This is a genomic window from Humibacter ginsengiterrae (assembly GCF_054780115.1).
Window position 1 is genome coordinate 285,318 of record NZ_BAAGWY010000001.1, and the last position, 56,642, is coordinate 341,959.

The 56,642-nt window shown below is 68.0% G+C and carries 55 protein-coding genes, 2 tRNA genes and 1 riboswitch (2 of these 58 cut by a window edge); of the genes, 23 read left to right on the forward strand and 34 right to left on the reverse strand.

Annotation, left to right across the window (positions count from 1 at the left end; translation table 11 throughout):
• The 4 genes from ACYVII_RS01435 to ACYVII_RS01450 form a co-directional block, all read left to right on the forward strand.
• On the forward strand, positions 1-608 hold the 3' portion of the coding sequence (locus tag ACYVII_RS01435) for an ABC transporter permease subunit (protein WP_460529843.1). It extends 271 nt beyond the left edge of the window; only the last 608 of its 879 coding nucleotides appear in the window; its start codon lies beyond the left edge, outside the window; the stop codon is at positions 606-608.
• Between the two features lie 214 nt (positions 609-822).
• Entirely contained in the window at positions 823-2,064 is a 1,242-nt protein-coding gene (locus ACYVII_RS01440; RefSeq protein ID WP_460529846.1) for a mechanosensitive ion channel family protein, read from the forward strand.
• Entirely contained in the window at positions 2,061-2,453 is a 393-nt protein-coding gene (locus tag ACYVII_RS01445) for a globin (RefSeq protein WP_460529849.1), read from the forward strand. Before ACYVII_RS01440 ends, ACYVII_RS01445 begins: the two co-directional genes overlap by 4 nt.
• Positions 2,454-2,589: 136 nt before the next feature.
• Positions 2,590-4,311 (forward strand): FAD-binding dehydrogenase, encoded by a 1,722-nt coding sequence (locus tag ACYVII_RS01450; RefSeq protein ID WP_460529852.1) that lies wholly within the window; start codon positions 2,590-2,592, stop codon positions 4,309-4,311.
• Between the two features lie 4 nt (positions 4,312-4,315).
• On the opposite strand, the gene ACYVII_RS01455 is transcribed toward ACYVII_RS01450, so the two are convergent.
• Entirely contained in the window at positions 4,316-5,005 is a 690-nt protein-coding gene (locus ACYVII_RS01455) for a hypothetical protein (RefSeq protein ID WP_460529855.1), read from the reverse strand.
• A 118-nt stretch (positions 5,006-5,123) separates the two neighbouring features.
• On the opposite strand from ACYVII_RS01455, the gene ACYVII_RS01460 reads away from it, so the two are divergent.
• Positions 5,124-5,993, forward strand: coding sequence for an acyl-CoA thioesterase (locus ACYVII_RS01460; RefSeq protein ID WP_460529858.1), 870 nt, complete (start codon positions 5,124-5,126; stop codon positions 5,991-5,993).
• A 173-nt stretch (positions 5,994-6,166) separates the two neighbouring features.
• Entirely contained in the window at positions 6,167-6,661 is a 495-nt protein-coding gene (locus ACYVII_RS01465) for a QcrA and Rieske domain-containing protein (protein WP_460529861.1), read from the forward strand.
• A 49-nt stretch (positions 6,662-6,710) separates the two neighbouring features.
• Here the strand turns inward: ACYVII_RS01465 and ACYVII_RS01470 are convergent, their stop codons facing one another.
• The 4 genes from ACYVII_RS01470 to ssb form a co-directional block, all read right to left on the reverse strand.
• On the reverse strand, positions 6,711-7,202 hold the full coding sequence (locus ACYVII_RS01470; protein WP_460529864.1) for an acyl-CoA thioesterase: 492 nt from the start codon (positions 7,200-7,202) through the stop codon (positions 6,711-6,713).
• An 81-nt stretch (positions 7,203-7,283) separates the two neighbouring features.
• Positions 7,284-8,966: an ABC transporter ATP-binding protein gene (gene ettA / locus ACYVII_RS01475; RefSeq protein WP_460529867.1), complete on the reverse strand. Its 1,683-nt coding sequence runs from the start codon at positions 8,964-8,966 to the stop codon at positions 7,284-7,286.
• A gap of 76 nt (positions 8,967-9,042) precedes the next feature.
• On the reverse strand, positions 9,043-9,555 hold the full coding sequence (locus ACYVII_RS01480; protein ID WP_460529870.1) for a DUF6993 domain-containing protein: 513 nt from the start codon (positions 9,553-9,555) through the stop codon (positions 9,043-9,045).
• A 188-nt stretch (positions 9,556-9,743) separates the two neighbouring features.
• Positions 9,744-10,319 carry a single stranded DNA-binding domain-containing protein gene (gene ssb / locus ACYVII_RS01485; RefSeq protein WP_460529873.1) on the reverse strand — a complete coding sequence of 192 codons (576 nt, stop codon included), beginning with the start codon at positions 10,317-10,319 and terminating at the stop codon, positions 9,744-9,746.
• 186 nt (positions 10,320-10,505) lie between these two features.
• Between ssb and ACYVII_RS01490 the strand changes: the two genes are divergently transcribed.
• Both ACYVII_RS01490 and ACYVII_RS01495 read left to right on the forward strand, forming a co-directional pair.
• Positions 10,506-11,513, forward strand: coding sequence for an aldo-keto reductase family protein (locus ACYVII_RS01490; RefSeq protein WP_460529876.1), 1,008 nt, complete (start codon positions 10,506-10,508; stop codon positions 11,511-11,513).
• 76 nt (positions 11,514-11,589) lie between these two features.
• Positions 11,590-12,330, forward strand: coding sequence for a hypothetical protein (locus ACYVII_RS01495; RefSeq protein ID WP_460529878.1), 741 nt, complete (start codon positions 11,590-11,592; stop codon positions 12,328-12,330).
• Positions 12,331-12,453: 123 nt separating this feature from the next.
• Here ACYVII_RS01495 and nadE read toward each other — a convergent pair whose 3' ends face one another.
• The 4 genes from nadE to ACYVII_RS01515 all read right to left on the reverse strand — a co-directional run bounded on the left by nadE (position 12,454) and on the right by ACYVII_RS01515 (position 16,325).
• Positions 12,454-13,293, reverse strand: a complete 840-nt coding sequence (gene nadE / locus ACYVII_RS01500) for an ammonia-dependent NAD(+) synthetase (RefSeq protein ID WP_460529881.1) — start codon at positions 13,291-13,293, stop codon at positions 12,454-12,456.
• A gap of 54 nt (positions 13,294-13,347) precedes the next feature.
• Positions 13,348-13,962 (reverse strand): hypothetical protein, encoded by a 615-nt coding sequence (locus tag ACYVII_RS01505; protein ID WP_460529883.1) that lies wholly within the window; start codon positions 13,960-13,962, stop codon positions 13,348-13,350.
• Positions 13,963-14,038: 76 nt separating this feature from the next.
• Positions 14,039-15,772 (reverse strand): SidA/IucD/PvdA family monooxygenase, encoded by a 1,734-nt coding sequence (locus ACYVII_RS01510; protein ID WP_460529886.1) that lies wholly within the window; start codon positions 15,770-15,772, stop codon positions 14,039-14,041.
• A 157-nt stretch (positions 15,773-15,929) separates the two neighbouring features.
• Positions 15,930-16,325 (reverse strand): VOC family protein, encoded by a 396-nt coding sequence (locus tag ACYVII_RS01515; protein ID WP_460529889.1) that lies wholly within the window; start codon positions 16,323-16,325, stop codon positions 15,930-15,932.
• Positions 16,326-17,010: 685 nt separating this feature from the next.
• Between ACYVII_RS01515 and ACYVII_RS01520 the strand changes: the two genes are divergently transcribed.
• Positions 17,011-17,751, forward strand: a complete 741-nt coding sequence (locus ACYVII_RS01520) for a phosphotransferase enzyme family protein (protein ID WP_460529892.1) — start codon at positions 17,011-17,013, stop codon at positions 17,749-17,751.
• A 328-nt stretch (positions 17,752-18,079) separates the two neighbouring features.
• Here the strand turns inward: ACYVII_RS01520 and ACYVII_RS01525 are convergent.
• Both ACYVII_RS01525 and ACYVII_RS01530 read right to left on the reverse strand, forming a co-directional pair.
• Positions 18,080-18,152 (reverse strand) — tRNA-Arg (locus ACYVII_RS01525).
• 34 nt (positions 18,153-18,186) lie between these two features.
• Positions 18,187-18,447, reverse strand: a complete 261-nt coding sequence (locus ACYVII_RS01530) for a YbbN family protein (RefSeq protein WP_460529895.1) — start codon at positions 18,445-18,447, stop codon at positions 18,187-18,189.
• Positions 18,448-18,547: 100 nt separating this feature from the next.
• Here ACYVII_RS01530 and orn point away from each other — a divergent pair, with 100 nt between their 5' ends.
• Positions 18,548-19,168: an oligoribonuclease gene (gene orn, locus ACYVII_RS01535; protein ID WP_460529898.1), complete on the forward strand. Its 621-nt coding sequence runs from the start codon at positions 18,548-18,550 to the stop codon at positions 19,166-19,168.
• Between the two features lie 35 nt (positions 19,169-19,203).
• A tRNA-His gene (locus ACYVII_RS01540) sits at positions 19,204-19,276 on the forward strand.
• 218 nt (positions 19,277-19,494) lie between these two features.
• On the opposite strand, the gene ACYVII_RS01545 is transcribed toward ACYVII_RS01540, so the two are convergent.
• The gene (locus ACYVII_RS01545; RefSeq protein ID WP_460529901.1) at positions 19,495-20,973 is read right to left on the reverse strand and encodes a protein kinase domain-containing protein; all 1,479 of its coding nucleotides are present in this window, start codon (positions 20,971-20,973) and stop codon (positions 19,495-19,497) included.
• A gap of 170 nt (positions 20,974-21,143) precedes the next feature.
• Between ACYVII_RS01545 and ACYVII_RS01550 the strand changes: the two genes are divergently transcribed.
• Entirely contained in the window at positions 21,144-21,491 is a 348-nt protein-coding gene (locus ACYVII_RS01550) for a metallopeptidase family protein (RefSeq protein ID WP_460530520.1), read from the forward strand.
• A 6-nt stretch (positions 21,492-21,497) separates the two neighbouring features.
• On the opposite strand, the gene ACYVII_RS01555 is transcribed toward ACYVII_RS01550, so the two are convergent.
• From ACYVII_RS01555 to ACYVII_RS01575, 5 genes are read right to left on the reverse strand one after another with little or no spacing between them, the layout of a single operon-like run.
• Complete coding sequence (locus tag ACYVII_RS01555; protein ID WP_460529904.1) at positions 21,498-21,758, reverse strand: hypothetical protein; 261 nt, start codon at positions 21,756-21,758, stop codon at positions 21,498-21,500.
• Entirely contained in the window at positions 21,755-22,387 is a 633-nt protein-coding gene (locus tag ACYVII_RS01560; protein WP_460529907.1) for a nucleoside/nucleotide kinase family protein, read from the reverse strand. The genes ACYVII_RS01555 and ACYVII_RS01560 overlap by 4 nt, the downstream gene beginning before the upstream one ends.
• A complete protein-coding gene (locus ACYVII_RS01565; protein ID WP_460529910.1) occupies positions 22,374-23,153 on the reverse strand; it encodes an energy-coupling factor transporter transmembrane component T family protein in 780 nt (259 codons plus the stop codon). The genes ACYVII_RS01560 and ACYVII_RS01565 overlap by 14 nt, the downstream gene beginning before the upstream one ends.
• Complete coding sequence (locus ACYVII_RS01570; RefSeq protein ID WP_460529913.1) at positions 23,150-24,646, reverse strand: ABC transporter ATP-binding protein; 1,497 nt, start codon at positions 24,644-24,646, stop codon at positions 23,150-23,152. Before ACYVII_RS01570 ends, ACYVII_RS01565 begins: the two co-directional genes overlap by 4 nt.
• Positions 24,643-25,263 (reverse strand): ECF transporter S component, encoded by a 621-nt coding sequence (locus tag ACYVII_RS01575; RefSeq protein WP_460529916.1) that lies wholly within the window; start codon positions 25,261-25,263, stop codon positions 24,643-24,645. The genes ACYVII_RS01570 and ACYVII_RS01575 overlap by 4 nt, the downstream gene beginning before the upstream one ends.
• A gap of 60 nt (positions 25,264-25,323) precedes the next feature.
• Positions 25,324-25,434: riboswitch (TPP riboswitch) on the reverse strand.
• Between the two features lie 136 nt (positions 25,435-25,570).
• Here ACYVII_RS01575 and ACYVII_RS01580 point away from each other — a divergent pair.
• Positions 25,571-25,780, forward strand: a complete 210-nt coding sequence (locus ACYVII_RS01580) for a hypothetical protein (protein ID WP_460529919.1) — start codon at positions 25,571-25,573, stop codon at positions 25,778-25,780.
• A 54-nt stretch (positions 25,781-25,834) separates the two neighbouring features.
• On the opposite strand, the gene ACYVII_RS01585 is transcribed toward ACYVII_RS01580, so the two are convergent.
• Together ACYVII_RS01585 and dinB are read right to left on the reverse strand one after the other, a co-directional pair.
• A complete protein-coding gene (locus tag ACYVII_RS01585; RefSeq protein ID WP_460529922.1) occupies positions 25,835-26,176 on the reverse strand; it encodes a hypothetical protein in 342 nt (113 codons plus the stop codon).
• Between the two features lie 10 nt (positions 26,177-26,186).
• Positions 26,187-27,461, reverse strand: coding sequence for a DNA polymerase IV (gene dinB, locus ACYVII_RS01590; RefSeq protein ID WP_460529924.1), 1,275 nt, complete (start codon positions 27,459-27,461; stop codon positions 26,187-26,189).
• A gap of 193 nt (positions 27,462-27,654) precedes the next feature.
• On the opposite strand from dinB, the gene ACYVII_RS01595 reads away from it, so the two are divergent.
• Entirely contained in the window at positions 27,655-28,659 is a 1,005-nt protein-coding gene (locus ACYVII_RS01595; protein ID WP_460529927.1) for an aldo/keto reductase family protein, read from the forward strand.
• Positions 28,660-28,672: 13 nt separating this feature from the next.
• Here the strand turns inward: ACYVII_RS01595 and ACYVII_RS01600 are convergent, their stop codons facing one another.
• The 3 genes from ACYVII_RS01600 to ACYVII_RS01610 form a co-directional block, all read right to left on the reverse strand.
• Positions 28,673-29,323, reverse strand: a complete 651-nt coding sequence (locus ACYVII_RS01600) for a hypothetical protein (protein ID WP_460529930.1) — start codon at positions 29,321-29,323, stop codon at positions 28,673-28,675.
• A gap of 85 nt (positions 29,324-29,408) precedes the next feature.
• Positions 29,409-29,771, reverse strand: coding sequence for a gamma-glutamylcyclotransferase family protein (locus ACYVII_RS01605; protein WP_460529933.1), 363 nt, complete (start codon positions 29,769-29,771; stop codon positions 29,409-29,411).
• Complete coding sequence (locus ACYVII_RS01610) at positions 29,768-30,103, reverse strand: hypothetical protein (RefSeq protein WP_460529936.1); 336 nt, start codon at positions 30,101-30,103, stop codon at positions 29,768-29,770. The genes ACYVII_RS01605 and ACYVII_RS01610 overlap by 4 nt, the downstream gene beginning before the upstream one ends.
• A gap of 70 nt (positions 30,104-30,173) precedes the next feature.
• Between ACYVII_RS01610 and ACYVII_RS01615 the strand changes: the two genes are divergently transcribed.
• The 4 genes from ACYVII_RS01615 to ACYVII_RS01630 all read left to right on the forward strand — a co-directional run bounded on the left by ACYVII_RS01615 (position 30,174) and on the right by ACYVII_RS01630 (position 34,024).
• A complete protein-coding gene (locus ACYVII_RS01615) occupies positions 30,174-30,839 on the forward strand; it encodes an NAD(P)-binding oxidoreductase (RefSeq protein WP_460529939.1) in 666 nt (221 codons plus the stop codon).
• 60 nt (positions 30,840-30,899) lie between these two features.
• A complete protein-coding gene (locus ACYVII_RS01620) occupies positions 30,900-31,562 on the forward strand; it encodes a DinB family protein (protein WP_460529942.1) in 663 nt (220 codons plus the stop codon).
• Positions 31,563-31,590: 28 nt separating this feature from the next.
• Positions 31,591-33,300 (forward strand): acyl-CoA synthetase family protein, encoded by a 1,710-nt coding sequence (locus ACYVII_RS01625; protein WP_460529945.1) that lies wholly within the window; start codon positions 31,591-31,593, stop codon positions 33,298-33,300.
• 70 nt (positions 33,301-33,370) lie between these two features.
• Positions 33,371-34,024 carry a DUF1345 domain-containing protein gene (locus ACYVII_RS01630; RefSeq protein WP_460529948.1) on the forward strand — a complete coding sequence of 218 codons (654 nt, stop codon included), beginning with the start codon at positions 33,371-33,373 and terminating at the stop codon, positions 34,022-34,024.
• Here the strand turns inward: ACYVII_RS01630 and ACYVII_RS01635 are convergent.
• From ACYVII_RS01635 to ligA, 9 genes are all read right to left on the reverse strand, one after another.
• Entirely contained in the window at positions 34,014-34,955 is a 942-nt protein-coding gene (locus ACYVII_RS01635; RefSeq protein WP_460529951.1) for an oxygenase MpaB family protein, read from the reverse strand. The genes ACYVII_RS01630 and ACYVII_RS01635 overlap by 11 nt on opposite strands.
• A 17-nt stretch (positions 34,956-34,972) precedes the next feature.
• Entirely contained in the window at positions 34,973-35,389 is a 417-nt protein-coding gene (locus ACYVII_RS01640; RefSeq protein WP_460529954.1) for a DUF3054 domain-containing protein, read from the reverse strand.
• Positions 35,390-35,413: 24 nt separating this feature from the next.
• Positions 35,414-37,066: a DUF7059 domain-containing protein gene (locus tag ACYVII_RS01645; RefSeq protein WP_460529957.1), complete on the reverse strand. Its 1,653-nt coding sequence runs from the start codon at positions 37,064-37,066 to the stop codon at positions 35,414-35,416.
• A gap of 12 nt (positions 37,067-37,078) precedes the next feature.
• Complete coding sequence (locus ACYVII_RS01650) at positions 37,079-37,405, reverse strand: YciI family protein (protein ID WP_460529960.1); 327 nt, start codon at positions 37,403-37,405, stop codon at positions 37,079-37,081.
• A gap of 108 nt (positions 37,406-37,513) precedes the next feature.
• Positions 37,514-39,019, reverse strand: a complete 1,506-nt coding sequence (gene gatB, locus ACYVII_RS01655; protein ID WP_460529963.1) for an Asp-tRNA(Asn)/Glu-tRNA(Gln) amidotransferase subunit GatB — start codon at positions 39,017-39,019, stop codon at positions 37,514-37,516.
• Positions 39,019-40,572: an amidase gene (gatA, locus tag ACYVII_RS01660; protein WP_460529966.1), complete on the reverse strand. Its 1,554-nt coding sequence runs from the start codon at positions 40,570-40,572 to the stop codon at positions 39,019-39,021. The genes gatB and gatA overlap by 1 nt, the downstream gene beginning before the upstream one ends.
• Entirely contained in the window at positions 40,572-40,871 is a 300-nt protein-coding gene (gatC, locus tag ACYVII_RS01665; RefSeq protein ID WP_460529969.1) for an Asp-tRNA(Asn)/Glu-tRNA(Gln) amidotransferase subunit GatC, read from the reverse strand. Before gatC ends, gatA begins: the two co-directional genes overlap by 1 nt.
• Before the next feature lie 44 nt (positions 40,872-40,915).
• A complete protein-coding gene (locus ACYVII_RS01670) occupies positions 40,916-42,826 on the reverse strand; it encodes an alkaline phosphatase family protein (protein WP_460529972.1) in 1,911 nt (636 codons plus the stop codon).
• Positions 42,823-45,225 (reverse strand): NAD-dependent DNA ligase LigA, encoded by a 2,403-nt coding sequence (gene ligA / locus ACYVII_RS01675; protein ID WP_460529975.1) that lies wholly within the window; start codon positions 45,223-45,225, stop codon positions 42,823-42,825. The genes ACYVII_RS01670 and ligA overlap by 4 nt, the downstream gene beginning before the upstream one ends.
• A gap of 98 nt (positions 45,226-45,323) precedes the next feature.
• Here ligA and ACYVII_RS01680 point away from each other — a divergent pair, with 98 nt between their 5' ends.
• Entirely contained in the window at positions 45,324-45,866 is a 543-nt protein-coding gene (locus ACYVII_RS01680; protein ID WP_460529977.1) for an RBBP9/YdeN family alpha/beta hydrolase, read from the forward strand.
• Between the two features lie 48 nt (positions 45,867-45,914).
• Here ACYVII_RS01680 and mnmA read toward each other — a convergent pair whose 3' ends face one another.
• Positions 45,915-47,021: a tRNA 2-thiouridine(34) synthase MnmA gene (gene mnmA / locus ACYVII_RS01685; RefSeq protein ID WP_460529979.1), complete on the reverse strand. Its 1,107-nt coding sequence runs from the start codon at positions 47,019-47,021 to the stop codon at positions 45,915-45,917.
• A 118-nt stretch (positions 47,022-47,139) separates the two neighbouring features.
• Complete coding sequence (locus ACYVII_RS01690; protein ID WP_460529982.1) at positions 47,140-48,387, reverse strand: cysteine desulfurase family protein; 1,248 nt, start codon at positions 48,385-48,387, stop codon at positions 47,140-47,142.
• Positions 48,388-48,406: 19 nt separating this feature from the next.
• On the opposite strand from ACYVII_RS01690, the gene glgX reads away from it, so the two are divergent.
• Together glgX and ybaK are read left to right on the forward strand one after the other, a co-directional pair.
• Positions 48,407-50,455 (forward strand): glycogen debranching protein, encoded by a 2,049-nt coding sequence (gene glgX, locus ACYVII_RS01695; RefSeq protein WP_460529985.1) that lies wholly within the window; start codon positions 48,407-48,409, stop codon positions 50,453-50,455.
• A 2-nt stretch (positions 50,456-50,457) separates the two neighbouring features.
• On the forward strand, positions 50,458-50,955 hold the full coding sequence (ybaK, locus tag ACYVII_RS01700; RefSeq protein WP_460529988.1) for an aminoacyl-tRNA deacylase: 498 nt from the start codon (positions 50,458-50,460) through the stop codon (positions 50,953-50,955).
• Between the two features lie 8 nt (positions 50,956-50,963).
• Here the strand turns inward: ybaK and glgP are convergent, their stop codons facing one another.
• Positions 50,964-53,522, reverse strand: a complete 2,559-nt coding sequence (glgP, locus tag ACYVII_RS01705) for a glycosyltransferase family protein (RefSeq protein WP_460529991.1) — start codon at positions 53,520-53,522, stop codon at positions 50,964-50,966.
• Between the two features lie 137 nt (positions 53,523-53,659).
• On the opposite strand from glgP, the gene ACYVII_RS01710 reads away from it, so the two are divergent.
• Both ACYVII_RS01710 and glgB read left to right on the forward strand, forming a co-directional pair.
• Positions 53,660-55,726 (forward strand): alpha-1,4-glucan--maltose-1-phosphate maltosyltransferase, encoded by a 2,067-nt coding sequence (locus ACYVII_RS01710; RefSeq protein ID WP_460529994.1) that lies wholly within the window; start codon positions 53,660-53,662, stop codon positions 55,724-55,726.
• A gap of 60 nt (positions 55,727-55,786) precedes the next feature.
• Positions 55,787-56,642: the start of a 1,4-alpha-glucan branching protein GlgB gene (glgB, locus tag ACYVII_RS01715; RefSeq protein WP_460530523.1), read on the forward strand. 1,334 nt of this gene lie beyond the right edge of the window; 856 of the gene's 2,190 nt are visible here — the first part of the coding sequence; its start codon is at positions 55,787-55,789; its stop codon lies off the right edge, out of view.

A 56,642-nucleotide genomic window follows, 5' to 3' on the forward strand; every position in this document is an offset into this window, starting at 1 on the left:
TCACGCAGCTGGCGGTCGCCGTACTCGGCGTACTCGTGATCAGCGGGGAATACGCCACGGGCATGATTCGCTCGACCTACACGGCCGACCCGCGACGACTCGGCGCCTACTTCGCGAAGTTCATCGTGCTCGCCGTCGTGGTGTTCGTCGTGGGCGTCATCTCGGTCGGCATCTCGGCGATCGTGGGCACCCTGATCTTCGAAGGGCGCGGACTGCACCCCGATCTGTTCTCGTCGAGCGTGCTGCTTCCACTCCTCGGCGGTGCGGCGTACCTCACCCTCATCGCGATGCTCGCCTTCGCCCTCGGATCGATTCTGCGGAGCTCGGCAGGCGGCATAGCGACGATCCTGGGCTTCCTGCTGGTTCTGCCGGTGGTGGCCACACTGCTGGCACGGCTCACACAGGCGACCTGGGTGGACAACGTGGCGTCGTTCCTGCCCTCCGAGGCCGGGCAGCACCTCTACACATACGTGCCGCCGAATGCTCACACGGTCGTCGCGAGCGGAGTGGTCTCGCTGGACGCGTGGCAAGGCGGGCTCGTCCTGCTGGCGTGGGTCGCGGTCACGGTCGCGGTCGGCGCCATCCTGACCAAGCAGCGCGACGTGTAGAACGGCACATCATTCGGCCGGTGTCCCTCGCCGGGACGCCATCCAGAGCGTGCGCGGCCTCTTTCGGAACCGAGCGCCAACCGGGGGACCGCCGGGTGCGACACCACCCGGCGACGGATGCCCGTGAGTAGCGATCATCGCCGCTCACGGGCATCCGCCATTCACCAAGGCGCCGCCCAGGATGCGCCAAGTCCGCCCCCTAGAATCGGTCGCGATGACCTTCTCCGCATCTCTCCCCCTCGCGAACCTCACCAGCCCCACCTTCTGGAGCGACGTGTTGACAACCCTCGGTGAATGGGGTTGGAAGCTCGTGCAGATCGCCATCATCATTGCCGTCGCGTTCCTCATCGGATGGGTGATGCACTTCGTGCTCCGGCGTGTCGTTCGGCGCATCGTGACTGGGGTCAAGAACAAGCAGAACGTCGAAGACACCCAGGCGCTCACCGCTTCCCCGATCGCGGCAGTGCGGCTCGTTCAGCGCACCCGCACGCTCGGAACCGTTCTCAGTAACATCGTCAACATCGCGATCGTGATCATCGCTCTTGTCGCATGCATCAACATCGCCCTGCCGAACCTCTTCGGCTCCCTCGCACTCCTCACCGCCGCGATCGGTGCCGGCCTCGGCTTCGGCGCGCAGAACATCGTCAAGGACGTGCTCAACGGCCTGTTCATGGTGATGGAGGATCAGCTCGGGGTGGGCGACGTCGTCGACCTCGGCCCCGCGACGGGCATGGTCGAGGTCGTGGGCATCCGAATCACCCAGATCCGCGACGTGAACGGCACGCTCTGGTTCGTGCGCAACGGCGAGATCCTGCGCGTGGGCAACATGTCCCAGGGCTGGGCACGCGTGATCACCGACCTCGCAGTGCCGTACGACGCCGACGTCGACGCCATCGAGGATCGGATGATGCAGGTCGCGTCCGAGCTCGCCACCTCACCGCGCTGGCGGACGCGCATCGTGGAGAAGCCCGAGATATGGGGCATCGAGTCGGTCTCGACGGATGCCGTCGTGCTCCGCGTTGTGATCAAGACCCGCACGACGGCGAAGGACGACGTCGCGCGTGAGCTTCGCAAACGGCTCAAGACCGCGCTCGATGAGATGCATGTCACGCTGCCGTCCCTCTCCAGCGTCGTGCTGACCGGATTCGACGGCGCTGCGAGCATCACCGGCGCTCATCCGCCCCGCACCCGACCGAGCCCGGTGGTGACGACCCAGGATGCAAAGCTCAAGAAGCGCCGCGGCAAGCGCGGTGCCTCCGAAGAGACCGCACAAGCGAACGCCGCTCCTCGCGGTGCCCGAGCCGGCGCATCCGGTGCACCGGCGACGGCGAGGCATCCGCAGGCCATCACGAAGCCGCAGCCGGCACCGCCACGTGACAGCGGTGCCGCACCCCGCCATCCGTCACCCGGTGAGCACGGGCTGCAGAGCGACCACCACGACGAGGGCAACCAGTGAGCGACGCAATAGCAGACAACTTCTACGAACAGGTCGGCGGACACGAGACGTTCCGTCGGCTGGTCGCGTCGTTCTACCGCGGCGTCGCCGATGATCCGGTGCTGCGGCCGATGTATCCGGAGCAGGACCTCGGGCCCGCCTCAGACCGGCTGCGGATGTTCCTGGAGCAGTACTGGGGCGGCCCCACGACGTACAGCGAGCAGCGTGGTCATCCGCGACTCCGGCTGAGGCATCAGCCGTTCAAGGTCAACCCTGAGGCACGTGACCGCTGGCTCGGGCACATGCGCGCGGCCCTCGATGAGTTGGAGTTGCCACCGCTGCAGGACGCCACACTGTGGGCCTACCTCGAACGTGCCGCCCATGCGATGGTGAACACCTTCGAGGAGTGAGGCACGCGCCAGACTCACCCAACGGCGGGGCCGCACCAGAATTGGTCACTTGACCAACTTGTTATCCGGCAACGTCGCAGAGCCTGCTGTCCCACGCGATACTGGGACGACGCGATCCGATCGAAGGAGACCCCGGATGCCGACGGTCCACACCCCCATTGACCCGCCCGCGCGATCGGCCGAACCGGCAGACCGCCCCGTGGACCTCAGCGGCGAGTTCGACGCCATCGTCGTCGGCGCGGGACTGGCGGGCCTCGTGACCGCTTCAGAACTGCTGGATCGCGGCAAGCGAGTGGCCATCCTCGAGCAGGAGCCATCCCAGTCGCTCGGTGGTCAGGCGTTCTGGTCGTTCGGCGGACTGTTCCTCGTGGACTCCCCCGAGCAGAGACGCATGGGCATCCACGACTCCATCGAGCTCGCGCGACAGGACTGGTTCGGCACCGCCGGATTCGATCGCAACGAGGATGCCTGGCCGCGCCGGTGGGCCGAGGCGTACCTTCAGTTCGCCGCCGGCGAGAAGCGCTCGTGGCTGCGCTCGAAGGGCGTGAAGCTCTTCCCCGTGGTCGGGTGGGCGGAGCGCGGCAGCGGCACCGCAGGAGGACACGGCAACTCCGTGCCACGCTTCCACATCACGTGGGGCACAGGGCCGGGTCTGTTGCGCCCGTTCATCGAACGCGTACGACAGGGCGGGCGAGAAGGCAGAGCTGTGCTGGCCCACCGGCACCGTGTCGACGGTCTCGTCACCGCCAGCGGCGCTGTGATCGGAGTGCGCGGCAGTCTCCTCGCTCCCGACGGCATGGAACGCGGTGTCGCCAGCAACCGCGACGTGGTCGGAGAGTTCGAACTCCGCGCACCTGCCGTCGTGATCACGTCCGGGGGCATCGGCGGCAACCACGACCTGGTGCGACAGAACTGGCCGGAGCGGCTCGGCACTCCCCCGGCGCACATGCTCGCCGGAGTGCCCGCGCACGTGGACGGGCGGATGATCACGATCGCGGAGGATGCCGGCGCGCGCGTCATCAACGGCGACCGCATGTGGCACTACACAGAGGGCATCCAGAACTGGAACCCGGTCTGGCAGAACCACGGCATCCGTATCCTTCCTGGTCCGTCGTCCCTGTGGTTCGACGCGGAGGGGAATCGGCTGCCCGCACCGCTCTTCCCCGGCTTCGACACCCTCGGCATGCTCGAGCACATCCAGCGCACCGGACACGACTACACCTGGTTCGTGCTGACTCAGAAGATCTTGGAGAAGGAGTTCACGCTCTCCGGCAGCGAGCAGAACCCCGATCTGACCGGCAAGGACGTGCGACTTCTGCTGCAGCGGGTCAGGCCCGGAGCGCCAGGCCCGGTCGAGGCGTTCAAACGTCACGGCGCCGACTTCGTCGTGGCGTCCACCTTGCCCGAGCTCTTCAGCGGCATGCGCGAGCTGGCGGACGTGCCCTTCGACGAGAACGGGATCGAGCGCACCGTGCTGGAGCACGACCGCGAGCTCGACAACTCCTTCTCGAAGGACGCTCAGCTCACCGCGATCACCTCCGCCCGGCGCTATCGCGGCGACAAGCTCATCCGGGTGGCGTCACCGCACAAGTTCCTCGACCCGGGGTCGGGTCCGCTCATCGCCGTCAAACTGCACATCCTCACCCGCAAGACGCTCGGCGGCATCGAGACCGACCTGGAGGGGCGCGCGCAGAACGCCGCGGGCGAGGCGGTGCGGGGGCTCTACGCGGCGGGCGAGGTCAGCGGCTTCGGCGGTGGCGGAGTGCACGGTTACCGCTCGCTGGAGGGCACCTTCCTCGGCGGATGCCTGTTCTCCGGCAGGCAGGCAGCCCGCGGCGTTCTCGCCGACCTCGGCTGACCGTTCAGCCGCGCAACGACCAGGCGGGACGCTTCACGAGCACGTGCCCGCGCCGCAGTGTCAGCCGCGTCCACGGACCCGTCTCGTGCACCGTCACAGGCTCGTCCTGCTCGACGATGAAGCCGAGCGAGTGAGCGGCGAATCCCGCTCCCGTCGCGACATATTCCAGTTCCGGCATGGGCCTGCCCCAGACCTCACCGCGAACCCGCTGCACGAGCTGCTCCCCCGCCTCATGCGGGATCGCCTCCGCCACCTCGGCGACACCATCCACGGCCGCGCGCTGCAGTACGCTCGCCGTCGTCTCGCCCACCCGGCGCCAGCCGCCGCGCGGCGGAGTGATGCCCGCCCACGTGACCGTGCTCACCTGGAGCGGAAGCCGAATCCCGATCGGCGCGGCCTCGCCCTCGGGCTGCGGCGGAGCATCCGCCGCCCGTGCCAGCCTGTCCAGCAGAGACCGGGTCGGAACGACCGCGTCGAAGGTGGCATCCCTGTCGGTGGCGAAGGTGCGTAAGCCCAGCACGGTCGGGATGTGATCGAGCAGGCTGCGCGGGTACAGGATCGCCGTGTACGCGGCGAGAACGCCGGACCCGGCGACCAGCCGAACCGACCCGTCTTCGACGCGTCCGGCGCGCGATAAGTACACCTGGAGGTCGGAGACCGCGAGGGCGTCGACCAGGGAGAAGAACTCACTCATGTGCTGTCTAAACTAGGGCACATTGCGCCCGTCCATCGGCCGCGCGACGTCCGACTACGCCGCCGGCTCTGACGCGTCGCACTTCAGACGCGCATCCCGCCCGACGACGAGAGGCACCATGACGAAACCCCTCGACGGCCTGCTCGCCGCCCTCGATCTGACCGACACCGGCGCGCGCACCGACGAGGACATCTTCACCGGAACCAGCCAGTGGATGCCCCACGGTCGCGTGTTCGGCGGACAGGTGCTCGCGCAGTCCCTCGTGGCCGCCATGCGCACGACGCCGGACGAGCGAGCGGTGCACTCGATGCACGGGTATTTCCTGCGCCCGGGCGACGTGAACCAGCAGATCACGTTCTCCGTCGACCGCATCCACGACGGTCGTTCGTTCTCCACGCGCCGCACGCAGGCCTACCAGAACGGCCTTCCGATCCTGTCGATGATCGCCTCGTTCCAGGCGCCAGACGGCGGCCTCGATCATCAGGTCGACATGCCGGCTGATGTTCCAGACCCGGAAGAGCTGAAGAGCGACACGGAGTTGCTTGCCGGCTTCGAGCATCCGGTGGGGCGCTACTGGCGCGAGGAGCGGCCGTTCGATCTGCGGCATATCCCGTCACCCGTGTACTTCACGGTCGAGGGCGACCACGTCGCGCACCAGGCGGTGTGGTTCAAGACGCTCGGCGCACTTCCGGATGACGAGAACCTGCACCGTGCGGCGCTTGCGTACGCCAGCGACTACTCCATACTCGAGCCCGTGATGCGACGCCACGGTGTGGCGTGGGGAACACCGGGACTCAAGATCGCAAGCCTCGATCACGCGATGTGGTGGCATCGGTTCAGCCGGGTCGACGAGTGGCTGCTCTACGTACAGGAGTCACCGAGCGCGACCGGCGGACGTGGACTCGCGCTCGGCCGTATCTACAACCGGGACGGGATGCTCGTGGCCAACGTCGCACAGGAGGGCATGCTGCGCGTTCCCCAGACGTAGCCGAGATCACCGCTCATAGCGATCGCCCGGGCGAGTCAGAGGAAGACCCGGCATGGTAGAAGTCACGACCGACACTTTCGACTATGGCGGCTTCGCCGCTCGTTGGCTCAATCGGCTCGGTGACGCAAGCAGGCTCGCGTCACTCTCACCTCAATCACCTTTAGGAGACCCGGATGTCCGGAATCCCGCACGTTCCCTCGCCCGCTGTGATCACCCGCAGGGCCGCACTCGGCACCGCAGTCGGTGCCGCCGGTGTGTGCGTGCTCGCGGCGTGCTCCTCGCCCGGCGCGAGCCAGGGCTCAGGCGAATCGGGCAACGGCGGCCCCGGTACGGGGAGCTCTGGCGGTTCGGGATCGGGCAGCACCTCGAGCCCGAACGCTGCTGACGGGATCTCCCTCAGCGACATTCCGGTCGGCGGGGCCATCTCCGCCACCTACAAGGGCGGCCCGATCGTGGTCGCGCAACCGGAGTCCGGCACGGCCGTCGCGTTCTCCGCGATCTGCACGCACATGGGCTGTGTAGTGGCGCCGGCCGGCAAGCAGTTCGACTGCCCCTGTCACGGTTCGGAGTTCAGCGCGAGCACGGGCGATGTCATCAGAGGTCCCGCCACCAGGCCGCTTCCGAAGCTCAACGCAACGGTCTCCGGCGGCAAGGTCACCATTTCTTAGCCGATGGAGTCTCTGAGCGGCAACGCCGCGATAGAGGCGACTCGCCCGCTCAGCGCCGGTGGAAATGGATCGGCGGCTCCTCGTAGGGAGACCACGCCTCGCGTTCCCGCTCGTTGATGCGGCGGGGACGGCCGGACTCCCGATCGACAAGTACCAGCGTCGTGGCGGCTCGGGCGTACAGCACGGAGGGTTCGGCCCCGGCCGGCGACCAGACCTCGTAACAGAGTTCCATGCTGGCGCCGCCGAGCCTCGCCACCCACAACTGCACGTTCAACGGCTGCCGCTGGTACGGGATGGGCACCAAATACTCGATCTCCTGCCGAGCCAGCAGGCTGAGCGTGTCGGCACCCGGCCTGCTGTCGAGCACCGCGGTGGACCCGCCGAACGCTTCGCCGGCATCGACCTCCGCACCCTGCTCGTCGGGAGCCCAGAACGCGAGGATGCGCGCCTCTTCGAGCAGCCGAAGCATCTCCGCGTTGTTCACGTGACCGTAGGCATCCAGATCGCTCCAGCGCAGCCGGATGGGCACGTTCAGGCGCACGGTCAGTCCCGCGTGTTCGGGTCGAGCCTCAACCCGACTCGATCGACTCGGCAATGCGAGCAAGCGCTCATTGCTCTCACCTCAATCGCGGGTCAGCTTGCGGTAGGCGGAGCGGTGCGGCTTCGCCGCGTCGGGGCCGAGGCGCTCGATCTTGTTCTGCTCGTACGCCTCGAAGTTTCCCTCGAACCAGTACCAGTCGGCCGGGTTCTCGTCGGTGCCCTCGTACGCCAGGATGTGCGTCGCGATGCGGTCGAGGAACCACCGGTCGTGCGTGATCACGACCGCGCAGCCCGGGAACTCCAGCAGGGCGTTCTCCAGGCTCGACAGCGTCTCGACGTCGAGGTCGTTCGTGGGCTCGTCCAGCAGCAGGAGGTTGCCGCCCTGCTTGAGCGTGAGGGCCAGATTGAGGCGGTTCCGCTCACCGCCGGAGAGTACTCCTGCCTTCTTCTGCTGATCAGGTCCCTTGAATCCGAAGGTGGAGACATAAGCGCGGCTCGGCACCTCGGTCTTGCCCACCTGGATGTAGTCGAGGCCGTCGGAGACGACCTCCCAGAGCGACTTGTTCGGGTCGATGCCGCCTCGGGACTGGTCGACGTAGGAGATCTCGACGGTCTCGCCGATCTTGAGGTCTCCGCCATCCAACGGCTCGAGTCCGACGATGGTCTTGAACAGCGTCGTCTTGCCGACACCGTTCGGGCCGATCACGCCGACGATGCCGTTGCGCGGGAGCGTGAAGCTGAGTCCGTCGATGAGCTGACGCTCACCGAATCCCTTCTGCAGGTTCTTCGCATCGATCACGACCTGACCGAGACGCGGCCCCGGCGGAATCTGGATCTCCTCGAAGTCGAGTTTGCGCGTACGCTCCGCCTCGGCGGCCATCTCCTCATACCTGGCCAGACGCGCCTTCGACTTGGCCTGACGCCCCTTCGAGTTGCTGCGCACCCAATCCAGTTCGTCGGCGAGGCGCTTGGCGAGCTTGGCGTCCTTCTTGCCCTGTACCTGCAGACGCTCGTGCTTCTTCTCGAGATAGGTGGAGTAGTTGCCTTCGTACGGGTAGAGGTGACCGCGGTCGACCTCGGCGATCCATTCCGCCACGTGGTCGAGGAAGTACCGGTCGTGGGTGACGGCGAGCACGGCCCCGTGGTACTGCTTCAGGTGCTGCTCGAGCCAGAGGACGCTCTCGGCGTCGAGGTGGTTGGTGGGCTCGTCCAGCAACAAGAGGTCGGGCTTCTGGAGCAGCAGTTTGCACAGCGCCACTCGCCGCTTCTCCCCTCCGGAGAGAACGGATACCGGTGCATCCGACGGCGGGCAGCGCAACGCATCCATCGCCTGCTCGAGCTGGGAATCAAGGTCCCAGGCATCCGCCGCGTCGATCTGCTCCTGAAGCGTGCCCATCTCGGCCAGCAGCGCATCGAAGTCGGCGTCCGGCTCGGCCATGGCGGCGGAGATCTCGTTGAACCGGTCGACCTTGGCCTTGATTTCACCGACGCCCTCTTGCACGTTCTCGAGCACGGTCTTGGACTCGTCGAGTTCGGGCTCCTGCATGAGGATGCCGACGCTGTAGCCCGGCGTCAGCTTGGCCTCGCCGTTGGAGGGGATGTCGAGCCCCGCCATGATCTTCAGGATCGTGGACTTACCCGCTCCGTTCGGGCCGACCACACCGATCTTCGCGCCTGGCAGGAATGCCATGGTGACGTCGTCGAGGATGAGCTTGTCGCCCACCGCCTTTCGGGCGCGGACCATCGAGTAGATATATTCGGCCATGCGCCCCAGTCTATGGGCGGGCGCCCGGTGCCTCGGCCGGCCTGCAACCCGTCAGAGAGCGAATCGCGCGGTCCTCTCACTGGATGGGAACGGTGTCGCCGATCAGGCACTTTCCGGTGCCCAGCACGGGCGCCACGGTGCTGTGGTACCCGCCGATGTCGTCGCCGAACTGCCCGATCAGGCATCCGCCGTTGATGAGAACGGAGAACTGAACCGAACCCGGTGTGAGGTTCACCGTGGTCTTGTCCGCCGTCATCTGCATGTTCGCCTTCACGAAGCCGGCGGCCGCCAGACCGTCGACGAACTGCTGCGCCGTCGGATTCTTGTCTGCCGCGATCGTGCGGTTGTTCACGTGGTCGAAGAACGCGAGGTTCTGCTTCGCCGTGCCCTTCGGGTTCAATGCCGGTAGCGCGCTCGAGGTCGGCGTCGGTGCCGATGATGTCGTCGAGACGGATGCCGTCGGAGTGCGTGCCGGTCCCGCTGGCGGAGCGGTGCATCCAGCGAGTGTCAAGACGACTCCGAGGCCGAGCGCGACGGATACCGCGGCGAACGCTCGCGACGTCGCCCGCGGCGTCGAGCCACCAGCCACCGATCCGACTCCCCTCCCGCATGTGCACCCGTGCGAAGCGCAGGCGCGCGAGAAGTCTAGGGTGCTCAGATCAGTCGCGCACAACCAGACATACACGGCCCGCACATGCACGGCCCAGAGATGCATGGCCCACACCTGAACGACCCAGCGCGGCCCACGTTAGAGCTGCCCGATTAGAGATGCACAGATCAGAACGGCGGCTCCGCATCGGCGAACTCGAGTTCCGCCTGCACCGCCTCGGCATCGTTCCCTGAACCGTGCGCGACGTAGTCTGCGCCGCTTGTCGGCGCTTCTGCCGATCCGTGCGCTCCTCCCGGCAACGCCCAGCCGTCGGAGTCCACGACAGGCTGATCGGCCGGCGCCTGAGAGCCACCGACTGCTGCACCGCCTTCTTGGCTGGAAGAGCCACCGGCGGTCTTCGTGAACGAACTCGTTCCGAACGCCAGATCGTGCCCGATGCCCTCCGCCACGATCTCCACGGCGGTTCCGTGCTTGTCTTCCTTCTCCCAGCTGCTTACGCGCAGCCGGCCGGTGACGACGACCCGGTCGCCCTTCACGAGCGACTTGGCGGAGTTCTCCGCCAGCCATCGGAACGCCACGATGGTGTACCAGTTCGTCTCGCCGTTCTCCCAGCTACTGGCCTCGCGGTTGTACTTGCGCTGCGTCGAGGCGAGCCGGAAGGTCAGCCGTGCCAGGCCGTTGCCCACGATGTTGAGCGTCGGCTCCGTTCCCACGTGGCCGATCGCAGTGATGGTGTCAGGCATCTTCGCGCCTCCTCTTTCGGTGTTCTTCGAGTGGATGCGGCCGCGATGCGCTGGCCGCATGTCCACAGTGCGCGTACCGAAGCCGGCATCGGGGCGTCGTGGCGCGAACGGTGGGAACGCTGCACGACACGCAGCCTGTGGACGGAGAGGAACGAACCAATCGGGCGGACTCAATAGCATTCAGGAATGCCTTACGTTCCCGCAGACCACCGCTATGACTCGATGACCTACCGCCGCACCGGCCGAAGCGGCCTCGACCTTCCCGCCGTCTCGCTCGGCTTCTGGCACAACTTCGGCGACACGAGGCCGATCGACACCCAGCGCGCCATCGTGCGACGCGCGTTCGACCTCGGCATCACGCACTTCGACCTCGCCAACAACTACGGGCCGCCCGCGGGGTCGGCCGAACGGAATGTCGGCCGCATCCTCGCCGAGGACTTCGCCGCATACCGCGACGAGATCGTGGTCTCGACGAAGGCCGGCTACCACATGCACTCCGGGCCGTACGGCGAGTGGGGTTCCCGCAAGTACATGCTCGCTTCGCTGGATGCCTCGCTGAAGCGCCTCGGGCTCGACTATGTCGACATCTACTACTCGCACCGCCCCGACCCCGACACGCCGATCGAGGAGACCATGGGGGCGCTCGCCACCGCCGTGCGGCAGGGCAAGGCGCTCTACGTCGGGGTGTCGAACTACAGCCCCGAGCAGACCCGGGCGGCCGCCGCGGCCCTCGAGGCGGAGGGCGTTCGCCTGCTGATACACCAGCCCAGCTACTCGATGTTCAATCGTCATGTCGAGAACGGTCTTCTTGACGTGCTGACCGAGCTGGGCATCGGCTCGATCGTCTTCTCGCCGCTGCAGCAGGGTCTCCTCACCGACCGCTACCTGACAGGCGAGGTTCCGGATGACTCCCGAGCGGCGACCAGCGTCTTCCTGCGTCCGGAGAACATCACCGTCGAGTACCTCGACCGTGCCCGTGCGCTGAACGAGATAGCCGCGGGGCGCGGGCAGTCGCTGGCGCAACTGGCGCTCACCTGGGTGCTCCGGCATCCGCAGGTGACGAGCGCGCTGATCGGCGCGTCCAGCGTCGTTCAGCTGGAGCAGAACGTGGCAGCCGTGCACGCCGCGCCGTTGACGCCGGACGAGATCGCCGCCATCGAGCCGTTCGCCGTGGACGGCACGGGTCGCCGATAGATCCGTCACCGGCCCAGTCGCCGACGCCCGGCACGCCTTCCACGAGATCGTTTGCGGCGCAGGTAATCTGCGCAACATGCAGTGGTGGAATGACTTCTGGGGGTGGCTCACGTCACAGGACGCGCAGCCGGTGATCTTCACCGCGGTCGTGCTCCTCGTGTCCATCGTCGTTGCCGGGTTGTTGTCGGCGTGGATCGCTCGTGGAGCGATCAGGGGTGTGCTCTCGCGTGCCGAACGCGAGCAGAAGGCCGCCGCCGTCGCTGCCCTCGTGGATGCCGCAGTGGAGGCATCCGTCTGGAATTCCCTGACTCCGGCCGAGCAGGTGCTCTCGGACCGCTCCGTTGGGCAGGCGGACATCCTGGTGCGGCTGCTGCCGCTCAAGGGCGCGGCCGCCGCAGCCGACTGGGCTGCCCATCAGCTCGCAGAGCTGAAGCGCAACTCGGCAACCTACGGCTACAACCTGGAGCCGGCGATCATCGAGTTCCGCGACCGCCTCGTCGAGTGGCAGAACAAGCCAAGGCGTGCCCGCAGATTGTTCCTCGAAGACCTGGAGCGCTGGAGGTTCGAGCGCACCGCGACCGACGAAACGGCATATGCGGACCAGGATGCCTGGGTTGCGCGGCAGCACCACGAGCGGAACGCGCCGCCCTCCGACACCGCGCCGACGGCCTTGCTGCAGTCCACCGCACGGGCGGGGTCGGACACTGCGGCCGATGACGCCCCCGGCGGCACCGCAGCGCTCGACGACTACGACACCGTCGCGACCCCGGTCGGGGCCTACGCGTCGCGCAAACCCACCGGTCTTCAGGAGGACTGAATCGCCAAGTCTGATTGCCCGGCCGCAATCGAGGAGTGAGGGCCGCCACGTTGTGTGGCGGCCCTCACCGCATCCAGCGACTGGGATGCGCTAGTCCGGGGCCCGGGTAACCCTCCGGCGGAACTACTCCTCGAAGACCGGTGTGCGCCACCACGCGTCGAACGGCGACGCCGGTACGTGGCGCTTGTGCTCCGTGGCGAGGTACTTGGCCTCGATCGCCTCGGCGACCGCATCCGGAACATCCTGACCCTGCAGGTATGCGTCGATGTCGCGGTAGCTGATGCCGAGGTTGTCTTCGTCGGTCTGCCCGGGAGTGTCGTCGAGCAGATCCGCGGTCGGCGACTTCTCGTAGAGCCTTGCCGGTGCACCGAAGTACTCCAGGAGCTGTCGTCCCTGGCTCTTCGTGAGTCCGGTGAGCGGAGTGAGGTCTACGCCCCCGTCGCCGTACTTCGTGAAGAAGCCTGTCACCGCCTCGGCGGCGTGATCGGTTCCGACCACGAGCAGCGCGCGCTGGCCGGCGATCGCGTACTGGGCGACCATACGCATACGTGCCTTGACGTTCCCTTTCGTGAAGTCGAGGATGCGCTCCTGCAGAGCATCCCCGAACTCGTCCGCGACTCCGTCCACGCCGCGCTGCACGTTGAATGTGACGACCTGCTGGGGTGCGATGAAGTCCAGCGCGAGCCGGGCATCCGCCTCGTCGGCCTGTACGGCGTACGGCAGCCGCACGGCGACGAATTCGGCGTCGACTCCGGCTTCCCGCAACCGCTCGGTGGCGAGCTGGCAGAGCTTTCCGACGAGCGTCGAGTCTTGTCCGCCGCTGATGCCGAGCACGTACCCGCGGGCGTGCGAACTCCGCGCATAGTCGACCAGGAAGGCGACACGAGCTTCCGCCTCGGCGGCCGGATCGATCGATGACTTGACATTGAGTTCGCGGATGATCTCCGCCTGAAGTTCGCGCATACGTTGAACTTTAGGACGAGCATGTTTCAGGCAGGCAACGGGTGGACAGCGCGTTCAGCGATGTGCCGACGCGTCGATCTGAACCGGGTATCCGGCCGTCAGTACCGCGAGCGTGGCCGGCGGAGTGATCACGGTCGCCCTTCCCGAGCGGGGACGGGTGATCGGTGGACCGTAGCCGTCCGGCGACCATTCCACGAGAGCATCGCCGAGCACGAGCCTCGGAGTGTCCCGTTCGAGAACGAAGGCGCCGTCAGGCAATCCGACGTAGGGCCTTTCGTGCAGCCGCCGACGATGCGTGCGCGGGTACAGCCGCTCGGCGTGGAGTCGCGCGTTCACGGCACCTGCGGACGGCCGCGGGCCACCGAGCGCATCAGTCCACGCATCCAGGTAGGAGCCGTAGGAGCCACGGCGGCACTCGGCGCACGGGCGGTGGCCGGCGGCGAAGCCGACGGCCTCGTCGTGGAAGAACAGGAACGTGTAGTGATGCGGCGCCCACTGCGGCTGCCTGATGCCGCGGAACTCGAGCTCGCAGATCAACCAGAGGTTGCCGGAGTGGAACCGCACGATCTCGTGTCCCTTATGGATCTTGCCGCGATTGCCCGTCCACCTACCCCGGAGCGACGTCACCACGATGTCGCCGAGCGGCGTCACCCGATTTCGTTCCGGCATGCGCGCCTCCTGGCGGTGATGACGATGATCGCAGCCACAGCCGTGGAGCTTCGAAGCTGATCGGCGCCCGCGGTACTCACTCTGAGCCTCGAGGGCCGGCTGCTGCAGCAGCCGTCGATTCGAGACCACTCCGCGTGCGTGCGGCCGGGCGACTGGAGGGAAGCAGGTTGAAGCGCAGCGGCGTCTCCTTCCCGAGCACGAAGACTTCGAAGGCATGCTTGAAGAAGGCCTCCACCGGAGTAATGCCCTGCAGCACGAGGTCGATGTGAAAATGCACCCACAACTGCAGCCAGCAGGCGTCATGGGCCCAGATGAAGGAATGCACGATGCTGTTCCGGCTCAGCTGCCTCTGCGCGGCCCTGTGCATCTGCTGCTTCGAACGCTCCTTCCGCACGGCGAGGTGGTAGACGGCCAGGTCAGCGGCGTTGGTGGCACGCATCGGACCGAACGTCGTCCACAATGCGGTTGAGGAGGCGAGCACAGGGAAGTCCGGAACTATGAAGTGGTTGTACAGCTTGGCGTTCGGGTCAAGGGTGACGGCCGTCCCGTCTTTCGTCAATCGCAGAGTGTCGATTCCGGTGCTGTTGCCGGTGGCCCAGATGACGACGTCGGCCGGCAAAGAGGTGCCGTCCTCGAAGACGAGCTGGTCGTCCTGAAAGCGCACCGGGTTGCCGATCGTGTAGGGGACATTGCTCAGCTCTCGGCGCTGTGTAGGGCAAAGGAGCCCGCCGTGGAAGCGCGTGAAATCGGTATGTGGATGCCCGACCGCGTGCAGGTAACCCGAAGACCAGTGCAGGATGGCCCCGAAGCGCCGAGAGACCCCGGTGAACAGCACCGTCGCAAGATACGTGAGGCCACGCAACTTGTTCATTGGTGACGCGTTGTGAAGCAGGGCTTCGTACTTGTAGAACAGGTACGGCCGACGCATCACCCACGTGAAGTTGTCATATCCACCGCGCCGGAGACCCAGCGCGACATCACAGGCCGCTTTACCGGCGCCGACGACCACGACCTTCTTGTTGTCGCGCACGATCTCGTCGAATTCCGCATCGGAATACGACACCGTATGCAACTGCCGTCCGCGAAACTCCGCCGCGCCCGGCAGCTCGGGAATCGAACCGACGGCCGCCATGGATGCCCAGATCACAAGGTCATAAGGGCCAGCGGACCGTGCTTCGCCGGTTCCGCTATCGGTGATCGTCAACGTTGCGGTGTGGTTCGCGGACGAGTAATCCACCGACTGGACTGTGCTGTTGAGCTGGCACCGCGACTTCAGATCTCGTGCGTCGGCGAAGCGATGGATATAGCGCTCCACCTCTTCGGCCATCACCTTCCCTCGCTGCACGTCAGGGTCTTCGCTATACGGAAACCCGTCGAACGAGGTGACGGTCATGCTGCCGTGGATCTGAAGGCCGTGGTAACGCAGGTGCGGGCTCCACGTGCCACCGATGTCGCCGAAACGCTCGAATACGTCGACTTTCTCAACTCCGATCTCACCAAAGCGCTGAAGGCACTGCAGGCCGCTCCATCCGGCACCGATGATGGCAATACGAAGATCGGCCGGCGAGCGGCGATAGCGCAGCGTCCTGCGCCACAGCCGGCGGCCGACGATCGCAGCGACGAGAAGCGGGGACAGCGCCAGCACGATCGCGTAGAAGACCACGCTCGTTGCGGCCACGAGCACCCAGCCGGCCGGTGCCCACCACGGCCAGCGCTCGACCGGCGTACCGATCTCCGAGAACGGCGTGACCTGCCTCGGTACATCGAAGTGCGGCCCCGCGTGATCCGGCACGCCACTCATGGTTCCCATGGCCGGATGTTACTGCTCTGGCAGCCCCACCGTGCTCATCCGTGAACCGAGCACCCATCGTCGTACAGCGAACGCCGTCCCTCAGCGCGGGTTCGCGTCCTCGACGGTTGAAAAGTGGGCCATGACGACGGGCGAATCCTGGGCCGCGCTATTCCCGTCAGAGCCCGGGGTTGTGCGCGACCTCCCATCTGAATCCGTCAGGGTCGGCGAAATAGCCGGAGTAGCCGCCCCAATCACGTTTCACCGGAGGCGCCGGAATGCTCGCCCCGGCAGCCTTCGCCTCATCGAGCACGGCGTCGACCTCTGCCTCACTGCCCACATTGTGCGCGAGGCTGAACGGCATAGCTCCAGGCGCACGCCCGATCGGACCGAGTTCGCCAACTGCCTTGTCTTCCTGCCAAAGGGACAGAAGCACACCCGGGGCAAGCCGCACCATGACGACCTCTTCGGGAGCTTCCAACTCGACCTGCCAGCCCAGTCCTTCGATGTAGAACCTGCGACTTGCGGCCAAGTCGCGAACGACGAGCGAAAGGAGAGTGAGGCGCGGTTCCATACCCCCAGCGTGATTCGGGTACATAGACCTTGTCCAGCGCCAGAACCAAGTCGGACGGTTTTGCTCACTCACGGTCGTTTCAGAGCTCGAGGGGCGGCAGCGCGTCTGGTTCTGGAGGCGGGCCATCGGCGAGGATTGCGTCGACCATGTGCATGGCTCGCCACGAGATAGTCGCCGGGATAGAACTCTTCGTAGAGCGTCTCGGCCTCCTCCCGCGTGGTCGGTCCGCCACAGGCCCATGAGCAGCCGGATGTCCCGGGTGTCCCGTCCGCCTCACCGCGACGAAGACATCGAACCAGCGGAACCATGCACGTACGGGACCAGGTTGCGAACTGCTCGGAGGGCAGTGCGAGCCTTCACTGATAATCTCCCACCTCGTAACTTGGAGGCCGAAGTATGGGAACCAGTATCGGAAGCTTGGTCGCCGTGTTCGCCACGCTGTTCGTGGTCGCGATCGTGGTAGTCGTCGTCGCCCGTCGCAGGCGATAGAGCAGCCGAAACAAACGCGGCCGAGTCGCTCATCGCCTAGAAGCTCTCAGTGGACGGATTCTGGCACCGGCACCCGGGGACGAATCCTCTTGGGGTCGCCTAGATCAAGCGCTGCCGTATCAGTGCTTGACTGTCGACCATGACGCCTCGACCTCAGCTTGAAATGTTGTGGGAGGCCGTCGACTCGAATGAAGCGTTGACGACCCGATTCGGGTTCGTGGACTCGAACGACGCGACTTCTTGGCTCGGTGACACGTTCCGGCACGCCTGGGGTCTATCCCTCCAGAGTTGCGATCGCCTTGTGATCAGCGCGGACAAGCTCCTGGCCTGGCTAACCATCGACGGAAGAGGCTTGATCGCCAAATGCGCCATCAACCCCGCGCTGTTCGCCCGCCTAGCCGAAGTCGACGCGCTCATCACCTGGCTCGACGGCGAAGGCATCCCGGTCGCTGCTCCCCTGCCCGCGTCCGACGGACGCTTGCGCGTTGACCGTGACCGTTACTCGATGAGCCTCTATCCACTCGTGGACGGGGAACTGCTTGATGTGAACGACGAGAACCAAGTCGCGGCCGCCGGCCGCATGCTCGCGACGCTACATCACGCGCTGTCCGCCTACCCAAAGCCCTTCGCTGGCGTGCACGCTCCGGAGGGACAGCAGTTGGTGCACGGCGACTTCCGATCCGCCAACGTGCTTTACAACGGGGGTGTCACCGCGGTCCTTGACTTCGACGAGGCGACACATCGCAGCCGAGCTGAGGAACTGGGGCGGTCGGCGGTTCTGCTCGGCACCCGTTATCACAACTGGCAACCGCTCCCGCCAGCGGCGCGAGCAAAGTTCGTCACCGCATACAGCGACACCTGCCCGCTGGCGGATGCCGAGTGGGATGAGTACGCCCGCGTCGTCGCCGGGGTCTCGGCGCACTTCGGATGGGCCTGAAGCAGTACCCGCACGCGTTCGATCGCAGGTCCCCCACGCGTTCGATAGCAGGTCCCCCACGCGCACCGATCGCCCGCCACCTCCGCCCAGGCGCCGCGCTGGATCCGCCGATGCGCGTTATACATCCGAACCGGACTCAGCAGTCAGGCACTCAGTAAGCCTGTCCCCCGTAATACGGACACGGTCATCGATGAGCAATGAGCACGGTTGTCGTGGGTCCCACGTTCAATTTCCGATGTCCCGAACGACGCAGTCTGCAAAAGCGAACGCAGTGCTGGATTGAAAGTTCAGGGTCGGAGTCCTGAACGGCCCGAGATCGTTGAGTCCGTGCCCCCGGCAGGAATCGAACCTGCGACCAAGAGATTAGAAGGCTCCTGCTCTATCCGCTGAGCTACGGGGGCTCAGTGCGACACTCAGGCTACCGCAGGCCGGCACTCAGACCGCTTTGGCGGCTGCCACGAGCACCTGGGCGAGGTTGGGCACGCCTTCCGCCCTGAACACCTCAGCACCCTCAGCGTTCAGCACGATCACAGTCGGTGTGGAACGGATGCCTGCAGCCTGCGCCCGCTCCTCGTGAACCACGACATCGAACTCCGTCACCCGGGCGTCCGGCACCAACCGCTCGGCCTCTGCGAGCACGCCCCTCGTCTGCAGACACGGCTCACAGAACGCCGACGTGTACAGGTGCAACTCCACGAACGCGATTGTAGATCGCGTCGCGCTTCCAGAGGACAGCGTACGTGCGCGGCTTACGGTCACAGCAGACGCGTCGGAGGCCGCCGATAGACTTCACCGCATGCCGACTGCGAATGACGCCCTCGTCTGGATCGACTGCGAGATGACCGGGCTCGACCTCGAAAAGGACGAGCTCGTCGAAATCGCAGTGGTCATCACCGACTTCGACTTGGTGCCTCTCGACTCCGGCATCGACATCGTGATCAAGCCCGACCAGAGCGCACTGGAGAATATGGGCGATTTCGTGCGCAAGATGCACACGACGAGCGGACTGATCGAGGAGATCCCGAACGGCAAGAGCCTGGCAGAGGCCGAGTACGAGGTGATGGAGTACATCCTCCAGTACGTCCCCAGCGAACAGAAGGCTCCGCTGGCCGGGAACTCGATCGGCACCGACCGGATGTTCCTGGCCAAGTTCATGCCGCGGCTCGACGCGCACCTGCACTACCGGAACGTGGATGTCTCGTCCATCAAGGAACTGGCGCGACGGTGGTTCCCGCGCGTCTACTTCAACGCCCCCGAGAAGAACGGCGGGCACCGGGCCCTTGCGGACATCCGCGAGTCGATCCGAGAGCTCGACTACTACCGGCGCGCCGTGTTCACGCCCGAGCCCGGCCTCAGCTCGGACCAATGCCAGAAGATCGCCGACGACGTGGTGAAAATCTGGACCCCTCGCATGTAATACAATCGTGTGGTTGCCCGCACGCGGGCGGCATGGTGGGTGTAGCTCAGTTGGTAGAGCGCCTGGTTGTGGTCCAGGAGGTCGCGGGTTCAAGCCCCGTCACTCACCCGCAGAGAGTGAGGCCGAGAATGCTTGCATTCTCGCGCCGAGCGAACAAGGGTTGAGGCGCTCAGCGCCGATCACCCCAAGGAGAGCCGAGAGCAGTGTGAGCTTGCACGCACTGCCGAGGCCGACGCAGGGGTCGCAGGCGCGAAGCGCCGATCACCCCAAGCAGAGCCGAGAGCAGTGTGAGCTTGCTCCCAGGGCCGACGGCTCGGCGTTCGGATTCAGGCCGCAGCCGGTGCGCGCAGGGCGTCCGCGTCCCAGCCGAGGACGAGCGCGGCGAGGTCTGCCAGATCGCGCAAGGTGTCGACATGGGCCGAGTCGATCGGACGCGCCGCCGTGTCGGCGACGCAGAGCGTGCCGATCGGCTCATCATCCGCCGATTGGACCGGCACCGCGGCGTAGAAGCGCAGCTGTGCCTGACCCGTGACCAGGACGTGATCCCGCACACGCGCGTCGATTGAGGCGTCTTCGACGAGGAGCGTCTGGCCGAGATACGCCTCGCTGGTGCAGACGCCCTCCCACTCGCTCGCCCGCTCCGGGCTGACACCTCGGTGCGAGAGGAAGTGGACGGATCCACCGCGCACCATGCTCAGGACGGCGACCGGTACCCCGAACGTGCGCGCCGCGATGCCGGTGATGCGGTCGAACGCGTGCGCCAGCGACGGCTCGGGCACCCTCCCCGTCGGAGCCGCGCGGTGTCTGCTGCTCTCGGCGAGTTCCAGTTGACGCAGCGCCTGCACAAGTTCGCGGCCGACCGGACGATCTGCGGGATCGCGGCTCGTCATCGCGGCCAGCAGCATCCGCCAGGCGTCGGGCAGGTCGTCGGGGATCTCCGGATCCGACGTCAGACGCGCGAGCGCTGACTGCACGGGGGTACCGGGGAAAGTCAGCGTGCGCGTGTGGCATTCGAGCAGCACCAGGCCGAGGGCGTACACGTCGCTCGCGCCGGTGAGCGCGTCGCCGCGAGCCTGCTCGGGGCTGAGGTACGCGGCCGTGCCCGTCGTGACGCCCTCCATGGTCGCCCGCTCGGCGCCGGTTGCCAGCGCGATACCGAAGTCGGTGAGTCGTGCTCTGGTGCGGCCGTTCTCATCGGAGACGACCAGCACGTTCCCCGGCGTGAGGTCGCGATGGATCACGCCGCGGGCGTGCACGTATTCCAGCGCCTCGGCGAGGTCGCATCCGATCTCCGCGATGTGGCGCAATGAGAGCTCGGTGCGCTCGAGATGCCTGCGCAGGTCGACGCCGTCGACACGTTCGAGCACCAGGTAGCGATGTGGCACGCCCTGCGGATCCGGCGCGATTCCGGCGTCGATGAGGGTGACGATCGCGTGATGGCTCAGGCCGGCGAGCACGTCGATCTCCGCCTCTTGCCGGGTGGAGTCCCCGCCGGAGATCGCGTGCTTGAACACCTTCACCGCGACCTCGCGCCCCAGGTGCTCGTCGATCGCCTGGTACACGACCGACATGCCGCCCTCGCCCAGGGTGCCGCTGATCGTGTACCTGGAGGGCGGACGGCCACCCATCACGCCAGGCACCGACTGCAGCCCGCCGCCGGTCGCCGGATCCGTGATCGTCGTCATGAACCCGTCACCGGTGCGGCCACCGGCGACCGGCCCGGTGCGAGCGCCACCGGTGCGCGCGCCGCTGGGACCGGTCGCCAGGGCAGCACCGAAGCGCGGCAGGGACTGAGGGTCGGTCATCGGGTCCTCGGGGGGCTGGTCCGAAAAGGGAATTCGGAGACGGTCTGGCGGGGGCCACCGGTCGAACGAGTGTACCCGCTGCTCCCGGCCCTTCGCCGGGGATTGCCTGAGATGACGTCGGGCCGCTAAGCACAGGCGCCTTTCGTCGTTCATGGCACGCTGGGTTCGTGATGAGCATGGATGCGGATGCCTTCGAGCGCCTCGTCGTCGATGAGCTGGATGCGCTGCCCGATGAGATGGTCGACGGCCTCGAGAACGTCGTCTTCCTCGTGGAGGACCGCCCGGCCGACGGTTCACTGGACCTGCTCGGCGAGTACGACGGCATTGCTCTGACCGAGCGGGACCGGTACGGCTTCGGTGAGATGCCCGATCGCATCCTGCTCTACCGCGAACCGCTGCTCGCGATCTGCTCAGACGAGAAGCAACTGCGCGACGAGGTGCACGTCACGCTCGTGCACGAGATCGCGCACTTCTACGGGATCGACGACCATGAGTTGCACGACCTGGGCTGGGCGTAGCCCGGCTCAGCGCGCGGGGTCGTCCTCGGGGTCGCTCTCATAGGGGTCGCTGTCGGGAGCGTCGAACGAGTACCTCACGTGCAGCTGCCCGTGCACCTGACGGCTGTCGAGCGCCCTGTACTCGAATTGCGACTCGATGCCGTCGATGGCGGCGTACGCACTCACCGTCTCGTCGTACTTGCCGCCGATGAGGTAGCGCCGGTCTGCCGTGCCCGCGAGGGGTCCGTCCACGTATTCGACGATGTACTCGGTAGCCGTGTCGCTCATGGCACCACGGTACCGCGGGAAAAGCCCTCGGTCGTGGTAGGTCGTGATCCCGTCGTCGTGTCGATGACGACATCGGCCAGCGTCGCGGGAGCTTCGCGGCCGACGAAACGCTCCCACTGCCGCTGCCAAGTGTCCCAGTGCGCGTCGAAGCCGCCCCCGTCGCGGGACAGCGCCCTCCGCTTACGCACGTCGTCGGCGGCGGTGAGCCAGATACGCAGATCCGCGAGAGGTGCAGCGTGGCGGCTGAGGCATCCGCAGCCCTCGATGATCAGTGGATGCCCCGCCGTTACGCGATGCCACTCGGCGGGCTCCGACGTCGCCCAGTCCCATCTCCGCCAGCGCCCGGCGCCTTCCGTGCGAAGCGGCACCAGCAGTTCGTCTGCGAGCTGGATGGATGCTGTCTCCAGGCCCTCCCAACCTGGATAGAGATCGTCCATGCGAACGAGCCGCGGCGGGCGATCCGGCCACGCCGCGACGAGCGCATCCGCGAAGGTGGACTTGCCTGCGCCGCTCGGCCCGTCGATGAGAACGATCGGATGCTCGGCTCGAGCCGATGCGCGCGCGATGAGGTCGCGCAGCGCCTTCGAGTCACCCCGTCCCGCGGATACCGTCACCTCAGCCGATGACAAAGCGCCAGCTTCCGGTGATCACGGACACCGTGACCGCGAGTGCGGCGACGAGCACGCCCACGCCGAGCACGACCCAGTCGCGGGCGCCGAAACGCGAGGGGCGCGCCCAGGTGCGGGTGACGGCACTGCCGAATCCTCGTGCCTCCATCGCCGTCGCGAGGGAGCTCGCGCGCCGGATCGAGAGCACGAACAGGGTGAACGCCTGACCGAGCGCCCGCTTCACCGCGCCGCGCCCGGCAATCCCCCGCGCTCGTCTGGCCAGCCCCAACGCGCGCCAATCGTCCGCGAACAGGCCGAGCAGCCGGAACGCGGCGAGGGCGCCCAGCACGAAGCGCGCGGGCAGGCGGAGCACTTGCGCGAGGCTGTCTGCAAGGTCCGTGGGGTCGACCGTGATGAAGAGCAGTACCGCGGGCACGCCGACGGCGAGGATGCGCAGGGCGGTGGCGATCGCGAGTCCGACTGAGCCGTCGCTGACCTCGATCAGCCACCAATGCAGGTAGATCCGGCCCGACGACTGGCCGTAGAGCAGGGTGGTCAGCCCCGCCAGCGCGGCCGCCACCAGGATCGGGCTCAGGCGAAGTAGAGCGGCGCGGAACGGGAATCTCAGGCACGCCAGCAGCGCGCACTCGGCGGCGAGTGCCACGGCGGCCGAGACCCAGTCGATGCTGGCCAGGAGCGCAAGCGCGATCGTGAAGGCCGCGCCGAGCTTCGCCATCGGGTTCACCGAGGCGAGGCGCGTAGCGCGCAACGGCTCTGTGAACGTCACGGCGTACCGACCAGCCGTCCGGCGACGGTCAACTCTCTGCGCTCCGCGCAAAGCGCGGTGACGAGCTCGAGGTCGTGGGTGGCGAACACGAGTGCGCTTCCGGCGTCGCGCACCTCGCCGAGCAAGGCGACGAGTTCTCGCCAGGTGACGGCATCCTGCCCGAATGTCGGTTCGTCGAGCACGAGCATCCGTGGTGCCGTGACGATCGCGGTGGCGACCGACAGACGGCGCTTCTGGCCGCCGGAGAGCGTGAACGGGTTGGCACGGGCGAGGGCATCCAGTCGAAGGCGGACCATCACGTCGTCGATGATGCGGTCCGCCTCGGGGCCACGGATGCCCGCTGCTCGCGGTCCGATGGTGAGCTCGTCCCGCACTGTGACGGCGACGAACTGGTGCTCGGGGTTCTGGAACACCGATCCGATCCTGGTGACCAAGGCGGACGACTTCCAGCTGAACGGCGATGCCGTCAGTCCGTTCCGCAACTCATCCGACGCCGTGACGCCTCCGTCGATCGGTGGGAGGAGCCCGCCGAGCGTGAGGGCGAGCGTGCTCTTACCGGCGCCGTTCGGTCCGGTCAACGCGAGAGCGGAGCCCTCCTGCGCCGCGACATCACCGACATGAATTCGCGGACCTCGTGGTCTGCCGACGGTGAGGTCGTCGCCGGTCAGCAGAACGCCGCCCGGCGTTCCTGGTCGCCGTATGGCCTCCCAGCGAGGCGGCCTGTGTTCCCGGGGCAGCCACACCCCCGCCTCGGTGAGCTCGGTACGACTCCTCTCGAAGACGTCGTCCGGGCGGCCGTCGGCGAGGAGCCCTCCTCGGCCGTCGAGCACGACGACTCGGTCGACCAGGTCGAGCCAGATGTCGACCCGGTGCTCCACGACGACGAGCGTGGCACCGCTGGCCTCGAGCGCCGAGCGGACGGCGTCCCGAACCTCGACCACGCCATCCGGGTCGAGATTCGCAGTCGGTTCGTCCAGCAGCAACGCGCCGGGCCGCATCGCGAGCAGGCCGGCCAGCGCGAGGCGCTGCTTCTGTCCTCCGCTCAGCGCCGATGTCGGATGCCGCAGGTCGATATCGAGTCCGACGGCATCCAGAGCTGCATGTACCCGGGGCCAGATCTCGGCAGGGGGCACTCCGATGTTCTCGCACGCGAACGCCACGTCGTCGCCCGCGCGGGCGAGCACTGTCTGGGACTCGGGATCCTGCAGCAGCAGCCCCGCTCTACCTCGCACCGCTGCGGGTTCCGCGCCGTCGACGAGCAGCCGTCCTTCTGCTTCTCCGTCGTCGTCACCACCGAGCACTCCTGCGATACCGGCCAGCAGAGTGCTCTTGCCCGATCCCGACCCTCCGAGAAGGAGGATGCGCTCCCCCGGCGCCACGTGCAGGTCGAGGTGACGCACGGCCCAGGCAGCACGCCCGGCATGCCGCCAGCCCCACCCGGCCGCATGAATGGCGGCCGGGCTTCCGTCCACGGCCCCGCGGGAGCGGCTCACACCCGCTCCGTCACCTCACGGCCGGCGCCGAATCTGCTCAGGGCCCCGGTCTTGGCAAGCCCCTTCACGATCGCCCAGGAACCGAGGCCGCCGATGACCGCGCCGGAGAGAATCGTGCCCGCTGCATAGACGACCGCGAACGACGCCTTGGCCCCGGGATACCAGACCAGCAGGTCGAGCACCGACTCCCCGACCCCCGCTCCCGCACCGGCGATGAGAGCCACGACCCAGTTCCATCGCGCGTACAGCACGATCAGGAAGACGAGTTCGGCGCCGGCGCCCTGCACCAGCCCGGAGAGGAGCGTGAGGGGGCCCCACTGCGTGCCGATCAGTGCCGAGACGGTCGCCGCCACGAGCTCGGTGAACAGCGCGGCACCGGGCTTGCGAACGACGAGTCCGCCGAGCACGCCGGCGAACAGCCAAGGACCGTTGATGATGCCCTGGAGGCCGGGAAGCGCCGCCGTGATCGGTGCGCCGACGGGGTTGGATGCCTGATCCCACACCCAGAAAACCAGTCCGGCGACGACCGCGAGGACTGCGGCGACGACGATGTCGACGACGCGCCAGCGGAGAACTCTGCGGGTGCGCCCTGGGGTGGTTGCGATGGTTGCGTGCACGATTCGTGCCCTTTCGTTCGCTCAAACGTGGGCACGGGTGGATGCCCCGCACGTGCGGAGCGCCCGAGAGACGTAGCTCCCTGCGCTGGCATGACCCAGATCAGGTTCGACGGTCGAAGGTTGGAGTACCTTCCTCTCAGCCCGGCTCACCGGACTCCCGTGTTCGAGTGACGATTATAGTCGGTGGTGCGGTTCTGAGGACGGCTCACAGGTGACGACGGATTCCCAGGCGAAGACCCAGGAAACAGGCGCGTAATGTGGACCTCGCGCCCGCGCCGGTTCGCGGGCCAGCACCGAGGAGGCAGCCATGGTCATCATGTGGGTGCTCCTCGCCGTGGGGCTGGCGTTCGTCATCCTGCTGCGCCTCTATGTCATGCGGATGCGCAAGTTCGAGCGCATCGTCGCCGAACGCAGAGCCGAAGCGGCACGGCTCGCCGCGGCACGGGCCGCCCGGGACTCCGCAGCACGTCGCGCGCGCGAACTCGAAGAAGCCGAAGGGCGCACGACCACCGAGTGACGTGCCGGATCACCGGCACATTGCGCGACGCGATCGCCCCGTCGGCCGAGCGGTTCAGCGACGCCGGCGACGCAACGCGCGGAAGATCAGCGCGACACCACGCGTGGCGACCCAGGCGAACGGGATCGCCACCGCCAGGAGTGCGATCGGGTTCGGCTCGAACCGCACACCCGTCTTGTCTTTGATGTAGGCGCCGATCGGAACACTCGCGCCCCCGCCGCCCCCTCCGGATCCCGACGCCGGTTCCTGGGTTCCCTCTCCCCCGCCGAACCCGAACCAGGCGAGCGCCACCGGGATGACGGTCACGTCGTCGAGTTTGACCGGGTCGCCGTACACGGTGCGAACCCCTGCGGTGGACTTGACGGAGTCGGCGAGCTTGAGCACGAAGTCAGCCATGCGGCTCACGCTACCCGGGTTGCTCGCGCTCGCGCAGCACCTTCGCGTTGCCGGTGTCGCCTACGCGGCGCGGCCCGTTACCCACCAGTGCCGCTGAGGTGACCGCCCCCGCGCCGAACCGCGCCGCCACACGGTCGATCGCGTTCTCCGCGTCGCGCCAGTCCTCGTCGGGATCCCAGAGAACCGGCGCGCTCGATCCGTCCGGGAGCAGTTGCTCCGCTCGCACGCCCAGAAGCCGGATGGCGTCGCCCGACTGCAGCACGGCATCCAAAAGCGATGCAGCCTCCTCGTAGAGGCGACGACCGACGTTGGTGGGCTCGGGCAGGGTGCGGGACCGGGAGATCGTGCGGAAGTCGGCATAGCGCAGTTTCAGCGCCACGGTTCTCGACGTGAGACGGTGCGCGCGCAGCCGTGCGGCGACCTGTCCGGAGAGCCGGAGCAGCTCGCGCCGGAGCACCGAGGCATCCGTCACGTCGTACTCGAACGTCTGCTCGTGTCCGATGCTCTTCTCCCGCGACACTGGTTCAACGCCTCGGGGATCGACGCCGTTCGCGAGCTCGTGCAGCCTCACGCCCGACGCATCCCCCACCCACCGGCGCAACACGTCGAGCGGCGTCGACGCGACGTCGCCGACAGTTCGGAGTCCGTAGCGATGCAGGGTCTCCTGGGTAGCCGGTCCGACACCCCACAGGGCACCGATCGGAAGCGGATACAGGAACGTGAGCGTCTCGGCCACGGGAATCACGAGCATCCCGTCCGGTTTCGCCCTGGTGGAGGCGAGCTTCGCCATGAACTTCGTGCCGGCAACACCGACCGAACACGTCAGCCCCGTCTCAGCGAGAACTCGGCGACGGATGCTCGCACCGATGCTCGCAGGCGACCCGAGTAGTCGCACGGCACCGGCGACGTCGAGGAAGGCCTCGTCGATGCTGACCTGTTCCACCAACGGCGTCACATCACCCAGGATGCCCACCACCCGTGCCGAGTAGCGCGCGTACTTGTCGAAGTGCGGCTCCAGCACGACGACGTCCGGGCAGAGCCGCAGCGCCTGCGCCACCGGCATTGCGCTACGCACTCCGGCGAGTCGTGCCTCATACGTGGCGCTGGAGACGACGGACCGGCCGGATGCGTGCCCCACGATGGCCGGTCGCCCGCGCAACTCGGGACGGTCCAGCAGTTCGACGGAGGCGTAGAAGGCGTCCATGTCGACGTGCAGCTTCGTCGCGCCCGAGTCATCGACGGGACCGACAGTCACCTGCCTGTCTCGCCCGTCGCCGCGTCCCACGCGCTCCAGTGTCGCACAGGCGATTGAGGCGAACGTGATGAATGCTCGCATTCATCACGTGAGCCGATTGAGCCTGTTGAGCGGCGCAGCCGCGAGCAGCTGGGTCTGACAAAGCGAATCACCATGTCGAGCGGTGCAGTCGCGATCAGGCATCCGTCTCACGGGCCCGGTGCAGGCCAGATAGCGTTATCTCATGCACTTCAGGTATCTGGGAAACAGCGGACTCAAGATCTCCGAGATCATCTACGGCAACTGGCTCACTCACGGTTCTCAGGTGGAGAACGACACCGCGACGGCCTCGGTGCACGCGGCGCTCGACGCCGGCATCACCACGTTCGACACGGCGGACGCCTACGCGAACACCGCCGCGGAGAAGGTGCTCGGCGATGCGCTGAGGGGACAGCGTCGGCAGTCGCTCGAGATCTTCACGAAGGTGTATTGGCCGACCGGGCCCGGCGGGCACAACGACACCGGCCTGAGCCGCAAGCACATCATGGAGTCCATCAACGGTTCGCTCGAACGACTCGGCACCGACTACGTCGACCTCTACCAGGCGCACCGCTACGACTACGAGACGCCGCTCGAGGAGACCATGCAGGCGTTCGCCGATCTCGTGCGCACCGGCAAGGTGCTGTACGTCGGCGTCAGCGAGTGGACGGCTGAGCAGCTGCGGGCGGGTCACGCTCTCGCCAAGGACCTCGGTTTTCAGCTCATCTCGAATCAGCCGCAGTACTCCATGCTGTGGCGTGTGATCGAGGAGAAGGTCGTTCCGACGTCGGAAGAACTGGGGATCTCGCAGATCGTGTGGTCGCCAGTGGCGCAGGGCGTGCTCACCGGAAAGTACAAGCCGGGAGCGCAGCTGCCCGAGGGTAGCCGCGCCACCGATGAAAAGGGCGGCGCGAGCGCCATCAAGCGGTTCCTGACCGATGATGTGCTCACGGCGGTGCAGAAACTCCAGCCCATTGCCGACGAGGCGGGGCTGACGCTCGCCCAGCTCGCCGTCGCCTGGGTGCTGCAGAACCCGAACGTGGCCGGCGCCATCGTGGGTGCGTCTCGTCCGGAGCAGGTGGAGTCGAATGCCAAGGCCGCCGGTGTCGAACTCGATGAGGCCTTACTTGCACGCATCGACGAGGCGATCCTCCCCGTGGCCGTGACCGACCCATCGCACACGAAGTCGCCGGAGTCGCGGGTGGTCTGAAACCGGCCGCGCGTCACACCAGCGCGGCGACCAGCGGCTCGAACCAGCGACGGAACGCCGCGTGGTCGTCGCGCAGGCTCCAGCTGACGACGACCGTGTCTGGGCCCACCACCCAGGCTCCCGGCTCTGCCAGAGGCAGAGCTTCGATATCGAGCCGGAATGAACCGGCCTGCCTGCGCACGTCGTGTTCACGTTCCCGCACGATGTCGACGATGTCGGCCGAATACTGCAGGTGGTGGGCCAGGTCATCGGCGACGTACTCGGCGCGGCGTTCTCGCGCCCAGGCGACGGCATCCTGGAACCGCTCGATGACGAGGTCTTGCAGAGCCAGTTCGCGGTCGAACGCGGCGAAATGCGGCGGCAGGAACACCGTGCTCCAGGAGCCGACCGCGTTCGCCTGCACCACCGCCCTGCGCCACCAGTGCGTCCACTCCTCGCCGAGCTGGGCGGACGGATCGGGCTGCGAGGCATCCCAGGAAGCGGATGCCGCGCTCGCCAGCACTCGATGCGGCACCGGCTGCCGCTGCACCGCCGGCACGACAGCGGGCAGCACAGGATCACCGACGCCCGCAAGCCCTGCGAGGTCGCGGAGGCAAAGTCCGATAAGCAGGTCGAGAGGGCAGTCCTCCGTCACCCGCCACCGCAGCGTGCCCTCCACGAGCATGATCTCAGAATAGATTCCGGCGCCGGCGACGGCACCCGATTGACAGCAGATCACCTGGCCGGGTCGAGAACGGTCTCGATACTCCCTACAGGGCCGGCGGACCGGGCAGGCTCGCGGCGTCGACGTACAGCCAGGCGGTCTCCCCGGTGGAGAGCGTCACGGCGATCCGCGTGTAGTCGTCGACCTCGTATTCGTCTGCGGCCGCCAGCTCGTCATCGGTCAACTCGAGCACAACGCCGTCCACGACGTCGGCGGGATCGCCCGTCGCACGCGCGAACGGATGCACGGCACTGCCACTCAAGTCGACGACGCGCGGGTCGGAGATGGCGACAGTGTCGAGCACGTAACCGGGGAGCGCCGCCGTGCGCATCGGCATCCGTCTGCCGAAGGTGGCCTCCTGCACCGCAGGAAGCCGCAGGGTTCCGTAGGAGAACAGCAAGTGCGTCACGAGTCGATGGTCCCCTCAGCGGCGTCGCCCGACGCGTCGGCAATAGGCGCGGTCACGAGCAGGTACTCCGGGATGTTCGCCTGCGCAACCGGTCCTGTTCCGTCGACCCGGTACTGCGGTTCGTCGAACGCGACCGTCCAGACGCGTCCGGAGAGCGGCTGCACCTCGAACGCCCCGTGCGCAATCCCGGAAGCACTCGCCACGATCACGCCGGTCGGGTCGCCGACCCAGCCCTTCGGTCCCTGGCGCTCGTCGTCGATCACGTGCACCTGCACGCCGACGCCGAATGACTCGTCATCGCCGCCAGGAGCCCGCTTTTCCCGCCACCACACGCCTGTCATTGTCCCACTGCGCACGCCGGGGTCACCTGCACGGAGTCCCGAGGGCGAGCATGATGGAGACATGACACGCGTGGCGATCATCGGTGCACACGGCAAGGTCGCGCAGCAGCTCATGCGGGTGCTGTACGACGAGGGCGACGACTTCGTCGGGATCGTCCGGAACGAGGATCATGCCGACGACATCTACCGGTTCGGCGGAGAAGGCGTGCTCCTCGACATCGAACAAGCCGAGCCGGATGCCCTCGCTCACGCCATCGAGGGATCCGATGCGATCGTCTTTGCCGCAGGTGCCGGAGCCGGGTCCGGACCCGAGCGCAAGGCGACCGTCGACTACGGCGGGTCCGTGAAGTCGCAACGCGCGGCCGAGTCGGCGGGCATCCGCCGGTTCGTGCAGGTCTCGGCGTGGGGCGTCGACGATCCCGTCCCGAACGACTCCGACGAGTCCTGGCGCGCCTACGTCGCCGCCAAGCGCGACGCGGATGCCGAGTTGCGCCGTAGTCCGCTCGAATGGACCATCGTGCGTCCCGGCTCGCTCACACTCGACGACGGGACCGGCCTCGTCGAGGCGGCAGCCCACGTGGAACGCGGCTCCATACCTCGCGAGGACGTCGCGCGCGTGATCGTCGCTACCCTGCGCAACCCCGGTACGGTGAGAACCCAGTTCGAGCTCGTCTCAGGGGCGACGCCGATCGACGAGGCGGTCGCGCGAGTGACGGCCGGCGACTGAGCTTTTGGCATGCGGACGGACGACGAGGCACGGACGGCATGGATGTGAGCGAGTGAGGGAATGAACGAACGCGACCCCCGGTTCTGGAACACGCACGACGAAACACTGCGCGACGACCACGCACAGACGACCGGCATCGAGAAGGGCCACCACATGTCATTCGCCGACTGGCTTCACGTGCAGCAGCGGGCGCACCTCGCCTTCGGCGAGCGTCTCACGCTGGTGACCGACTGGAGCGCGCCGACGCCCGACGAGGACTGGGACGTGAGTGCCCTGGTGCGTCACGTGATCGAAGAGCAGCAGTGGGTTCCGCTGCTGCTGGCCGGGCGCACCGTCGGTGAGGCCCGGTCACGGTTGCAGCCGCTCGGCGACGATCTCGCGGCGGAGTGGGAGCGGTACTCTGCGGACGCGACCCGGGCATGGGCATCGGTCGACCCGGACACCATGGTGAACCTCTCGTACGACTCGGTGCCGGCGAGCGCCTACCTGCGCGAACAGGCCTCCGACGTGATCGTGCATACCTGGGACCTGGCCCGCGCCGTCGGGGCCGACGAGAACCTCGACGAGTCGCTGGTGGCTGCCGCGTGGACCGTTTTCGAGCCGCAGAAAGACACGCTGGAGGCCAGCGGTCTTTTCGCTTCACCCGTGCCGATCGCGGAGGATGCCTCACTGCAGTCGCGCCTGCTCGCTCTGACTGGCCGCGACGACCGTTTGGCCGCCTGAGCATTCGGCCCCGCCCTACGCTGGGCACATGACCGAATCCGCCGAGCGCCCCTGGTTGTCGAGCTACGCGGCCGGAGTGCCCGCCGACATAGAGCCACCGTCCGGATCTCTTCCGCGCCTCATCGAGGACTCCGTCTCCGCGTACGGTGAGCATGTCGCTCTCGAGTTCTTCGGCGCCACGACCACGTACCGGCAGCTCGGTGACGCGATCCAACGCGCTGCAGGCGGTCTTGCCGCCCTGGGCGTGCGCGCCGGCGACCGAGTGGCGATCGTGCTGCCGAACTGTCCGCAGCACGTCATCGCGTTCTACGCCGCCCTGCGCCTCGGCGCCGTCGTCGTCGAGCACAACCCGCTGTACACGCCGCGCGAGATGCGGCACCAATTCGAAGACCACGGCGCGACGATCGCCATTGCGTGGACCAAGGTCGTGGCCACGCTGCAGGACATGCCTGCCGATATCGGCCTGAAGACGATCGTCGCCGTCGACATCGTGGATGCCATGCCCGCCCGCATGCGCTTCGCCCTGCGCCTCCCGGTGAAGAAGGCGCGCGAGTCGAGGGAGAGGCTGCGCTCGCGGGTCACAGGCGCGGTGAGCTGGGAGTCGCTGGTCAGGGCGGAGCCGGTCGACGCATCCGTTCCCCGGCCCGAGGTCGACGACCTCGCGCTCATCCAATACACCAGCGGCACAACGGGTGTGCCGAAGGGCGTGATGCTCAGCCACCGCAACCTCGTGGCGAACGCTGCACAGGCGAGGGCATGGGTCCCCACCGTGCCGCGCGGAACATCCGTCGTCTACGCCGTGCTCCCGTTGTTCCACGCGTACGGGCTCACGCTCTGCCTCACGTTCGCGATGAGCATGGGTGCCAGACTCGTGCTCTTCCCCTCGTTCGATGCAGACCTGGTGCTCCAGGTCGTGAAGAAGCGTCCTGCAACATTCCTGCCCGCCGTGCCGCCGATCTACGAGCGCCTTGTGACGGTCGCAGAGGCGCGGGGAGTGTCGCTGTCGGGCATCCAGATCGCGATCTCGGGTGCGATGAGCCTGCCGTCGACGATCGTCGACCTCTGGGAGAACGAGACCGGCGGATACCTCGTGGAAGGCTACGGGCTGAGCGAGACATCCCCGGTGCTCATTGCGAACCCGGTGGGCAGCACGCGCAAGGCCGGCACGGTCGGGCTGCCGCTGCCCAGCACCGAGGTGCGCGTCGTCGACCCGGACGACCCTGACCGCGTGCTTCCGTACGGCGAGGCCGGAGAGCTGCAGGCGCGCGGCCCGCAGGTGTTCGGCGGGTACTGGCGCAAACCGGAGGAGACTGCGAAGGTTCTGGATGCCGGCGGCTGGCTCCGCACCGGCGACGTGGTCACCATGGACGAGCAGGGCTTCGTGAGCATCGTCGATCGCATCAAGGAGCTCATCATCACCGGTGGCTTCAACGTGTCGCCCACCGAGGTGGAGGAGGAGTTGCGCGCATACGAGGGCATCGCGGATGTCTCGGTCGTCGGTCTGCCGCACTCGCACGGCGGTGAGGAGGTCGTCGCCGCCGTGATCATGAAGCCGGGCACGCCGTTCGACGAGGACGCCATCCGGGCGTTCGCCAGGTCGACGATGACCCCGTACAAGGTGCCGCGCCGGGTGTTCGAGGTGGATGAGCTGCCGAGGTCGATCGTCGGCAAGGTGCTGAGGCGGCAGGTCGTGGAGCTGCTGACGAAGCGGCTGTCGGGCGGCCCCGCGGAGGGGTGAGCCGCTCGGTACGGGCCGGGTATCGGCGCGCCCGCCGGGCGCGGGCCTAGCCGCGTGTCAGCATCGTGCCGTGACGTTCGCCCTCGACCCGGATGGCCGGAACCGTTCGCGCTTGCGCCTGATGTCCATGCTCGTCGTGGGTCTGATAGTCGCCATGACGATCGGCATCACTGCGTCGTGGTGGTACGCCGCTGTCGGCGGTTGGGCGGCGGCATGCGCGGTGTACATCCTGTGGGTCTGGCTGGTGGTCGGCCGGTTCGACGGCGCGACGACGAGAACGCACGCCACCAGGGAGGATCCGGGGCGCGCGACCAGCGACCTTCTCGTGCTCTGCGTCACCGTGGCAAGCCTCGCGGCCGTGGCCATCCTGCTGCTGCACACGAGTCGCGCACACGGGGGTTCACAGGCTGTCGGCGCCGGGATGTCGGTGCTGAGCGTCGCCCTGTCGTGGACACTGCTGCACACTCTGTACACGCTCCGTTACGCCCGCTTGTACTACGAGGCGCCTGTGGGCGGCATCGACTTCAACGACGATGAGGATCCGCGCTACGTCGACTTCGCCTACCTGGCGTTCGACCTCGGGATGACGTTCCAGGTGTCGGACACCAACATCCGGTCGACGCGGCTGCGGGCCGTCATCCTGCGGCACACGCTGCTTTCGTACGTGTTCGGCACCGTCATACTCGCCACGACGGTGAACCTCGTCGCGGGGCTCACGCCATAGGTTCGCTACCGGCGCTCTGCAGTCGGGCCAGCCGCACTCGCGCCGCTCGCTCCCCTGCGGTCTGCGGCCCGAGCAGCGTGCCGGCACCGCGGAGCACCAGGCGGGTCGCGGATGCCACGGGCAACGGCACTGGGCCGAGACGCGGCAACTTCAAGCCCAGCATTTCGCGGAATCGTGGCTCCAGCGAGGCGACAGCGCCGGCGAACAGCACGGCGTACGACGGCTTCAGGCTGCGACGCACCGGCGCCCTGCGCACGAACTCCACCACCTCGCGCGTGCGGTCGTCGCACCGCAGCTCGCCCACGTCGGCGAATCCGTGCAGCGCCGCCTTGAGTTCGGCCCGCGAATGCGGCGGATCGGGAACGCCCATCATCGTGCCGGCAACAGCCCACTGATCGACGTAGGCATCCGATCCGCCGGGGATCGGGCCGCCCCAGAGCTCGTGCGCGGTGAGGAACGCGTCGGCAAAGGCGAGATGCACCCAGGTCGACAGGTGTGGATCGTTGGCGGAGTAGCGCGCCGGATGGCCGTGCCCGTCGATGTAGTCGCCGGTCACGTGCTCGTGCAGTCGCTTCACCCACGCGGAACCTGCGCGGGCCTGAGCGGTGTCGCCGTAGCTGACGGTGAAGATCCAGCGGATGGTGCCGTTCAGCCTGCCGAGCGGGTCTTCCCGGAAACGCGAGCGGTCATAGACCCCGGCGAGAGCGCCCGGGTGCAGCGCCTGCATCAGTAGCGCACGGATGCCCGCCACCAGCGTCGGCATACCGCCGTGCACAGCCCATACGGCGGAGCCTGGTCCGAAGAATCCGGCGTCCTCCCCCGACTCGAACTCGGTGACCCAGGCCGGCACCCCGGTCTGCTGTCCGCTCAGCGTCTCCTGTAGACGGGCACGCAGCGGTTCGGTCAGGCCGGGCAGGATCACGCGCGACACCGGAGCGTGCCGATCGCTCAGGCCCGACGGCGCGTGCGGAGGGCGGTGACGGCCAGCGCGATCGCCCGCCAACCGATCAAAAAGACGGCGAGCACGACCCCGGCCACGATCACGAACGACACGGCGATGCCCTGGCTGCTGACCACGCGCAGCAGCATGCCGAGCACGAGCGTCGCCGCCCACACAACCACGCCGGTCGGCCAGAGTGCGGCCGGGCGCCGCCAAGCGAGGCACGCGATCCAGCCGACCGCGAGACCGACGAGGAATGGCCAGAACGTCATGAGAGCACCGGCGAGAACGTTCTCACCGTGGCTTCCGCGGCCGATCAGCACGAAGGCCAGAACAAGCACCACGTCGAGCACGGCCGCTGCCCAGACGGGCACGCCGCGTGTGCGGGAGGTACTGGAGGGGGTCACGGCGACGGGTGAAGACACGAACGAAATACTAGGTCGTGCAGCCTAGTCGACGCCGAGCGGATCCATCATGCCCACGAAGACCAGTTCGCGCACACGCGCCAGCAGATCAGCGGCGAGTTCGGCGGCATCCACATCGAGCAGGTCCGCCAGGGCTCCGACGATGACACCGACAGGGAGGTCGCCATCGCACGCGCCCACGAAGGCGGCGAGGGCAGTGTCCGCCTTCAGACGCCGGCCGAAGCCGCCGCCCTGGATCAGCGCGAGCATCGTGGGGTCGTCGTCGCCCGGCCAGTAGTGCCGCTCCTCAGTGACATCGGCCGCGGTGATCAACGTGGCGAGCCCGAGTTGCTCGTCGTCGACGGATGCGAGCCACCGCGCCATACGAAGCCCGCGCGCAAGGTGCGACCCGAGCGCACCATCCGCAGAGCCGGACGACTCGTGCGAACCGGTCGACGCGACGGACTCCAGTCTGCGCAGCGTGACCTGCTCGTCCGCAGGACGACGCAGGGTGACGTACCCGAATCCGACATAGCGCACGTCGCGGGCCGCGAAGTCGTCGAGCCAGGCATCCGTGAGCCGTTCGAACTCGTCGCTGCCGCGCCTGGTACCTCCGTCGCGAATCCAGGTCTCGGCGTACTGCGGGGCATCCTGCAGCTCTCGCTCCACGATCCAGGCGTCCAGCGCTCCTGCCTCGTGCTCGTCGCCGAGCCACGAACGCACGCGGTCGAACGCCTCGCCCTCACCGTGGTACTCCCAGTTTCCGAGAAACTGCGCGACGCCCCCGGGCTTCAGATGTTCGCGTGCGCGGCGCACCACGGCCTGCACAATGGCGTCGCCGGTGAGGCCGCCATCACGGTACTCGTACTCGGGAACGCCGGCGACGCGCGGAGTGATGACGAACGGCGGGTTCGAGACGATCAGGTCGAATGACTCCCCCACGACGGGCTCGAAGAGGTTGCCCTGCCGGAACTCGATGGTGTGCACGTCGTTCAACAGCGCGTTGAACTCCGCGAAGCGCAGGGCACGGTGAGAGATGTCGGTGGCGACGACACGGTTGGCGTGCCGGGCAGCGTGCAGCGCCTGGATGCCGCATCCGGTGCCCAGGTCGAGCGCTGTTCCGACCCGGTCGCGGATCATGATCGCACTCAGCGTGTTCGATGCGCCGCCCACGCCCAGCACGTGGTCCTCGCGGAGCGCGCGGCCGAGAGCGAGCTCGCCGAGGTCGGAGCAGATCCACCACCCATCGCCGACGCCGTCGTCGTCGAACGAATACGGCCGCAGGTCGACGAGCGGCCGGGCAAGCACGTCGTCCACTGGGCCCTCGGCCCCCTCGTCCAGTGCGACAAGGCCCAGTCTCCACGCTCCCTCGAGCGCCAGCGCCGGTAGAGCGGATGCCAGTGCGTGCGCAGCAACCGGCAGCCCGAGTACGAACGCGGTCGCGAGCACCGCCAGCGGCTCGCACCGGACGAGGCCCGGCGCGGCAGCACGTCGTGCGGCGACGCGCTGACCGCGGAACAGCGCGGCCGCCGCCTCTTCGCCCCAGAGGGCATCGAGCGCGCCGACGGTGAAACCGGCTGACTCGAGGTCGTCGCGGAGGCGCCCGATCAGTGCGGCGTCGACGCCGACAACGTCGTGCGGTGCGGCAGGTACTGGCTTGAACGCGACGGAGGAGCTTTCGGGAGCGTCATCCGGCATCCCGCCATTCAATCACTCCGTGTAGAACTGCCGCACCTCGACGAGGCCGCCGCGGGCCATCGGGTGACGTGCGGCGATCTCCAGCGCACGGTCGAGAGACTCCGCCTCGATCAGATCGAATCCGGCGATCTGCTCCTTCGTCTCCGCGAACGGGCCATCCGTGATCAGCACCCGGTCGCCGCGCCTGCGCACGACCTTCGCGGTGCTGGCGGGAAGTTGCTCACCAACGATGCGCTCGCCCGAGGCATCGAGCTCGTCCACCCACTCGTCGATGGACACGTCGGCATCCGCCTCGGACTCTCCGGTCGGGTCGGTGCAGATCAACAGCATGTATCGCATGAGCGTTCCTTTCGTCTGGCAGTCACTCAACAACACGTCGAAGGGACGCCCACGCTTTACGACAAATTGCACGAGACGTTTTTCTCCGCTGCGCGAGACAGGCTCCGCTTATGCTCCCGTCTCCGCTGCGCGAGACAGGACGAGCTCGCGCACCCGGGCCGCGTCGGCCTGGCCCTTCATCGCCTTCATCACGGCGCCGATCACCGCACCGGCGGCCTGCACCTTGCCGTCGCGGATCTTCTGAAGCACATCAGGCTGGGCGGCCAGGGCCGTATCGATCGCCGCGATCAGCGCGCCGTCGTCGGAGACGACCTTGAGACCGCGCGACTCGACGACCTCGGTCGGTGAGCCCTCGCCATCGATGACGCCCTCGAGCACCTGCCGGGCGAGCCGGTCGGTGAGGTCGCCGTTGTCCACGAGGGCGACAAGCTCAGACACATGCAGAGGCGACACCAGCGTGGTCGGGGCGACGCCGCGGGCGTTCGCGATGCGGGTGATCTCGCCGGTCCACCACTTGCGGGCGGATGCCGGCGCCGCGCCCTCCGCGACCGTCGCCTCGACGGCATCGAGAAGGTCGCCGTTGACGACGTCCTGGAATTCCAGCGCTGTGAACCCCCACGCCGCGCGCAGCCGGGCCCGACGCTCCGACGGCGGCTCGGGAAGAGTGGCGCGCAACTCCTCGACCCAGTCCCGGCTCGGCGCGACCGGCACGAGGTCGGGCTCCGGGAAGTAGCGGTAGTCGTCGGCGTCGCTCTTCGGCCGTCCGGAGGAAGTGGTGCCGGTGTCCTCGTGCCAGTGGCGCGTCTCCTGCGTGATGGTGCCACCGGCATCCAGGATCGCGGCCTGCCGCTGGATCTCGTACCGCACCGCGCGCTCCACCGAGCGCAGCGAGTTGACGTTCTTAGTCTCCGTGCGCGTGCCCAGCACGTTCGACCCCCGCGGACGCAGCGATACGTTGGCGTCGCAGCGCACGTTGCCCTCCTCCATCCGGGCGTTGGAGACGCCGAGTGCCTTCACCAGCTCACGTATGTGCGCAACGTACGCGCGCCCGACCTCGGGTGCGTCGCCGTCCACGCCCTCGATGATCTTCGTGACGATCTCGACGAGAGGAACGCCGCCTCGGTTGTAGTCCACGAGCGAGTAGTCCGCGCCCTGGATGCGACCGGTGGCCCCGGCGTGCGTGAGCTTGCCTGCGTCTTCCTCCATGTGCGCGCGCTCGATGAGGATCGTGACCTGGCTGCCGTTCTCCAGCTCGACCGTCACCTCGCCGTCGTGGGCGATCGGCTCGTCGTACTGCGACGTCTGGAAGTTCTTCGACGTGTCGGGATAGAAGTAGTTCTTGCGCGCGAAGCGGGAGCTCTCCGCGATGTCGCAGCCGAGTGCGAGCCCCAGCCGGATGCTCGACTCCACCGCCTTGTGGTTCACCTGCGGCAGGCCGCCGGGCAGGCCGAGGCACGTGGGGCACGTGTTCGCGTTCGGGCCGGAGCCGAACTCGTTCGCGCAGCCGCAGAACATCTTGGTCTTCGTGTTCAGCTCGACGTGCACCTCGAAACCGAGCACGGGCTCGAAGAGCTCGAGAGCACGGTCGTAGTCCATCAACTTGTCTTTGGCCATCAGACCGCCCCTTCCTCGCTCGCGAACATCTCCGTCTGCGCCAGCTGCGGCGCCTGGGCGAGCAGCGAATGCCCCCAGCCGCCTTCGAGCAGTCGCTCGAGTGCTGCACCGACCGTGTACAGTCGCGCATCCTGCCGTGCGGGCGCCATGATCTGAAGACCGACGGGCAGGCCGTCCTCCGGCGCGAGGCCCACGGGCAGCGCCAGACCGGGAACTCCCGCAAGGTTCGCCGGGATGGTGGTGATGTCGTTCAGATACATGGCCAGGGGGTCATCGACCTTCTCGCCGATCTTGAACGCCGTCGTCGGCGCAGCCGGGCTGATCAGCACGTCCGCCTGCGCGAACGCGGTCGCGAAATCGCGCTGGATGAGGGTGCGCACCTTCTGCGCGCTGCCGTAGTACGCGTCGTAGTAGCCGGCACTCAGCGCATACGTGCCCAGGATGATGCGGCGCTTCACCTCCGTGCCGAACCCGGCGTCACGCGTGGCGGCCATGACGCGCTCACTCGTCACCGGCCCGCTCGCCGGCGGGACGCGCATCCCGAAGCGCACCGAGTCGAAACGTGCCAGGTTACTGGATGCCTCGGCCGGCAGGATCAGGTAGTACGCGGCAACCGCGTACTCGAAGCTCGGTGCCGAAACCTCGACCACTTCGGCGCCCGCGGCGCTGAACAGGGCGACGGTCTCGTCGAACCGCTGCTTCACGCCGGGCTGGAAGCCCTCACCGCTTCCGGAGATCTCTTTCACGACACCGACGCGCACACCCTTCAACGCGTCGTCACGCAACCCGGCACGTGCTGCCGCCGCCATGGACGGCCAGTCCTCGACGAGCGACGTGGAGTCCAGCGGGTCGTGCCCGGCGATCACGTCGTGCAGCAGCGCTGCGTCGAGAACGGTGCGGCTCACCGGTCCGACCTGGTCGAGCGAGCTGGCCAGGGCTATCGCCCCGTAGCGGCTCACGCCACCATAGGTGGGCTTCACGCCGACGGAGCCTGTGACGGCGGCCGGCTGACGGATCGACCCACCGGTGTCGCTGCCGAGCGCGAGCGGAGTCTCGAACGCGGCGACCGCGGCAGCCGAGCCACCGCCCGAGCCACCGGGGATGCGCTCGAGGTCCCACGGGTTGTGCGTCGGTCCGAACGCCGAGTGCTCGGTAGAGGAGCCCATCGCGAACTCGTCCATGTTCGTCTTACCGAGCGGCACCAGGTCCGCGTCGCGCAGTCGCTTCACCACCGTCGCGTCATACGGCGGAACCCAGCCCTCGAGGATCCGCGAACCTGACGTGGAGGGCATGTCGTAGGTGCAGAGCACATCCTTGATGGCCACCGGCACGCCCGCGAGAGGGCCGAGCTTCTCACCCGCCGCGCGACGGGCATCCACCGCTTCCGCCGTCTCGATCGCCTGCTCGGATGCCACGTGCAGGAACGCGTGCACGTCCGGGTCGACGGCATGGATGCGGTCGAGGTGCGCCCGGGTGGCCTCGCCACTGGAGACCTCGGACGCGGCCAGCTTCTCGGCCAGCTCGGCCGCGGTGAGTCTGGTCAGGTCGGTCATCACGCCTCCTCGTCCAGGATCGGCGGCACCCGGAAGTAGTCGCCCTCGCGGTCCGGCGCACCGGAGAGCGCCTGCTCGACGGTGAGCCCGGGCCGCACGGCGTCGTCGCGGAACACGTTCGTCATCGGAATGGGATGGCTCGTCGCCGGCACGTCGGCCGTCGCCACCTCGCTGACCTTCGCCACAGACTCGACGATCTGGCCCAGCTCGGTGGTGAGGCTCGTCAGTTCGGCTTCGCTCAGGTCGATGCGGGCCAGTTCGGCAAGATGCCGCACCTGGGCTGCGCTGATGTCGGGCATGCGTCTCCGTAGCTCAAGAAAAGTGTCGAGGGATGCCGTCCAGTCTATTCGGCGGGGGTCGGCGGCGACGTCGTGGCGGGCGTGGGCGCCGGCGTCGCCGAAGGCGATCCGGTAAAACCGAGCGGAGGCAGGAGCGGCTCCATCGGGTTCGGACCGGTGCCGAACACTCCTTTGCCCGAGACGGTGATGAGCTCGTAGGCCTCGCGGTACGTGCGCGGCACCTTGGTCTCGTCGCCTTCGTAGTGCGCAATGAGCATGCCCAGCAGCCCTACGCCGGGCGGCCCGAGCGGGCGGTCATCGTCGCCGCCCGGCACTGGCGGACCGGCCTCCGGGTTCGGCGGCACCCATTGCGGATGAGTCTGCGGCCACGTGGTTGGCTGCCGGGGCGTGCGCAACGTCACGGCGTTGTCGATGGTCGGCGCGCCCGCGTCCCGGTCGGTGAGGGGCTTCAGCCGGTACTTCCTCTCCAGCGTGGCCATCACGCTCGAGTGGTGCATGGTCTCGTTGATCACGTGTCCCTTTGCTGTCCACGCCGAGATCGCGAGAGCCGGAACGCGCACGCCGAGGCGGTCGAAGCCGAAGCCCATCTCGGTGTCGCCCAGTTTCTTCGAAGGGGGCTTCGCTCCCGGAGGCGGCACATGGTCGTACAGGCCGCCGTGCTCGTCGAACGTGACGAACAGCATCGTGTTCATCGCGTTCGATCCGTTCAGGGTGGCGCTCTCCCGTATGGCCGAGTACACCCGGTGCAACAGGGCTTCACCTGCGCGCACATCGGAGATCGCGCCGCTGGCGATCGCGTGGCCGTCGACATCCGTTCTGGTGAACGGTCCGACCGGCGGGTGCATGTCGTTGTGGTCGTAGGTCAGCCGAGGCTCGATGAACGAATACGCGGGGAGCTCACCTCGCTTCACGTCGTCGTAGAAGCGGGTCATGGTGCGGAAGTGATCGGTCTTCCAGAACTTCCGGAGCGCTGGTGCGTGGATGAATCCGGTCAGTGACAGGAACTGGTTGTCATCGAAGTAGATCGCCCAGCCGATACCGGCACTCTCGAGCCGGTTGAAGATAGTGCCCTCCCCGGCGTCGACGCCGAACCACTTGCGGTAACCACCGCTTCCGTTATTGGTCACGAAGCCGTGAGAGGTTGCTGCGTGGAAGAACGACCGGTTGCAGAACGTCTGCGACGGCACGGCGCAATGCCAGTGGTCATACACAGCGAACTCCCGCGCGAGCGTCGAGAACACGGGCAGCATCGTGGGGTCGAAGGCTCCCATGATTCGCCGGTACTCGTCGATCTGCGGTGTGACCCCTCGCCGGTCCACCCGGATGTGGTCGATGTAGTCGGCGAGGAATCCGCTCATGTCCGGCTTCGCACCTGTGGGCGGCGCGTTGAACGGCGGCTCCATCTGCTCGAGGAACTTGTGCGCGTTGCCTGGCGGATCGACCCTGCCGAAGAGCTGCTGGTTGACGTAGGGGTACTCCTCGCCCGGATCCGGGTCGGGCTGGCTCATCACAAAGTCGGTCGTGCCGTTGTAGACGTGCACGGGGATGTCGAGACCGGTGAGCGGGTCCCGGTTCATGTCGCGGTTCACATCGAGTCCCTCGAAGTGCTGACCGCGGGGCGGATCTCCGTCTGCGTAGAGGAATCCGAGGATGTTGTCGAACGACCTGTTCTCGAACATGATCGCCACGAGGTGGTCGAAGCCAGGCTTCGACGGCACCGGGAGCAGGCCGAGCTCGCGCTCGATCTCCGGATGCACGCTCGCCCGGCCCGCCGCAGCCCCGAGCACCCCGCCCACGACGCCGCCGACGATGCCTCCCGCTGCCGCACCCGCCGCGGCGATGCCCGCTCCGCGGAGGAAGTCGCGGCGTGACGCATCGCGGCCGGCGGAGTCGGCCGGCTCCGCACCGGAGCCACCCGGATCGGGCTCCCCGGGCTGGACGCCGTGCGCGGTCACCGCTCGGACGCGCCTTCCTCGACCGGAACGTTCTCGTCGTCCACGTCCCCTGGCGTGCCGGCCAGGGCTGCCGGACCGCCCTCCAGCAGGAGCTTGAACTGCTCGGCGTCGAGGATCGGCACGCCCAGCTCCTCCGCCTTCGCCAGCTTGGACCCGGCCCCCGGACCGGCCGCGACGTAGTCGGTCTTCTTCGACACGCTCGACGCGGCCTTGCCGCCTGCGGCGACGATCGCCTCCTGTGCGCCCTCACGCGTGAAGCCCTCCAGCGACCCGGTCGCCACCACGGTGAGGCCCGCGAGCGGACCACCCGCCTCCTCCGCGTGTCCCGGACCCGGATGCCCTGGGGTCGCGAATTGCACGCCCGCCGCCGCCCATCGCTCCACGATCTCCCGGTGCCAGTCGACCTCGAACCAGTCGAGCACGGCGTCGGCGATGATGCCGCCCACGCCGTCGACAGCGGCGAGTTCCTCCCTGCTCGCCGAGCGAATGGCATCCAGCGACCCGAACCAGTTCGCCAGAGCCCGTGCCGCAACGGGCCCGACGTGCCGGATGCTCAGCGCCACGAGCAGGCGCCACAGCGGCTGCGTCTTAGCCTTCTCGAGTTCGGCGAGAAGGGTCACGGCCGCCTCGGACGGCGAGACGAGCCGATGGTTCTTGCGGATGCTCGCCGCGCGTCGTTCCGCGGCGCTCGCGTTCTCGAACCCGGGCGGGTACACCAGCGCGACCTTCTGGAACGGCGCCCGCCGCACAGGCAGTCCCGTCTCCTCGTCCACCTTCGGCGCGCCGGTCTCGACGTCGCGCACCACCACCTCGATCGGGACGATCTCGTCTTCGGTGAGCTCGAACAGCCCGGCCTCGTTCGCCAGCGGCGGCTCGGCCGGCACCAGGGGCTGCGTGAGCGCGGCGGCCGTGACCTCGCCGAGCGCGTCGATGTCGAGCGCCCCGCGCGAGCCGATGTGTTCGATCCTGCCGCGCACCTGCGCTGGGCACGACCGCGAGTTGGGGCACCGCAGATCGATGTCGCCCTCTTTCGCCGGCGCCAGACGGGTGCCGCACTCGGGGCAGAGTTCGGGCATCCGCCATTCCCGCTGCGTTCCGTCGCGTCGTTCCTCCACGGCGCCGAGGATCTCCGGGATGACGTCGCCCGCCTTGCGCAGCACGACCGTGTCGCCGATGAGCACGCCCTTCGCCTTCACCACCTGCTGGTTGTGCAGCGTCGCCTGGCGCACGGTGCTGCCCGCCACCTTCACAGGCGTCATCACCGCGTAGGGAGTCGCCCTTCCCGTGCGGCCGATTCCGACCAGGATGTCCAGCAGCGTCGTGAAGACCTCCTCCGGCGGGTACTTGTACGCGATCGCCCACCGCGGCGCACGACTCGTGGCCCCGAGCTCGTCGTGCGTGGCGAGGTCGTCGACCTTGATCACCACGCCGTCGATCTCGTGCTCGAGCGAGTGGCGCCGCTCCCCCATCTCGGCGATGTAACCGGCCACTTCGTCGAGACCATCGAGCACGCGGTTGTGCGGCGACACCGGGAGCCCCCAGGAGCGCAGCAGGTCATACATCTCCGACTGGGTGCGCACGGGCGGGTCGGCCCACGCGCCGATGCCGTGCAGGTACAGCGAGAGCCGTCCCTGCCGTTCGCGCATCAGCTCAAGCTCCTGCGCCGACTTGTTCTCCCGCCGCTGGCGCAGGCTCCCCGCCGCCGTGTTGCGCGCGTTCGCGAACTCCGGGTAGCGGGTCTTGATCTCCTCGTCGGTCTTGCCCTTTGCGCGTTGCGACTGGGCGTATTGCTCCTGCAGCTGGTGCTGCCGTTCGTTGAGGAACTCGAAGTCCGCTGTTTTGAGGAACACCTCGCCGCGCACCTCGAAGAACGAGGGCCATCCGCCGCCGGTGAGCCTGCGTGGAATGACCGGGATCCAGTCCACGTTCTCGGTGATGTCTTCGCCGACGGTTCCGTCGCCGCGCGTAGTGGCGGTCTCCAGCACGCCGTCGCGGTAGGCCAGGCTGATCGCGAGCCCGTCGATCTTCACCTCGGTGAGCCAGCGGACCGGATGCCCGGCCGCCAGCTGGGTCTTGTTCGCCCAGTCGCGCAGCTCGTCGATGCTGAACACGTTGTCGAGGCTGAGCATCCGTTCCGCGTGCTCGTGCGGTGGGAATCCGGCCGATGCGATGTCGGCGCCCACGGTCTGTGTCGGGCTGTCCTGGCTGACCAGCTCTGGGAAGCGCGCCTCGATGGCCTCGAGCCGGTGGATGTCCGCGTCGTACTCGGCGTCGCTGATCAGGCTGCCGCCGGCGTAGTACGCGATCCGATTGCTCTCGATGCGCTCACGCAGCTCGGCGGATTCGGCGCGCGCTGAGTCGAAGTCGGCGGAGTCGAAGTCGGCAGGATTGTCCGTCACGTCGCCATCATAGGTTCGGCCGCCGACGACGCCGCGGACCTGCGAGGATGGCGTTCCCCGATTGCATCCCGCAATCGGGGTCGCCCAGAGGGAGGATCATGCGCATCGTCATCGTTCCCGGAATCGACGACTCCCCGCACGACCACTGGCAGTCGATCTGGCAGGAATCGCTCGGGCCTGCGGCCGTGCGCCTCGCTCCCGCCTCGTTCGCCGAGCCGCAGAGCGAGGATTGGGTGCAGGCCCTCGACCGCCTTGTCGAGGCCGACGACATTCTCGTGGCGCACAGCCTCGGATGCCTGGCCGTGGCATCCTGGCTCGCTCGCGGCGGCCGCGCGACCGGCGCCTTCTTCGTGGCCCCACCCGACGAGAACGCGCCTGCGTTCCCCGCTGAGGCTAAGGGGTTCCAGGCACCGCACCGGGCGCTGGCTATTCCGGCTGTGATCGTCGCGTCTGAAGACGACCCCTACAGCTCACTCGACCATCTCCGCGAGTTGAGCACGTGGTGGCACGTCCCGCTCGTCAACGTGGGGCAGCACGGGCATCTCAACCGCGCGAGCCGGCTCGGCGAGTGGGACGAGGGCCGCCGGCTCCTCACCGCGTTCGCAGCGGGCACCGGAACGGTGCTGCCGCCATGGCCGTGAGCCGGCCGCTTGCGCTGTTCGGGTACCCGCTACTCGGATCCCGGCTGCTCAGGCCCGCACGCGCGCGGCGCTGACCGTTCGATCGATCGTGCACTGCCCGAGAACGCGCGTTCCCACGTAGACGACCGCGCTCTGCCCTGTTGCGACACCGTTGATGGGCGTGGCAGGCCGGATGACCAGCTCACCGTCGTGCACGAACGCCACGGCGGGCACCGGGTCCGCGTGGGCGCGAATCTGCACCTCGCACGCGAAGGGCGTCGCGGCATCCTCGGGAGGCGGTCCGGCCCAGCTCACACGGCTCCCCGCTAGCTCGGCGATGTCGAGCGCCTCCTTGGGGCCGACGACGACCGTGTTCTCCTTCGGACGCACCTCGAGCACGAACCTCGGACGCCCATCCGGTGCCGGCACTGTGATGCCCAGGCCGCGGCGCTGGCCGACCGTGTATGCCGTCGCGCCCTCGTGGCTGCCGACGACGCTGCCCTCGCGGTCGACGATGTCGCCCGGCGCGGTGCCGACGTGCTCGGCGAGCCAGCCACGCGTGTCACCGTCGGGAATGAAGCAGATGTCGTGCGAGTCCGGCTTCGAGGCCACCGTGAAGCCGCGTTCGGCCGCCTCGGCCCGCACCAAGTCCTTCGACGGCGTCGCACCCAGCGGGAACATCGCGTGGGCCAGCTGCTCCGCCGTGAGCACGCCCAGCACGTACGACTGGTCTTTCGCCCACGCCGCCGCTCGGTGCAGTTCGCGGTTGCCTCGTTCATCCGTCACGATGCTCGCGTAATGTCCCGTGCACACCGCGTCGAAGCCGAGTGCCAGCGCCTTCTCCAGGAGCGCCGCGAACTTGATCTTCTCGTTGCAGCGCAGGCACGGGTTGGGCGTGCGGCCGGCCGAATACTCGGCGATGAAGTCGTCGACCACGTCGAGCTTGAACCGTTCGGAGAAGTCCCACACGTAGTACGGGATGCCGATCAGGTTCGCCACCCGCTGGGCATCCATCGAGTCCTCGATGGTGCAGCAGCCGCGGCTGCCGGTGCGCAGCGTTCCAGGCATCCGGCTGAGTGCCAGGTGCACGCCGACGACATCGTGACCGGCCTCCACGGCGCGCGCCGCCGCCACCGCGGAGTCCACTCCGCCGCTCATCGCCGCCAGAACACGCATGGGCTACAGCCTACGAAAGTGTCCCTGGATGTTCATCCCGCTGGCGGCTCGGCCGTCGGCAGCGATCGGGCCGCGTTGCCGGATGTCGTTCACCGGTCGGGCCGTGGCGGTGGGTGCGTCAGCGGGCACCAAGTGCCGACTCGCGGGCGGCGAGGCCGGCGCGGGAGGCCTGCGCGTACGCGGCGGGGAGCGCCGCCAGGAATGCGTCGACGTCGGCGTCCGTCGAGGTGCGTCCGAGTGTGATGCGCAGCGCGCCGCGCGCCTCGTCCTCTGTGCGGCCCATCGCGCGGAGCACATGAGAGGGTTCGGGGATACCCGCCTGGCACGCCGATCCGGTCGAGACCTCGACGCCGGCCGCGTCGAGGAGGAACAGCAGGGAGTCGCCCTCGCAGCCGGGGAACGTGAAGTGCGCGTTCGAGGCGAGGCGGGCATCCGGATGTCCGTGAACGGTGCCCGGACCCGGTTCCGGACCGCTGAGCACCGCGTCGGGCACCGCGCGACGCACGCCCGCGATGACACGGTCGCGCAGCGCCGTGAGTCGCTCGGACTCGGCTGCTCGGACCCCATCCGCGGCAACCGCCGCCACCGCGAACGCCGATGCCGCGGCGACATCCTGCGTTCCGCTGCGCACCTGGCGCTGCTGCCCGCCGCCGTGAATGAGCGGCACGATCGTGGCGTCACGCGACAGCACGAGCGCGCCGGCCCCGACCGGGCCGCCGACCTTGTGCGCCGAGACGCTCAGTGCCGTGAGCCCCGCTCCCGCCTTCGAGCCGGTGCGCAGGCGCATGCCGGCGAAGTCCACGGGCAGGTGTCCGAATGCGGACACGGCGTCCATGTGCACAGGAACGCCCGCGGATGCCGCCAGCCCGATGATCCGCTCGGCTGGCTGGATGGTCCCCACCTCGTTGTTCGCCCACAGGAACGTGAGCAGAGAGACGGCGTGCGGATCGCGTGACAGAGCGCGCTCCAGCGTGTCGAGCCGCACGAATCCCTGCTCGTCGAGAGGGAGCCACTCCACCTCTGCGCCCTCGTACGACCGCAGCCACTCGACGGTGTCCAGCGTGGCGTGATGCTCACCCTCCGGCACGAGGATGCGATTCGCGCCGCGACGGGCCCCTGCCCAGTACAACCCCTTGATGCCCAGGTTGATCGCCTCGGTGCCCCCGGAGGTGAGCACGACCTCGATGCCCTGACAGCCGAGCGTTCCCGCGAGCTGCTCACGGGCATCCTCGAGCGTGCGCTTCGCCAACTGGCCGGCGGAATGGATGCTCGACGGGTTGCCGACCTCGGTCAGCGCGCGCGTGTACGCCTCGATCGCCTCGGGCAGAACGGGGGTAGTGGCGGCGTGGTCAAGGTAGACCGGCATACGAATTACTGTAGAACGCATGTCCAGCGAGGATCCCCTGTCGCAGCTCGGCGTTCGCGCCGAGGCGGACGGCGGGACGATCGGGGTGTACTCGAAGAACGCGACCTCGATCGAGCTGCTGATCTTCGACGACTCCGATCCGAACTGGCTGATCGAGACGGTGCCGCTCACCCGCGGCCACGGCGACGTGTGGATCGCACAGTCGCCGCACCTGAGACCGGGCACCCGCTACAACATCAGGTGCTCGGGACCACGCGCACCCGAGCACCATTTCAATGAACGCAAGCTGCTGATCGAGCCGTACTCGCGCGGCCTGCTGCGGGCCGGCACGAAGGAGTGGCGCTCCGTCGTCATGGACGGCGACTTCGACTGGGCCGGTACCGGCAAGCCACGCGTGCCCACCGACCACACGGTGGTCTACGAGGCGCATGTGAAGGGCCTCACCACGCTCAACACGGCGATTCCGGAGGACCTGCGCGGCACCTACGCGGGCCTCGCTCATCCGGCGACCATCGAGCACTTCCACCGGCTGGGTGTCACCAGCATCGAGTTGCTGCCGGTGCATGCCTTCGCCACCGAGCAGCGCCTGTCGCGGCTCGGGTTGTCGAACTACTGGGGTTACAACACGCTGAACTTCTTCACTCCGCACGCGCCGTACGCCACCAAGCAGGCGCAGGCATCCGGAGCCGCTGCGGTGCTGCGGGAGTTCAAGGGCATGGTGCGGCTGCTGCACGAGGCGGGCCTCGAGGTCATCCTCGATGTCGTCTACAACCACACGGCGGAGGAAGGCCTCGGCGGCCCCACGACCAGCCTGCGCGGCATCGACAACGCCACGTACTACCGGCAGAACCCCGACGGCTCGTACATCGACACCACCGGCGTCGGCAACACGATCGACTACGGCAACCCCGTCGCCGATCGGCTGGTGCTCGATTCGCTGAAGTACTGGGCGAACGACGTGCAGATCGACGGCTTCCGCTTCGACCTCGCCGCCGCCCTCGGCCGGGACGAGACCGGCGAGTTCGCGGGCGACCACTCGCTGGTGACCGCGATTGTCGACGACCCGTACCTCGAGGGCGTCAAGCTCATCGCCGAGCCGTGGGACATCGGTCCCGGCGGCTGGCAGACGGGCGGGTTCCCGAACGGCTGGCACGAATGGAACGACCGCTACCGCAACCGGGTGCGTTCGTTCTGGCTGGCGGACATCGCGGATGCCCGCGCGCACGGCTCCGCGCCAACCGGCATCGGATCGTTCGCGACCAGCCTCGCCGGATCGTCGAACCTCTTCACGCCGGAGCGTGGGCCGCTGGCCTCGGTCAACTTCGTCACCGCGCACGACGGCTTCACGCTCGCCGACCTCGTCTCGTACGACGAGAAGCACAATCTCGGCAACGGCGAGAACAACCGGGACGGAACGAACGACAACCGTTCGTTCAATCACGGAGTGGAGGGACCGACCGACGATGAGAGCATCCGTGCGGTGCGACGGAAGGCGGCGCGCAACCTGATGGGCACGCTGCTGCTGTCTGCGGGCATCCCGATGATCACGGCGGGCGACGAGTACGGCAGGAGCCAGTCCGGCAACAACAACGCGTACTGCCACGACGACACGCTCACCTGGTTCCGCTGGGACTGGGACGAACGGCAGAGGGACTTCGCCGCCGTCACCGCTGAGCTGATCAGGCTGCGCAGGGAGAACCCCGCACTGCGTCCCGTGCGGTTCGGCAAGTTCGGCGAGACGGTGCCGAGCGCCAGCCAGCTGGACTGGTACGACGCCTCCGGGAAGACGATGGCTCAAGCGGACTGGGACTCGCCCGAGAACCGCACGCTGCAGTACCTCGCCGCGTCGACGCCCGAGTTCGAGGAGTTCAACCGCATCCTGCTCGTGGTGCACGGCCTCGAGACGGACACCGTGGTGAAGCTGCCCGAGCGCGAGGGTGTCGCCGGCTACACGCTGCTGTGGGACAGCGCACGGGAGACGGTGGCCGGCGCCGACGGCGAACACGCACCGGGCGACGCCGTCGACATGGGACCCACGTCGATGAAGCTGTTCCGGGCGCACGAGTAGCGGTGCCGAAGAAGTCTGCGTCAACGCGGCCGGCAGGAACACCGGCGACGCTGGCGCTCACGCACGCCGGTGTTCCGTTCGCGGCGCACGCCTACGAGCACGATCCGGGCGTGACGGCGTTCGGGATCGAGGCGGCGATCGCGCTGGGCGTCGATCCGGCGCGGGTGTTCAAGACGCTGATCGCCGACGCCGACGGCCGGCTCGTCGTCGGCATCGTCCCGGTCACCGGTCAGCTCGACCTCAAGGCGCTGGCCACCGCCGTCGAGGCCAAGCGGGCATCAATGGCCGACGCCGCGGCCGCCCAGCGCAAGACGGGCTACGTCGTCGGCGGGATCTCCCCGGTCGGTCAGAAGTCGCGACTGGAGACCGTGCTGGATGCCTCGGCCTCCGCCTTCGAGACCGTCTACGTCTCGGGCGGTCGCCGCGGCTTCGACATCGAGCTGTCTCCGGCTGACCTTCTCGCGGTCACCGGCGGGCGTCTGGCCGCCATCGCGCGCTGACGCCGGGCTCAGCGGGCAACGGTGACCAGGCCGAGCTCAGCCGGGCTCGCCATGGCGCGGTTGCACGGCAGTACACGCACCGTGTAACCGAACGACCCTGCGCGGTCCAGCGGCACGGCGCCTTCGAACGCGGACGTGCCGCCGGCGCCGCCGTCGTGGTGGCTCAACCGCTGATGCCCGACCTTCTCGAGCTCGTCGTCCTCGCCGATGCGGCCGTACACGACCTCCACCGCGACGTCCGACGACTCCAGGGAGCCGAGGTCGACGTGGGCGCGCAGACGGAGCCTGTCGCCGACCTGCGGAACGGCATCCAAGCCCCCGGACTCCACGTGCACGACCGCCACCTGCGGCCACGCGTCGGTCACCCGTTGCTTCCAGGTCGCGAACTCGCGGGCGCCCTGGTACCGGTTCGCGGCCAGCTGCGTCGCCTCGGCGTACGCGGGCACGTACAGCTCGGTGACGTACTGGCGCACCATGCGATCCGCGCTGAGCTCTGGAGACAGGGTTTTCAGGGTGTGCCGCACCTGCTGCATCCACGTGATCGGCACCCCGCTCTCGTCGCGGTCGTAGAACCGGGGCGCGATCTGGTGCTCGATGAGGTCGTAGAGCGCGTTGGCCTCGAGCGCGTCGCGTTCCCCGGCGTCGCCTGCCGCGTCCGCTGACGGAATGGCCCAGCCGTTCTCGCCGTCGAAGTACTCCGCCCACCAGCCATCGAGGATGGACAGGTTGAGCGCCCCGTTCAGCGCGGCCTTCATGCCACTCGTGCCGCACGCCTCGAGCGGCCGCAGCGGATTGTTCAGCCAGATGTCGCAGCCCGGGTACAGCGTCTGCGCCATGGTGATGTCGTAGTCCGGCAGGAACACGAGGCGGTTGCGCACCTCGGGCGAGTCCGCGAACTCGACGAGTTCCTGGATGAGCCGCTTGCCGCCGTCGTCCGCCGGATGCGCCTTGCCGGCGATGACCAGCTGCACCGGACGCTCCGGATCGTTCAGCAGGCGAGTGAGCCGCTCCTTGTCGTGCAGCATGAGAGTGAGCCGCTTGTAGGTGGCGACCCGCCGCGCGAATCCGATGGTGAGCACGTGCGGGTCGAGCACACCAGACAGCCACGCGGGAGCGATCGCTCCGCGCGACCGATGCTGCCATTCCCCGGCGACGCGGGTGCGGGCATCCTGCACCAGGTTCTCGCGCATCCTCCCGCGCACGTTCCAGAGGTCGTGATCGCTGAGCGCCGGCGAGAGCCAGTCGGCGTGAGTCGTGTCAGACGTGCCGAGCGCGTTCTGCGCCAACTCCGTCAGAAGCGGATCGGTCCAGGTCGGCGCGTGCACACCGTTCGTGACCGAACCGATCGGCACCTCGTCGTAGTCGAATCCCGGCCAGAGCCCCGCGAACATGTGCCGGGACACGTTGCCGTGCAGCTTCGAGACACCGTTCGCGCGCTGCGCGAGTCGCAGCCCCATCACGGCCATGTTGAACACGCCCGGCGATCCGCCGTCGTAGTCCTCCGCGCCCAGGCGCATCACATCGTCGACATCGATTCCCGGTACCAGCTCGTGCGCCTCGAAGTAGCGGTGCACGAGGGATGCCTCGAAGCGGTCGATGCCCGCGGCCACCGGCGTGTGCGTGGTGAACACAGTGCCGGCCCGCACCGCCTCCAGCGCCTGCGGAAATGCGAGGCCCTCGCCGATCAGCTCCGCTATGCGTTCGAGCCCCTGGAACCCGGCGTGGCCTTCGTTCGTGTGATACACGCTCGGCGCGGTGAGGCCGAGCAGGCTCGTGGCCGTGCGCAGAGCCCGGACGCCGCCGATGCCCAGCAACAGCTCCTGCAGCAGCCGATGCTCTCCCCCGCCGCCGTACAGCCGGTCGGTGACGCTGCGCAGGTCTTCGTCGTTCTCCGGGATGTTCGTGTCCAGCAGGAGCAGACGCACTCGGCCCACGAGCGTAGTCCAGATGCGGGCGCTCAGCGTGCGGCCGTCGGGCATGGCGAGCGCCACCACGGCCGGCGTGCCGTCCGCGTGGCGCAGCACCGACAGCGGCATCCCGTCGGGATCCAGCACGGGATAGCTCTCCTGCTGCCAGCCGTCGGCGGTCAGCGACTGCGCGAAATACCCGGACCGGTAGAACAGCCCTACTCCGGTGAGCGGCACGCCGAGGTCCGATGCGCTCTTCAGGTGGTCTCCGGCGAGGATGCCGAGGCCGCCGGAGTACTGCGGAAGCGCCGCAGCTATGCCGAACTCTGGCGAGAAGTACGCGATCGACTGCGGGGCATCCTGAAGGCTCTGATACCACCGCGGTTCGCCGATGTAGCGGCGGAGGTCGTCGCGCAAGCCGTTCGCCCAGCCGATGAAGCCGTCGTCGCCGGCAAGTTCGGTCAGGCGTTCGGGGCTGACCGCACCGAGCAGCGCGATCGGATCGTGGTTCGTACCCCGCCACAGGTTCTCGGAGATGTGGCGGAACAGATCCCTGGTCGGCTCGTGCCACGACCAGCGCAGATTCGAGGCGAGTTCGTCAAGCGCTTGCAGGGAGTCCGGGATGACCGCACGGACGGTGAATCGACGGATGGCTTTCACTCGCGCAACCCTACCCACGCCGCATGTCGAACGCATGAACGGATGCCCGGCACGAGCCTCGCGCGGGAGTGTCGCGGCGACGCGCGCGACGTGCAAGGGGTGGCGATTTCGGGCCCCCATCGCGCTACGGTCGGAGAATGCCGACCACGTCGTCACGCTCGCCGCGTAATCGCCCGGCGGAAGCAGCACCGAGGAGCGAGTACCGGCCCGTGCTGGGCAGGCTTCCGATCCTCGAGGTCGGCCCGGTCGTCGAAGGCGGCGCCTGGCCCGCCAAAGCGTACGACGGCGAGGTCGTGCCGTTCTCCGCCGTCGCGTTCCGCGAAGGTCACGACCTGATCGGTGTGGAGCTCGTACTCACTGCACCCTCGGGCACGACGCTGCGGCGCAGGATGTCCCCACTCGCGCCAGGCACGGACCGCTGGGGAACCACGGCGCTCCTGAACGAGCAGGGCACGTGGCGCTTCCACATCGAGGCGTGGGCCGACGACGTGGCGACCTGGTGGCACGCCGCAGGCATCAAGGTGCCCGCAGGAATCGACACCGACCTGATGCTCGCCGCCGGCGCCGAGCTCCTCAATCGAGCCGCAGCCGAGCAGCCGAACGAGGCGGACGGGCGATGGCTCGCAAGCGAAGCGAAGGCGCTCGTGAAGGAAGGGCAACCTGCGACAGTACGGCTGGACGCCGTGGAGCTGAACGGGGTGCTCGACCACCTGACCCGCAAGCCGCTGCGCAGCCTGGTGACGTCATCCCGCGAATACGAGGTGCTCGCCGAACGGGAACGCGCCGGCGTCGGCGCATGGTACGAATTCTTCCCACGCTCCGTGGGCGCCGTGCGCAACGCCGGCGGTTCCTGGAAGTCGGGCACGTTCCGCACGGCGGAGTCCCGGCTGCCCCGGATCGCCGAGATGGGTTTCGACGTGGTCTACCTGCCGCCCATCCACCCGATCGGGCTCGCCTACCGGAAGGGCCCGAACAACTCGCTCGATGCCGGCGAGAACGACCCCGGTTCACCGTGGGCCATCGGTTCAGCGCAGGGCGGACACGATGCGATCCACCCCGACCTCGGCACCGAGGCCGACCTCAAACGCTTCGTCGCGCGGGCGAAGAAGGCGGGACTCGAGGTGGCGCTCGATCTCGCGCTGCAGGCGTCCCCTGACCACCCGTGGGTGCGTGAGCATCCGGAGTGGTTCACCCGGCTCCCCGACGGCTCGATCGCCTACGCCGAGAATCCCCCGAAGAAGTACCAGGACATCTACCCGGTCAACTTCGACAACGATCCGGAAGGCATCCGCGGCGAAGTGCTGCGCATCGTGCGGTACTGGATCGGTACGGGCATCCGCATCTTCCGCGTCGACAACCCGCACACGAAGCCCGTCGACTTCTGGGAGTGGCTCATCCACACCGTGAACGCGGAGGAGCCCGACGTGGTGTTCCTCGCCGAGGCGTTCACCCGGCCCGCCGTGATGCAGACGCTCGCGAAGGCAGGCTTCCAGCAGTCGTATTCCTACTTCACGTGGCGCAACACGAAGGCCGAACTGGAGGAGTTCCTCGACTCCATCGCGCACGAGACCGATGCCTTCATGCGGCCGAACCTCTTCGTGAACACGCCGGACATCCTCACCGAGTACCTGCAGTTCGGCGGCCGGCCGGCGTTCAAGGTGCGTGCGGCGATCGCGGCGACCGGTGCCCCGCTCTGGGGCGTGTACTCCGGCTACGAGCTGTACGAATCGGTGGCTCGCAGCGGCGCCGAGGAGTACATCGACAACGAGAAGTACGAGTACCGGCCGCGCGACTACGACGGCGCCGAGGCGCGGGGCGAATCGCTGGCGCCATACCTGACCATGCTCAACCGGGTGCGGCGCGAGCATCCTGCGCTTCGGCAACTGCGCAACCTTCACGTGCACTCCAGCGAGGACGACGCCGTACTCGTCTACAGCAAGCACCTGCCCGCCGAGTTCACCGGAACCGGCGATCCCGATACCGTGATCGTGGTCGCGAACGTCGACCCGCACGCGGTGCGCGAGACGCTCGTGCACCTCGACCTTGCGGAAATCGGTCTGGCGCACGGCGCAACGTTCGAAGTGACGGATGCCGTCACCGGTCAGACATGGTCGTGGGGTGCCGCCAACTACGTGCGGCTGGATGCCTTCCACGAGCCGGTGCACATCCTCAGCGTGAACTTCCCTGCAACTCCCATGGCGTAAGGCGGCCCGATGTCCGAGAACGAGATGACGACGACGGCGCACGCGGACGGGTCCGCCGCGATGCAGGCACCCGTGGTGGACGACGCGGCGCTGCTGGCCGTCGCCGAGGGGCGCCATCACGAGCCGCACTCGGTGCTCGGCCAGCACCTGGTGGCGGCGGACGGCGTCGCGGACCGCGTGACCGTCATCCGTGTCCTGCGGCCTCTTGCCCGATCGGTCACGGCCGTGCTCACCACCGGCGCCCGAGTCTCCCTCGGCCATCTCGGGCACGGCGTGTGGCAGGGCGTCAGCGTGCTCGGGCCGCAGCCATACCTGGTGGAGGCGCGCTACGAGGACGGGTCGGTGTGGACCGCTGAGGATCCGTACCGGATCACGCCCACGATCGGCGAGCTCGACCTGCACCTCATCGGAGAGGGCCGTCACGAGCGGCTCTGGGACGCGCTCGGGGCGCACTACCGCGAGCACGAGGGTGTTTCGGGCACGGCGTTCACGGTGTGGGCGCCGAACGCGACGGCCGTGCGCGTGGTGGGCGACTTCAACGACTGGAACGGCACCGGCTCCGCGATGCGCTCCATGGGCGCCAGCGGCGTGTGGGAGTTGTTCCTACCCGGCGTCGCACCCGGCGCGATCTACAAGTTCGAGCTGCGCGGCAAAGACGGCGCGTGGAGCCTCAAGGCCGACCCGATGGCGCGGCTCGCCGAGGTTCCGCCCGCCACGGGTTCCGTCGTCACTTCCAGCGACTATGCGTGGGACGACGGCGACTGGATGCTGGCCCGCCGCTCCCGCAACCCGCACACCGGCCCGATGAGCGTGTACGAGCTCCACCTGGGGTCGTGGCGCCCGGGGCTCGGCTACCGCGAGGCAGCGGACGCCCTGATCGACTACCTCACGGCGCTCGGGTACACCCACGTGGAGT

What these genes read in the sequence shown, in the direction of transcription:
- ACYVII_RS01440 (WP_460529846.1), top strand. Translation starts at nt 823, where the DNA reads ATGACCTTCTCCGCATCTCTCCCCCTCGCGAACCTCACCAGCCCCACC.
- ACYVII_RS01450 (WP_460529852.1), top strand. Translation starts at nt 2,590, where the DNA reads ATGCCGACGGTCCACACCCCCATTGACCCGCCCGCGCGATCGGCCGAA.
- ACYVII_RS01455 (WP_460529855.1), bottom strand. Translation starts at nt 5,005, where the DNA reads ATGAGTGAGTTCTTCTCCCTGGTCGACGCCCTCGCGGTCTCCGACCTC.
- ACYVII_RS01460 (WP_460529858.1), top strand. Translation starts at nt 5,124, where the DNA reads ATGACGAAACCCCTCGACGGCCTGCTCGCCGCCCTCGATCTGACCGAC.
- ACYVII_RS01465 (WP_460529861.1), top strand. Translation starts at nt 6,167, where the DNA reads ATGTCCGGAATCCCGCACGTTCCCTCGCCCGCTGTGATCACCCGCAGG.
- ettA (WP_460529867.1), bottom strand. Translation starts at nt 8,966, where the DNA reads ATGGCCGAATATATCTACTCGATGGTCCGCGCCCGAAAGGCGGTGGGC.
- ssb (WP_460529873.1), bottom strand. Translation starts at nt 10,319, where the DNA reads ATGCCTGACACCATCACTGCGATCGGCCACGTGGGAACGGAGCCGACG.
- ACYVII_RS01490 (WP_460529876.1), top strand. Translation starts at nt 10,506, where the DNA reads ATGCCTTACGTTCCCGCAGACCACCGCTATGACTCGATGACCTACCGC.
- ACYVII_RS01495 (WP_460529878.1), top strand. Translation starts at nt 11,590, where the DNA reads ATGCAGTGGTGGAATGACTTCTGGGGGTGGCTCACGTCACAGGACGCG.
- nadE (WP_460529881.1), bottom strand. Translation starts at nt 13,293, where the DNA reads ATGCGCGAACTTCAGGCGGAGATCATCCGCGAACTCAATGTCAAGTCA.
- ACYVII_RS01505 (WP_460529883.1), bottom strand. Translation starts at nt 13,962, where the DNA reads ATGCCGGAACGAAATCGGGTGACGCCGCTCGGCGACATCGTGGTGACG.
- ACYVII_RS01510 (WP_460529886.1), bottom strand. Translation starts at nt 15,772, where the DNA reads ATGGGAACCATGAGTGGCGTGCCGGATCACGCGGGGCCGCACTTCGAT.
- ACYVII_RS01515 (WP_460529889.1), bottom strand. Translation starts at nt 16,325, where the DNA reads ATGGAACCGCGCCTCACTCTCCTTTCGCTCGTCGTTCGCGACTTGGCC.
- orn (WP_460529898.1), top strand. Translation starts at nt 18,548, where the DNA reads ATGCCGACTGCGAATGACGCCCTCGTCTGGATCGACTGCGAGATGACC.
- ACYVII_RS01545 (WP_460529901.1), bottom strand. Translation starts at nt 20,973, where the DNA reads ATGACCGACCCTCAGTCCCTGCCGCGCTTCGGTGCTGCCCTGGCGACC.
- ACYVII_RS01550 (WP_460530520.1), top strand. Translation starts at nt 21,144, where the DNA reads ATGAGCATGGATGCGGATGCCTTCGAGCGCCTCGTCGTCGATGAGCTG.
- ACYVII_RS01555 (WP_460529904.1), bottom strand. Translation starts at nt 21,758, where the DNA reads ATGAGCGACACGGCTACCGAGTACATCGTCGAATACGTGGACGGACCC.
- ACYVII_RS01580 (WP_460529919.1), top strand. Translation starts at nt 25,571, where the DNA reads ATGGTCATCATGTGGGTGCTCCTCGCCGTGGGGCTGGCGTTCGTCATC.
- ACYVII_RS01585 (WP_460529922.1), bottom strand. Translation starts at nt 26,176, where the DNA reads ATGGCTGACTTCGTGCTCAAGCTCGCCGACTCCGTCAAGTCCACCGCA.
- ACYVII_RS01595 (WP_460529927.1), top strand. Translation starts at nt 27,655, where the DNA reads ATGCACTTCAGGTATCTGGGAAACAGCGGACTCAAGATCTCCGAGATC.
- ACYVII_RS01600 (WP_460529930.1), bottom strand. Translation starts at nt 29,323, where the DNA reads ATGCTCGTGGAGGGCACGCTGCGGTGGCGGGTGACGGAGGACTGCCCT.
- ACYVII_RS01615 (WP_460529939.1), top strand. Translation starts at nt 30,174, where the DNA reads ATGACACGCGTGGCGATCATCGGTGCACACGGCAAGGTCGCGCAGCAG.
- ACYVII_RS01620 (WP_460529942.1), top strand. Translation starts at nt 30,900, where the DNA reads ATGAACGAACGCGACCCCCGGTTCTGGAACACGCACGACGAAACACTG.
- ACYVII_RS01625 (WP_460529945.1), top strand. Translation starts at nt 31,591, where the DNA reads ATGACCGAATCCGCCGAGCGCCCCTGGTTGTCGAGCTACGCGGCCGGA.
- ACYVII_RS01645 (WP_460529957.1), bottom strand. Translation starts at nt 37,066, where the DNA reads ATGCCGGATGACGCTCCCGAAAGCTCCTCCGTCGCGTTCAAGCCAGTA.
- ACYVII_RS01650 (WP_460529960.1), bottom strand. Translation starts at nt 37,405, where the DNA reads ATGCGATACATGCTGTTGATCTGCACCGACCCGACCGGAGAGTCCGAG.
- gatB (WP_460529963.1), bottom strand. Translation starts at nt 39,019, where the DNA reads ATGGCCAAAGACAAGTTGATGGACTACGACCGTGCTCTCGAGCTCTTC.
- gatA (WP_460529966.1), bottom strand. Translation starts at nt 40,572, where the DNA reads ATGACCGACCTGACCAGACTCACCGCGGCCGAGCTGGCCGAGAAGCTG.
- gatC (WP_460529969.1), bottom strand. Translation starts at nt 40,871, where the DNA reads ATGCCCGACATCAGCGCAGCCCAGGTGCGGCATCTTGCCGAACTGGCC.
- ACYVII_RS01680 (WP_460529977.1), top strand. Translation starts at nt 45,324, where the DNA reads ATGCGCATCGTCATCGTTCCCGGAATCGACGACTCCCCGCACGACCAC.
- mnmA (WP_460529979.1), bottom strand. Translation starts at nt 47,021, where the DNA reads ATGCGTGTTCTGGCGGCGATGAGCGGCGGAGTGGACTCCGCGGTGGCG.
- ACYVII_RS01690 (WP_460529982.1), bottom strand. Translation starts at nt 48,387, where the DNA reads ATGCCGGTCTACCTTGACCACGCCGCCACTACCCCCGTTCTGCCCGAG.
- glgX (WP_460529985.1), top strand. Translation starts at nt 48,407, where the DNA reads ATGTCCAGCGAGGATCCCCTGTCGCAGCTCGGCGTTCGCGCCGAGGCG.
- ACYVII_RS01710 (WP_460529994.1), top strand. Translation starts at nt 53,660, where the DNA reads ATGCCGACCACGTCGTCACGCTCGCCGCGTAATCGCCCGGCGGAAGCA.